Source organism: Achromobacter anxifer (genome assembly GCF_903652925.1).
Taxonomy (GTDB): Bacteria; Pseudomonadota; Gammaproteobacteria; order Burkholderiales; family Burkholderiaceae_B; genus Achromobacter; species Achromobacter anxifer.
Window position 1 is genome coordinate 109,586 of sequence record NZ_CAHLAR010000001.1, and the last position, 55,546, is coordinate 165,131.

General features: G+C 67.4%; 51 protein-coding genes (2 of these 51 cut by a window edge). 26 read left to right on the forward strand and 25 right to left on the reverse strand.

All coding sequences use genetic code 11. The features are described 5' to 3' along the window. From HWY37_RS00555 to HWY37_RS00580, 6 genes are all read left to right on the forward strand, one after another. Window positions 1–67, forward strand: the final stretch of a protein-coding gene (locus HWY37_RS00555; RefSeq protein ID WP_175209927.1) for a cytochrome ubiquinol oxidase subunit I. Its footprint begins 1,508 nt before the window's first position; only the last 67 of its 1,575 coding nucleotides appear in the window; its start codon lies off the left edge, out of view; its stop codon occupies window positions 65–67. A 13-nt stretch (window positions 68–80) separates the two neighbouring features. Next, entirely contained in the window at window positions 81–1,235 is a 1,155-nt protein-coding gene (gene cydB / locus HWY37_RS00560; protein WP_175209925.1) for a cytochrome d ubiquinol oxidase subunit II, read from the forward strand. Between the two features lie 16 nt (window positions 1,236–1,251). After that, window positions 1,252–1,377 (forward strand): cytochrome bd-I oxidase subunit CydX, encoded by a 126-nt coding sequence (cydX, locus tag HWY37_RS00565; RefSeq protein ID WP_043546919.1) that lies wholly within the window; start codon window positions 1,252–1,254, stop codon window positions 1,375–1,377. 77 nt (window positions 1,378–1,454) lie between these two features. Then, window positions 1,455–3,188 (forward strand): thiol reductant ABC exporter subunit CydD, encoded by a 1,734-nt coding sequence (gene cydD, locus HWY37_RS00570; RefSeq protein WP_246302152.1) that lies wholly within the window; start codon window positions 1,455–1,457, stop codon window positions 3,186–3,188. Beyond that, window positions 3,185–4,882, forward strand: coding sequence for a thiol reductant ABC exporter subunit CydC (gene cydC / locus HWY37_RS00575; RefSeq protein ID WP_176087600.1), 1,698 nt, complete (start codon window positions 3,185–3,187; stop codon window positions 4,880–4,882). The genes cydD and cydC overlap by 4 nt, the downstream gene beginning before the upstream one ends. A gap of 54 nt (window positions 4,883–4,936) precedes the next feature. Continuing rightward, on the forward strand, window positions 4,937–5,491 hold the full coding sequence (locus tag HWY37_RS00580) for an adenine phosphoribosyltransferase (RefSeq protein ID WP_175209919.1): 555 nt from the start codon (window positions 4,937–4,939) through the stop codon (window positions 5,489–5,491). A gap of 3 nt (window positions 5,492–5,494) precedes the next feature. Here the strand turns inward: HWY37_RS00580 and HWY37_RS00585 are convergent, their stop codons facing one another. After that, the gene (locus HWY37_RS00585) at window positions 5,495–6,385 is read right to left on the reverse strand and encodes a LysR family transcriptional regulator (protein WP_175209917.1); all 891 of its coding nucleotides are present in this window, start codon (window positions 6,383–6,385) and stop codon (window positions 5,495–5,497) included. 384 nt (window positions 6,386–6,769) lie between these two features. Here HWY37_RS00585 and HWY37_RS00590 point away from each other — a divergent pair, with 384 nt between their 5' ends. Then, entirely contained in the window at window positions 6,770–7,153 is a 384-nt protein-coding gene (locus tag HWY37_RS00590) for a DUF4148 domain-containing protein (RefSeq protein ID WP_175209915.1), read from the forward strand. Between the two features lie 437 nt (window positions 7,154–7,590). Continuing rightward, window positions 7,591–8,703 (forward strand): porin, encoded by a 1,113-nt coding sequence (locus HWY37_RS00595; RefSeq protein ID WP_175209913.1) that lies wholly within the window; start codon window positions 7,591–7,593, stop codon window positions 8,701–8,703. A 210-nt stretch (window positions 8,704–8,913) separates the two neighbouring features. Here HWY37_RS00595 and ilvA read toward each other — a convergent pair whose 3' ends face one another. Further along, window positions 8,914–10,422 carry a threonine ammonia-lyase, biosynthetic gene (gene ilvA / locus HWY37_RS00600; protein ID WP_175209911.1) on the reverse strand — a complete coding sequence of 503 codons (1,509 nt, stop codon included), beginning with the start codon at window positions 10,420–10,422 and terminating at the stop codon, window positions 8,914–8,916. Between the two features lie 74 nt (window positions 10,423–10,496). On the opposite strand from ilvA, the gene HWY37_RS00605 reads away from it, so the two are divergent. Next, window positions 10,497–11,033, forward strand: a complete 537-nt coding sequence (locus tag HWY37_RS00605) for a YqaA family protein (protein ID WP_176087601.1) — start codon at window positions 10,497–10,499, stop codon at window positions 11,031–11,033. 132 nt (window positions 11,034–11,165) lie between these two features. Next, window positions 11,166–15,125, forward strand: a complete 3,960-nt coding sequence (locus HWY37_RS00610; protein WP_175209907.1) for a DUF3683 domain-containing protein — start codon at window positions 11,166–11,168, stop codon at window positions 15,123–15,125. Window positions 15,126–15,218: 93 nt separating this feature from the next. Here the strand turns inward: HWY37_RS00610 and HWY37_RS00615 are convergent, their stop codons facing one another. Next, window positions 15,219–16,187, reverse strand: coding sequence for a Bug family tripartite tricarboxylate transporter substrate binding protein (locus tag HWY37_RS00615; RefSeq protein ID WP_176087602.1), 969 nt, complete (start codon window positions 16,185–16,187; stop codon window positions 15,219–15,221). Window positions 16,188–16,315: 128 nt separating this feature from the next. Then, complete coding sequence (locus tag HWY37_RS00620) at window positions 16,316–17,035, reverse strand: YggS family pyridoxal phosphate-dependent enzyme (protein WP_176087603.1); 720 nt, start codon at window positions 17,033–17,035, stop codon at window positions 16,316–16,318. 199 nt (window positions 17,036–17,234) lie between these two features. On the opposite strand from HWY37_RS00620, the gene HWY37_RS00625 reads away from it, so the two are divergent. Together HWY37_RS00625 and HWY37_RS00630 are read left to right on the forward strand one after the other, a co-directional pair. After that, a complete protein-coding gene (locus tag HWY37_RS00625) occupies window positions 17,235–18,476 on the forward strand; it encodes an aminotransferase-like domain-containing protein (RefSeq protein ID WP_176087604.1) in 1,242 nt (413 codons plus the stop codon). Between the two features lie 193 nt (window positions 18,477–18,669). Further along, window positions 18,670–19,686 carry an amino acid ABC transporter substrate-binding protein gene (locus tag HWY37_RS00630; protein ID WP_175209899.1) on the forward strand — a complete coding sequence of 339 codons (1,017 nt, stop codon included), beginning with the start codon at window positions 18,670–18,672 and terminating at the stop codon, window positions 19,684–19,686. A gap of 69 nt (window positions 19,687–19,755) precedes the next feature. On the opposite strand, the gene HWY37_RS00635 is transcribed toward HWY37_RS00630, so the two are convergent. The 3 genes from HWY37_RS00635 to dprA all read right to left on the reverse strand — a co-directional run bounded on the left by HWY37_RS00635 (window position 19,756) and on the right by dprA (window position 22,361). After that, a complete protein-coding gene (locus HWY37_RS00635) occupies window positions 19,756–20,229 on the reverse strand; it encodes a hypothetical protein (protein WP_175209954.1) in 474 nt (157 codons plus the stop codon). Between the two features lie 8 nt (window positions 20,230–20,237). Further along, complete coding sequence (locus HWY37_RS00640; RefSeq protein ID WP_175209897.1) at window positions 20,238–21,146, reverse strand: hydroxymethylglutaryl-CoA lyase; 909 nt, start codon at window positions 21,144–21,146, stop codon at window positions 20,238–20,240. A 102-nt stretch (window positions 21,147–21,248) separates the two neighbouring features. Next, the gene (gene dprA / locus HWY37_RS00645) at window positions 21,249–22,361 is read right to left on the reverse strand and encodes a DNA-processing protein DprA (RefSeq protein ID WP_176087605.1); all 1,113 of its coding nucleotides are present in this window, start codon (window positions 22,359–22,361) and stop codon (window positions 21,249–21,251) included. Window positions 22,362–22,577: 216 nt separating this feature from the next. Here dprA and def point away from each other — a divergent pair, with 216 nt between their 5' ends. Both def and fmt read left to right on the forward strand, forming a co-directional pair. Continuing rightward, complete coding sequence (def, locus tag HWY37_RS00650) at window positions 22,578–23,090, forward strand: peptide deformylase (protein ID WP_175206970.1); 513 nt, start codon at window positions 22,578–22,580, stop codon at window positions 23,088–23,090. 162 nt (window positions 23,091–23,252) lie between these two features. Then, complete coding sequence (gene fmt / locus HWY37_RS00655; protein ID WP_176087606.1) at window positions 23,253–24,194, forward strand: methionyl-tRNA formyltransferase; 942 nt, start codon at window positions 23,253–23,255, stop codon at window positions 24,192–24,194. Between the two features lie 43 nt (window positions 24,195–24,237). Here the strand turns inward: fmt and HWY37_RS00660 are convergent, their stop codons facing one another. The 4 genes from HWY37_RS00660 to HWY37_RS00675 are packed head-to-tail and all read right to left on the reverse strand — an operon-like array spanning window position 24,238 to window position 26,741. Next, window positions 24,238–24,864, reverse strand: a complete 627-nt coding sequence (locus HWY37_RS00660) for a pyridoxamine 5'-phosphate oxidase family protein (protein WP_175206972.1) — start codon at window positions 24,862–24,864, stop codon at window positions 24,238–24,240. A gap of 17 nt (window positions 24,865–24,881) precedes the next feature. Beyond that, a complete protein-coding gene (locus tag HWY37_RS00665; protein WP_175206973.1) occupies window positions 24,882–25,508 on the reverse strand; it encodes an HAD hydrolase-like protein in 627 nt (208 codons plus the stop codon). A 50-nt stretch (window positions 25,509–25,558) separates the two neighbouring features. Continuing rightward, window positions 25,559–26,125, reverse strand: a complete 567-nt coding sequence (locus HWY37_RS00670) for a hypothetical protein (RefSeq protein ID WP_175206974.1) — start codon at window positions 26,123–26,125, stop codon at window positions 25,559–25,561. 28 nt (window positions 26,126–26,153) lie between these two features. Continuing rightward, the gene (locus tag HWY37_RS00675; protein WP_175206975.1) at window positions 26,154–26,741 is read right to left on the reverse strand and encodes an LOG family protein; all 588 of its coding nucleotides are present in this window, start codon (window positions 26,739–26,741) and stop codon (window positions 26,154–26,156) included. Between the two features lie 222 nt (window positions 26,742–26,963). On the opposite strand from HWY37_RS00675, the gene HWY37_RS00680 reads away from it, so the two are divergent. Continuing rightward, window positions 26,964–27,524, forward strand: a complete 561-nt coding sequence (locus tag HWY37_RS00680; RefSeq protein ID WP_175206976.1) for a ferritin-like domain-containing protein — start codon at window positions 26,964–26,966, stop codon at window positions 27,522–27,524. Here the strand turns inward: HWY37_RS00680 and HWY37_RS00685 are convergent. Then, window positions 27,521–27,916, reverse strand: a complete 396-nt coding sequence (locus HWY37_RS00685; RefSeq protein WP_175206977.1) for a winged helix-turn-helix transcriptional regulator — start codon at window positions 27,914–27,916, stop codon at window positions 27,521–27,523. The genes HWY37_RS00680 and HWY37_RS00685 overlap by 4 nt on opposite strands. Before the next feature lie 81 nt (window positions 27,917–27,997). On the opposite strand from HWY37_RS00685, the gene HWY37_RS00690 reads away from it, so the two are divergent. Continuing rightward, a complete protein-coding gene (locus HWY37_RS00690) occupies window positions 27,998–28,315 on the forward strand; it encodes a DMT family transporter (protein WP_175206978.1) in 318 nt (105 codons plus the stop codon). Window positions 28,316–28,352: 37 nt separating this feature from the next. On the opposite strand, the gene rimO is transcribed toward HWY37_RS00690, so the two are convergent. From rimO to HWY37_RS00710, 4 genes are all read right to left on the reverse strand, one after another. Further along, complete coding sequence (gene rimO / locus HWY37_RS00695) at window positions 28,353–29,690, reverse strand: 30S ribosomal protein S12 methylthiotransferase RimO (RefSeq protein WP_217481291.1); 1,338 nt, start codon at window positions 29,688–29,690, stop codon at window positions 28,353–28,355. A 179-nt stretch (window positions 29,691–29,869) separates the two neighbouring features. After that, window positions 29,870–30,127 (reverse strand): helix-turn-helix domain-containing protein, encoded by a 258-nt coding sequence (locus tag HWY37_RS00700; protein ID WP_175206979.1) that lies wholly within the window; start codon window positions 30,125–30,127, stop codon window positions 29,870–29,872. A gap of 240 nt (window positions 30,128–30,367) precedes the next feature. After that, window positions 30,368–31,765 carry a heavy metal sensor histidine kinase gene (locus HWY37_RS00705; RefSeq protein ID WP_176087607.1) on the reverse strand — a complete coding sequence of 466 codons (1,398 nt, stop codon included), beginning with the start codon at window positions 31,763–31,765 and terminating at the stop codon, window positions 30,368–30,370. After that, window positions 31,762–32,457, reverse strand: a complete 696-nt coding sequence (locus HWY37_RS00710) for a heavy metal response regulator transcription factor (protein WP_175206981.1) — start codon at window positions 32,455–32,457, stop codon at window positions 31,762–31,764. Before HWY37_RS00710 ends, HWY37_RS00705 begins: the two co-directional genes overlap by 4 nt. A 228-nt stretch (window positions 32,458–32,685) precedes the next feature. Here HWY37_RS00710 and HWY37_RS00715 point away from each other — a divergent pair, with 228 nt between their 5' ends. Beyond that, window positions 32,686–33,804, forward strand: coding sequence for a glycosyltransferase family 4 protein (locus HWY37_RS00715; protein WP_175206982.1), 1,119 nt, complete (start codon window positions 32,686–32,688; stop codon window positions 33,802–33,804). A gap of 81 nt (window positions 33,805–33,885) precedes the next feature. Here HWY37_RS00715 and HWY37_RS00720 read toward each other — a convergent pair whose 3' ends face one another. The 4 genes from HWY37_RS00720 to HWY37_RS00735 form a co-directional block, all read right to left on the reverse strand. Next, entirely contained in the window at window positions 33,886–35,253 is a 1,368-nt protein-coding gene (locus HWY37_RS00720; RefSeq protein WP_176087608.1) for an efflux transporter outer membrane subunit, read from the reverse strand. After that, complete coding sequence (locus HWY37_RS00725; RefSeq protein ID WP_175206984.1) at window positions 35,250–38,339, reverse strand: efflux RND transporter permease subunit; 3,090 nt, start codon at window positions 38,337–38,339, stop codon at window positions 35,250–35,252. The genes HWY37_RS00720 and HWY37_RS00725 overlap by 4 nt, the downstream gene beginning before the upstream one ends. Next, the gene (locus HWY37_RS00730) at window positions 38,326–39,534 is read right to left on the reverse strand and encodes an efflux RND transporter periplasmic adaptor subunit (RefSeq protein WP_217706375.1); all 1,209 of its coding nucleotides are present in this window, start codon (window positions 39,532–39,534) and stop codon (window positions 38,326–38,328) included. The genes HWY37_RS00725 and HWY37_RS00730 overlap by 14 nt, the downstream gene beginning before the upstream one ends. A gap of 267 nt (window positions 39,535–39,801) precedes the next feature. Continuing rightward, window positions 39,802–40,434 (reverse strand): LysE family translocator, encoded by a 633-nt coding sequence (locus HWY37_RS00735; RefSeq protein WP_176087609.1) that lies wholly within the window; start codon window positions 40,432–40,434, stop codon window positions 39,802–39,804. A gap of 93 nt (window positions 40,435–40,527) precedes the next feature. Here HWY37_RS00735 and rsmB point away from each other — a divergent pair, with 93 nt between their 5' ends. The 7 genes from rsmB to HWY37_RS00770 all read left to right on the forward strand — a co-directional run bounded on the left by rsmB (window position 40,528) and on the right by HWY37_RS00770 (window position 50,068). Next, window positions 40,528–41,865, forward strand: coding sequence for a 16S rRNA (cytosine(967)-C(5))-methyltransferase RsmB (rsmB, locus tag HWY37_RS00740; RefSeq protein ID WP_176087610.1), 1,338 nt, complete (start codon window positions 40,528–40,530; stop codon window positions 41,863–41,865). A 40-nt stretch (window positions 41,866–41,905) separates the two neighbouring features. Continuing rightward, window positions 41,906–42,496 carry a DUF4390 domain-containing protein gene (locus tag HWY37_RS00745; protein ID WP_175206987.1) on the forward strand — a complete coding sequence of 197 codons (591 nt, stop codon included), beginning with the start codon at window positions 41,906–41,908 and terminating at the stop codon, window positions 42,494–42,496. Beyond that, window positions 42,493–44,811, forward strand: coding sequence for a sensor histidine kinase (locus HWY37_RS00750; protein ID WP_175206988.1), 2,319 nt, complete (start codon window positions 42,493–42,495; stop codon window positions 44,809–44,811). The genes HWY37_RS00745 and HWY37_RS00750 overlap by 4 nt, the downstream gene beginning before the upstream one ends. A gap of 11 nt (window positions 44,812–44,822) precedes the next feature. Next, a complete protein-coding gene (locus HWY37_RS00755) occupies window positions 44,823–45,515 on the forward strand; it encodes a response regulator (protein ID WP_175206989.1) in 693 nt (230 codons plus the stop codon). Continuing rightward, on the forward strand, window positions 45,512–46,891 hold the full coding sequence (trkA, locus tag HWY37_RS00760) for a Trk system potassium transporter TrkA (RefSeq protein ID WP_175206990.1): 1,380 nt from the start codon (window positions 45,512–45,514) through the stop codon (window positions 46,889–46,891). Before HWY37_RS00755 ends, trkA begins: the two co-directional genes overlap by 4 nt. Before the next feature lie 51 nt (window positions 46,892–46,942). Next, on the forward strand, window positions 46,943–48,412 hold the full coding sequence (locus tag HWY37_RS00765; protein WP_175206991.1) for a TrkH family potassium uptake protein: 1,470 nt from the start codon (window positions 46,943–46,945) through the stop codon (window positions 48,410–48,412). Window positions 48,413–48,823: 411 nt separating this feature from the next. Further along, window positions 48,824–50,068: a YbdK family carboxylate-amine ligase gene (locus tag HWY37_RS00770; protein ID WP_175206992.1), complete on the forward strand. Its 1,245-nt coding sequence runs from the start codon at window positions 48,824–48,826 to the stop codon at window positions 50,066–50,068. A 43-nt stretch (window positions 50,069–50,111) separates the two neighbouring features. On the opposite strand, the gene HWY37_RS00775 is transcribed toward HWY37_RS00770, so the two are convergent. Next, on the reverse strand, window positions 50,112–51,047 hold the full coding sequence (locus HWY37_RS00775) for a methyltransferase domain-containing protein (RefSeq protein ID WP_175206993.1): 936 nt from the start codon (window positions 51,045–51,047) through the stop codon (window positions 50,112–50,114). Window positions 51,048–51,385: 338 nt separating this feature from the next. Between HWY37_RS00775 and HWY37_RS00780 the strand changes: the two genes are divergently transcribed. Next, window positions 51,386–51,991: a ComF family protein gene (locus tag HWY37_RS00780; RefSeq protein WP_175206994.1), complete on the forward strand. Its 606-nt coding sequence runs from the start codon at window positions 51,386–51,388 to the stop codon at window positions 51,989–51,991. 137 nt (window positions 51,992–52,128) lie between these two features. Next, window positions 52,129–52,599 carry a tRNA (cytidine(34)-2'-O)-methyltransferase gene (locus HWY37_RS00785; protein ID WP_175206995.1) on the forward strand — a complete coding sequence of 157 codons (471 nt, stop codon included), beginning with the start codon at window positions 52,129–52,131 and terminating at the stop codon, window positions 52,597–52,599. A 72-nt stretch (window positions 52,600–52,671) separates the two neighbouring features. Here the strand turns inward: HWY37_RS00785 and HWY37_RS00790 are convergent, their stop codons facing one another. The 4 genes in view from HWY37_RS00790 to grxC are tightly spaced (at most 45 nt apart) and all read right to left on the reverse strand, a layout consistent with a single transcriptional unit that may run on beyond the window. Further along, complete coding sequence (locus HWY37_RS00790) at window positions 52,672–53,664, reverse strand: Bug family tripartite tricarboxylate transporter substrate binding protein (protein ID WP_175206996.1); 993 nt, start codon at window positions 53,662–53,664, stop codon at window positions 52,672–52,674. Window positions 53,665–53,709: 45 nt separating this feature from the next. After that, a complete protein-coding gene (locus HWY37_RS00795) occupies window positions 53,710–54,777 on the reverse strand; it encodes an NAD(P)H-dependent glycerol-3-phosphate dehydrogenase (RefSeq protein WP_175206997.1) in 1,068 nt (355 codons plus the stop codon). Window positions 54,778–54,795: 18 nt separating this feature from the next. Beyond that, window positions 54,796–55,329: a protein-export chaperone SecB gene (gene secB / locus HWY37_RS00800; protein WP_176087611.1), complete on the reverse strand. Its 534-nt coding sequence runs from the start codon at window positions 55,327–55,329 to the stop codon at window positions 54,796–54,798. A 39-nt stretch (window positions 55,330–55,368) separates the two neighbouring features. Continuing rightward, window positions 55,369–55,546, reverse strand: partial view of a glutaredoxin 3 gene (grxC, locus tag HWY37_RS00805; RefSeq protein ID WP_175206999.1) — the 3' portion only. It continues 98 nt past the right edge of the window; only the last 178 of its 276 coding nucleotides appear in the window; the start codon falls outside the window, past its right edge — the gene reads right to left on this strand; its stop codon occupies window positions 55,369–55,371.

A 55,546-nucleotide genomic window follows, 5' to 3' on the forward strand; every position in this document is an offset into this window, starting at 1 on the left:
GAAATCCGATGGGCCGGCGCCCGGCGCTGCCGCCGCCGATCCTGTGCACGCCGCCGTGCGGGCCTGAGGGAGAGACAGCGATGGATACTCTTATTCCTTTCGACTACGGCACCCTGCGCGTGGTCTGGTGGGTGCTGCTGGGCGCCTTGCTCATCGGCTTCGCCGTCATGGACGGCTTCGACCTGGGCGTGGCCGCGCTGCTGCCGGTGGTCGCCAAGACCGACGCCGAGCGCCGTGTGGTGATCAACGTGGTGGGGCCTGTCTGGGAAGGCAACCAGGTCTGGCTCATCACCGCGGGCGGCGCCATCTTCGCGGCCTGGCCCTTGCTGTACGCCGCGTCGTTCTCCGGGTTCTATCTGGCGATGATGCTGGTGCTGATCGCGCTGATCCTGCGGCCGGTCGGCTTCAAGTACCGCAGCAAGATGGAAGGCACCAGCTGGCGCAACCGCTGGGACGGCGTGCTCTGTTTTTCGGGCGTGGTGGCCTCGCTGGTGTTCGGCGTGGCCATGGGCAACATCATCCTGGGCGTGCCGTTCACCTTCGATCCGGTGACCTTGCGTCCGATCTATGAAGGCCATTTCTACCAGCTGTTCATGCCGTTCGCGCTGTTGGCCGGCGTGCTCAGCGTGGTGATGCTGGCCATGCACGGCGCCGTGCTGCTGGCCTGGCGCACGGAAGACCCGATCTCGTCGCGGGCCCGCAACTGGGGCAGGCTGTGCGCCTTGCTGACCGCGGCGCTGTTCGCGGCGGGCGGCTTCTGGGTGGCAGGCGGCTTGCCTGGCCACGTCATCACCAGCGCGGTGGACATGGCCGGCCCGTCGGATCCGATGCTCAAGACCGTGGCGGTGCAGAACGGCGCCTGGATGGCCAACTACGCGAAATGGCCGCTGATGTGGATCGCGCCTGCGCTGGGCGTGGGCGGCGCCGTGTTGGTGGCGCTGCTGCTTAGCGTGCGCGCCAATGTGCTGGCGTTCCTGGCGTCGTCGGTGTCGATCGCCGGGGTGATCCTGACGGTGGGCTTTTCGCTCTTTCCGTTCATCATGCCTTCGTCGACCAAGCCGCAGGCCGGCCTGACCATCTGGGATGGCTCGTCCAGCCACCTGACGCTGTGGATCATGGTGATCGCGGTCGCGATCTTCCTGCCCATCGTGACCGTCTACACCGCCTGGGTCTACCGCGTCATGCGCGGCAAGGTCACCCAGGAATCGGTGGGCGACACGCCCAACTCATACTGAATTAGGAGCCTCCACCATGTGGTATTTCTCGTGGATACTCGGTCTGGGCCTGGCGTGCGCCTTCGCCATCCTCAATGCAATGTGGTTCGAGCTGCGCGAGGGGCATACGCATGACCCGCGCGCCAGCCGCGACGACGAGTGAGCGGCGGTACTAGCAGCCTCGAGCACGACCCCTCGGCAACCCTGAACAAACCGCCGCGCGCACAGTCGCGGTGGTTGATGGCGCTCGCCAAGGCGGCAAGGCTGCCGCTGATCCTGGCGGGCGCAGCCCCCCTGGTGAGCGGCGCCCTGTTGGTCGTGCAGGCCTGGTTGCTGGCCAGCGTGCTCGACGCGGCCATCGTCAGGCAGGTGCCCCGGCAGGAGTTGCTGGGCGACATCCTGGGCATTGCCGGACTCATGTTGCTGCGCGCCTGCATTACCTGGGCGGGCGAGCGCGCCGGTGCGGACGCGGCCGAACGCATCAAGCGCCACGTGCGCCAGTCGCTGTTCAGGCGCCTGGTGCAGAAGGGGCCGTACTGGAGCCGGGGCCAGGCATCCGGCGAACTCGCCAGCGCGGTGGTGGATCAGGTCGAGGCCCTGGACGGCTTCTTCGCCAAGTACCTGCCCGCCATGGCCGCGGCGGCTTTGCTGCCCGTCGCTTTTTCCGTGGTGCTGCTGCCGATGGACGTGATCGCCGGCCTGGTCCTGCTGATCACCGCGCCCCTGATTCCGCTGTTCATGGCCCTGGTGGGCTGGGGCGCCCAAGGCGCCAGCCGCCGGCACCTGCGCGCCTTTGCCCGCTTGTCGGGATTCTTCGCGGACCGGCTGCGCGGGCTGTCCACGCTGAAGCTTTATGGCCGCGCCGAGGCCGAGGCCGCGTCGGTGGTGGCGGCCAGCGACGCGCTGCGCCAGCGCACCATGTCAGTCTTGCGCATTGCCTTTCTCTCATCCGCCGTGCTGGAGTTCTTCGCCGCGCTGGGCGTGGCGGGGGTGGCGGTCTATATCGGTCTTACCTATCTGGGCTTTCTGGACCTGCGCTGGTCGCCGCTGACCTTGCAGGCGGGCTTGTTTTGCCTGCTGATGGCGCCGGAAGTCTATGCGCCGCTGCGCCAGTTCGCCGCCCACTATCACGACCGCGCCGCCGCGCTGGCGGCGGTCTCGCAGATCGCCGTGTTGTTCGACGGTTTGCCGGAGGAGGAGGCTCGCGCCGGGAACGCTTCGGGTGCACGCCCACAGCAAACGGGAGCGCCGGCGCAAGACAGTTCGGGAGGCTGCGTCGCGGGACCTGGACGTGTTCCCGCACGCTCTGGCGTGGGCGCGGCCGTCGCCATCACCGGCCTCAACCTGGACGCGCCGGGCCGCAGCCAGGCGGTGCTGTCCGACGCGGCCTTGACGCTGCCGCCGGGCGAGCACGTCGCGCTGATGGGCCCCAGCGGCATAGGCAAGTCCACGCTGATCGAGGCGATTGCGCGCCTGCGCCCCTTCCAGGGAGACATACGCTTGGACGGCCTGCCCCTGCAAGAATGGGACGAGGCGGCGTTGCGCGAACGGGTGGCGTTGATCGGCCAGAAGCCGCAATTGCTGGCCGGCTCCATTGCCGACAACATCCGCCTGGGCCGGCCCGATGCTTCGGATGCCGAGGTGCGCGCCGCCGCCGGCCGCGCCTGCGTGCTGGAGTTCGCCGATGCCTTGCCGCAAGGACTGGACACGCCGCTGGGCGGCCGCGGGCACGGTCTGTCTGGCGGTCAGGCGCAGCGCGTGGCGCTGGCGCGCCTGTTCCTGCGCGACCCGGCGTTGATCCTGCTGGACGAACCTACGGCGCATCTGGACGAGGCCACGCAAACGCGTGTGTTGGACGAGATCCTGGCATTCGCCGCCGGCCGCAGCCTGCTGCTTGCGACGCACTCGCCCGCAGTGGCGGCCCGGCTGGGCCGGACCCTGTGCGTGGCGGATGGAAAAGTGGAAGAGGCATGAAGAATCTGTTGCTGCTCCTGCCCCTGTATGCGCGCCGCAAAAGCGGGTTTTTGCTCGCATTGTTCTGCGCGCTGGCCACCGTGGCCGCCGGCGTGGGTCTGCTGGGCGTGTCAGGCTGGTTCCTGACCGGCGCGGCCCTGGCCGGGGCGGGCGGGGCCTTCAATCTGTTCGCGCCTTCGGCACTGGTGCGCGGCCTGTCGTTCCTGCGCATCGTGGCGCGCTACGCCGACCGCGTGGTTGGGCACTCCGCCACCCTGCGCCTCCTGGCGGACCTGCGCGCCACGGTATTCGCCGCGCTGATCAGGCTGACGCCGAGGCAGCTGGCGCGCTATCGCGATGGCGACCTGGTTGCGCGCATGACGGGCGACGTCGATGCGCTCGATACGGTGTTCCTGTTCGTGCTGGCGCCGCTTGCCACCGCCATTCTCGGCGGCGCGGTGCTGACCGCGGTGCTGGGCATGTGGGTGCCCGCGGCGGCGCTGGCGTTCGCGCTGGCCTTGCTGATCGCCTGCGTGCTGGTGCCGCTGTGGCTGCTGCGCGCGGCGCGCAAGCCGGGCGCGGCCGCGCAGGAAAGCGCGGCTGGATTGCGCGCCGCGACGCTGGACGCGGTGGACGGGCATGCCGACATGGTGGCCTTGCACGCGCAGGCGCAGACCGCCGCGCATTTCGAGCGCCTATGCGAGGCCAGCGCGCGTGCGCGCGGCAGCCAGGCGCGCGTGGCCGCCCGCGGGCAGTTCTTCCTGCAGGTCGCGGCCGGCGCATCGGTGCTGGCCTTGCTCTGGTTCGGCCTGGACACGCTGGAGTCGGGAGGGATCGAAGGGCCGACGCTGGCGGGCCTGTTGTTGGCGGTCATCGGCATTTTCGAGGTCGCGGGTCCGATCATGCGCGGCGCATCTCGCATGGGCTCGGCGACGTCGGCCGCGACGCGGATCCGCGAGGTGACGCAATGCCAGCCCGACATGCAGGATCCGCCCGCGCCGCGCGCCTTGCCCGAGCGCGGCGCGCTGGAGCTGGAGCGCGTGAGTTTCGCCTATCCGGGCAGGGCGGCGGGCGTGAGCCCGCGGGTGCTGGAGGATGTCAGCCTGCGCGTGGAGCCCGGCGAGCGGATCGCCATCCTGGGACCCAGCGGCGCGGGCAAGTCGACGCTGTTGCATCTGCTGTTGCGCCTGGAGGATCCGCAGGCAGGCCAGGTGCGCTACGGCGGCTGCGATGCGCGCGCCTGCGCGCAAGGCGATTGGCACCGGCGTATCGCGTTGTTGTCGCAGGACGCGCCGGTGTTCCTGGGCACATTGCGCACCAATCTGCTCATTGGCGACCCCGAGGCGGACGATGCCGCTTTGTGGCGCGCGCTGGACGCGGCGCGGCTGGGCGATTTCGTGCGCGGTCTGCCCGATGGCCTGGATACCTGGGCGGGCGAAACGGGTTCGCAACTGTCGGTCGGGCAGGCGCGCCGCCTGTGTCTGGCGCGGGCGTTGCTGTCGCCAGCGACGGTCATCGTGCTGGACGAACCGACCGCGGGGCTGGACGCCGCGGCCGAGGCGGCTTTCTTCAACGACCTGGAAAACGCGCTGCAGGGACGCGCCGTGGTGTTGGCCACGCATGCGGCGTTGCCCCCTGGCGCGGTCCATCGTTGCCATGTGTTGCGGGGCGGCCGGCTACATGAATTGTCATCCGGGGAGTCAATCCTGGCTTAAGCGCGGTTGCGAGGTTATAGTTCGCCTTGCTTCAATTCTCCAGGGCCGTCTTCCATGCAGACCGACTACGCCGAGTACATCCGGCGCACCATCCGCAGCGTTCCAGACTGGCCCCAACCCGGTGTCATTTTTCGCGACATCACGCCAGTGTTGCAGGATCCGCGCGCGTTCCGGGTACTCATCGATCTTTTCGTCTACCGCTACATGCGCCAGCGCCTGGACCTGGTAGCCGGCGTGGATGCGCGCGGCTTCATCGTGGGCAGCGTGCTGGCCTACGAACTCAACCTGGGGTTCGTGCCCGTGCGCAAGAAAGGCAAGCTGCCGTTCCGCACGGTGGCCGAGGAATACTCGCTCGAATATGGCAACGCGGCGGTCGAAATGCACACGGATTCCGTGCGCACCGGCCAGCGCGTCCTGCTGGTGGACGATCTGATCGCCACGGGCGGCACCATGCTGGCCGCCATCAAATTGCTGCAACGCCTGGGCGCCAACGTGGTCGAGGCCGCGGCCATCATCGACCTGCCCGACCTGGGCGGTTCCGCCCGCGTTTCCGCTACCGGCACTCCGCTTTATACCGTCTGTCAATACGGCGCCGACTCGGCCCCGTAATCATCACGCATCCGACAGCCGCGGCTGGATGAAGTCCAGGAAAGCCTTGGTCTTCGCCGGCAGCATGCGCGACGGCAGCAGGGCGAAGAGCGGCAGCGGCGTGAGGCTCCAATCCGGCAGTACCCGCACCAGGCCGGACTGCTTGATGGCGCGTTCCATCGCGTCGAAGACCAGCAGCGGCGTGATGCCCAGGCCTTGTCCGGCCAGCCGTCCGAGCATGCCGACATTGTTGGCGGACAGGCGTCCCGATACCTGCACGCGTTCCACCTTGTCGCCCGAATGCAGCATCCAGAAGGATGACTCCTCGCGCATGGTGGGGCGCAGGCATTCATGGTGGCTGAGATCCGCGGGCACCCTCGGTTCACCGTGGCGCGCCAGGTATTCGGGCGAGGCGTACAGCTGATGGGCCATCAGCACGATCTTGCGCGAGATCAGGCTGGAATCCGGCTGCTGGCCGAAGCGCAGGATCAGGTCGAACGGATTGCTGATGGGGTCGATCGGCCGCATGCTCAGGTCGAAGTCGCACTCGATTTCCGGATGCTGTTCGCGGAACTCGCTGATGACGGCGGGCAGGAACAGCTGCGCCAGGCTGGTGGGCAGGGAGATGCGCAGGCGTCCCTTGGGCTGCACCGCCATGTCCAGCAATTGGTCGTGCGCGATGCGCGCCTCTTCCACGATATGCCGGCAGCGCTCGAAATAGATGGCGCCGGCTTCGGTCAGGTCGATCTTGCGCGTGCTGCGGTTGAGCAGCCGCATGCCGATGCTGCGTTCCAGTTCACTGACGCGGCGCGAGAGCGTGGATGTCGGAATATTCAAGGCTTCGGCGGCGTGGCTGAAGTTCTTGCGCTTGGCGACTTCGACAAACAGAGCGATGTCGTTAAGCTGGATATCCATGGGGCCCTCGAAGTTCAAAATTCCATTTCTGGGGGATTTGTATGATAAATGGAATTATTGTCCCGCCAGCAGAAATGTCTATTTCCCAACGCTGAACGTTCCATCCATCAGGCGGCGGCCGCATTCTCCGTTACCCAGCTTGCTCGTTGCTGAATGCTGGCAAGGCTTGTGACTGCTTGATCTGGCCTTGCCACATAGGGAATATGCGCGAATTGCACGGGTTGGAACGTGCAATTGTCCCATTCATGCAAATATGTTCACCAAAATAAGGGTTTTTACTAGGGCCTAATCGCCAGATGCTTCGTCCCAGCAATGAAATTGTCACATCGCTCCTGCCAGCCTGGCAGAAGCCGCTGTGCAAGGTTTAGGATGGAGTCGTCTCAAATGAAAGCCCTAGCTACCGCACTCATGGTTACCGCAACGCTGGTGGGTATGTCCGCCGCTCACGCCGATGGCAAGACGCGTGAACAAGTCCAACAGGAGCTGCAGGCCGCCAAGGCCGCAGGCCAGGTCACGTTCGGTGAACTGGATTACCCGCCCGTCACCCCGCAGAACACCAGCCTGTCGCGCGAACAGGTCCAGCAGGAACTGCAAAGCGCCAAGGCTGCTGGCCAGGTGACCTCGGCCGAGCTGGATTACCCGCCCAAGGCCGCCGTGTCGCAAACCGCCGGCAAGACCCGCGAACAAGTCCGCCAGGAACTGGCCGAAGCCAAGGCGCGCGGCGAGTACACCTTCGGCGAACTGGATTACCCGCCCCAAGGCCGCTGAGCCGCTTTTTGGCGGTTTGGTCCAAAGCAGGCCCCTCCCGATGTCGAGGGGCTTTTTTATCGGCGAGACCAGAACCGCCGGCCACGCGATGTCGCGTTTTCGCATCAGAATTGTGCGCGCGCCGCGACAACTGTTGTGAGTCTTCCAGGCTCGGCAGGAGAATGTCCTCAGCCCGCAAAATCGTTTGCGAGCCTTAATTCACATTTGATATCAACGCGTTAACGCAGGTTTCCAAAGAGAGTTGCTGGTAAGAAGTTAGTCATTGTCCCAACCATGGAAAGTAGTTCTTCGAAATCCGGGTTACTTCGAATTGGCGCAGGCCGGACACTAACTCCAGTGCATGCGCCGCTAGCTTGTTTGCAGCGGCACGCAGATCGCCGGCCCTGGGCTTGGCGGCTTTGCGGTTTGCCTTTCATCTCGCCATTTTGGGGACTTATATGAAGAAGACGCTATTGGCCGTCGCGTTGCTGACCGGCTTTGCCGGCGCTGCGCAAGCCGCAGACTCCGTGACGCTGTACGGTTTGATCGACGCCGGTATTGGCTACGAGAAAGTGAAGTTCGACGGCAATTCGCAAAGCCGCTTCGGCGGCGTGCAGGGCGTGAGCAGCGGTTCGCGCTTCGGCCTGCGCGGCACTGAAGACCTGGGCGACGGCCTGCGCGCCGTGTTCACCCTGGAAGGCGGTTTCGGTCCGATGAACGGCAAGTCGCTGCAAAGCGGCCGCCTGTTCGGACGCCAGGCCACCGTGGGCCTGGACAGCGATTCCTGGGGCCGCCTGGAATTCGGCCGCCAGACGAACCTGGCTTCCAAGTACTTCGGTTCGATCGATCCGTTCTCGATCAGCTACAACACCGCCAACATGGGTACCACGTTCGGCAGCGCCAACACGATGCGCCTGGACAACATGGTCCTGTACCAGACCCCCAGCATGGGCGGCTTCAAGGTGGGCGTGGGCTACTCGTTCAGCGCCGATGACACGGTCAGCGACACCTCGCAGACCGGCTTCCAGACCGGCAACAACAACCGCGTGCTGACCGCGGGCGTGCAGTACGTCAACGGCCCCCTGAACCTGGCTGCCGCGTACGACCGCTTCAACCCGTCCAACAACCAGACCGGCGGCAAGTCCGAGGCCCGCATCCAGGAATACATCCTGGGCGGTTCCTATGACTTCGAAGTCGTGAAGGTGGCGGCGGCCTTCGGCCAGACCCGCGACGGCTGGTTCATCGGCCAGAACATGGGCACCACGCCGGACGGCATGCAGAACCTGGGCTCGTTCAAGCTGGCCGACGGCTTCCGCGCCAATTCGTACATGATCGGCGCCACCGTGCCGCTGGGCCGCCATGCGGTCTTCGGTTCGTGGCAGCGCGCCACCGCCAGCAACGACAAGCTGACCGGCGACGACGCGACGTTCAACGTGTACAGCTTGGGCTACACCTACGACTTCACCAAGCGCACCAACCTGTACGCGTACGCCTCCTACGGCGACAACTACGCGTTCCAGCGCGATGCGACCGACACCGCCGTTGCCATCGGCGTGCGCCACCGTTTCTAAGCGATAGGACGTCCGGCAAGACCTTGCTGAATGCGCGGCTCATCTCCGTGGGCCGCCGAGTGACAGCGAACCCCCCCAAACTGGTTGCCGCTGGACGTGTCTAGAGCAGGGAAGGGAAGGGCCTCCGCAAGGAGGCCCTCTCGTTTTCGTGCCCTGTGTGGTGCGATCTTTTGCCGCCTGGCCGCGAGCCCGCGCAGCGGCGCTTACCTTTTACAGGAACAGCTTGTAGGCCGGATTCTCGGTCTCGTTCCAGTGGGGATAGCCCAGCTCGGCCACGAAGCTGCGGAATTGCTTTTTGTCGGCAGGCGGCACCTGGATGCCGATCAGGATGCGGCCGTAGTCGGCGCCCTGGTTGCGGTAGTGGAACAGGCTGATGTTCCAGTCCGGATTCATGGCGTTCAGGAAGCGCATCAGCGCGCCCGGACGTTCCGGAAATTCGAAGCGGTACAGAAGTTCGTTGCGCGCCAGCGACGAACGCCCGCCCACCATGTGGCGCAAGTGGGTCTTGGCCATTTCGTCGTGGGTCAGGTCCAGCGTGTCGAAGCCGTGACGGCGGAAGTTCGCGGCGATCTTGTCCGGCTCGGAAGCCGAAGACACCTGGATGCCGACAAAGACATGGGCGCGGTCCGCATCCGAGATGCGGTAGTTGAACTCGGTGACGCTGCGTTCGCCCACCAGTTCACAGAAGCGGCGGAAGCTGCCGCGTTGTTCCGGCATGGTGACGGCGAACACGGCTTCGCGCATTTCGCCGACCTCCGCGCGTTCGGACACGAAGCGCAGGCGGTCGAAGTTCATGTTGGCGCCACAGGCGATGGCCACCAGCGTCTTGCCCTTCAGATTGTGTTCGGCCGCGTATTGCTTGGCGCCCGCGACCGCCATCGCGCCGGCCGGCTCCAGCACGCTGCGGGTGTCCTGGAATACGTCCTTGATGGCCGCGCAGATCGCATCGGTGTTGACTACCACGAAGTCGTCCACGTACTGGCGCGTTAGCTTGAAGGTTTCCGCGCCCACCATCTTGACCGCCGTGCCGTCCGAGAACAGCCCCACGTCGTTCAACTGCACGCGGCGGCCCGCGCGTACGCTGCGCAGCATGGCGTCGGAGTCTTCCGTCTGCACGCCGATGATCTTGATTTCCGGGCGCAGCTGCTTGATGTAGGCGGCCACGCCCGCGATCAGCCCGCCGCCGCCGATGGCGACGAAGATGGCGTCGATCGGGCCGGGATGCTGGCGCAGGATTTCCATGCCCACGGTGCCTTGGCCGGCGATGACGTCAGGGTCGTCGAAGGGATGGACGAAAGTCAGCTTTTCCTTCTTTTCCAGCACCTGCGCATGCGCATAGGCGTCGGAGAAGCTCTCGCCGGCCAGCACCACTTCGCCGCCCAGCCGGCGCACCGCGTCGATCTTCACTTGCGGGCTGGTGGTGGGCATGACGATGACGGCGCGGCAGCCCAGCCGGCTGGCCGCCAGCGCGACGCCCTGGGCATGGTTGCCGGCCGAGGCCGCGATGACGCCACGGTTGCGCGCGGCCGGGCTCAGGTTGGCCATCTTGTTGTACGCGCCGCGCAGCTTGAAGCTGAACACCGCCTGGGTATCCTCGCGCTTGAGCAGCACCGTGTTCGAAATGCGCTGGGACAGCAGCGGCGCCATTTCCAGCGGCGATTCGACCGCGACGTCATAAACCTTGGAAGTCAGGATGCGTTTCAGGTAATCAGTGGACATGGACTGCGGCTGGCGGCAAGAGTGGGAAAGTGGGTCAGATTATTGCACCCGCGCGCGGCTACACTCGCCCCACTATGGAAGAAAGTTTGCTATCCGCCGTGCATTGGATGTTGGGGGTGCTGGCGCTGCCCTCGGTCGGTTTGTCCGCGATTTTCACGATTTCGCTGATTTCCGCGACCTTGTTGCCCATGGGCTCCGAGCCCGTCGTGTTTGGCTACGTCAAGCTTGCGCCGGACATGTTCTGGCCGGCAATTCTGGTTGCGACCCTGGGCAACACCGCGGGCGGGGCCATTACCTACGCGATGGGCCTGGGCGCCGAGCGCGCGGTGCAGCGGTGGAAGGAGCATCATCCCCATCCGCATCCCGACGCAACCGCGGGCGGGCGCATGCGCGGGCGCTGGAACGAACGGGCTCACGACTGGATCCACCGCATGGGGCCTCCGGCCCTGCTGTTGTCGTGGCTGCCCGCCGTAGGCGACCCGCTGTGTGCGGTGGCGGGGTGGCTGCGGCTGCCGTTCTGGCCCTGCATGCTTTACATGGCCATCGGCAAATTCCTGCGCTACCTGGCCATGACCGCCGGCTTGCTGTGGTTTTTCCCGGGGCAGGTTTAGCGCTGACATTCCGATTAATAGGGGACGCATAGACTCCGGTTTTCCTCCGTCTTGAGCGCTTCCTTGGGGTTATTAGGGGGCAGGCTCAGCCAATCGCATAAAATGTTTTTTTAAGGGCCCCCTCTTGCAGCCATGAACGCCCCACTCGCTAGCCACATCTTGAACGGGGCGATGCCGCCCGCAGCACCCGCGCGCTTGCGCGAAATTCCGTACAACTACACGTCGTTTTCCGACCGCGAGATTGTCGGCCGGCTGTTGGGCGATGACGCCTGGAGCCTGCTGAGCGACCTGCGCGGCGAACGCCGCACCGGCCGTTCCGCCCGGATGCTGTACGAGGTGCTGGGCGACATCTGGGTGGTGCGCCGCAACCCCTATCTGCAGGACGACCTGCTCGACAACCCCAAGCGCCGCAAGCTGCTGATCGAAGCGCTGCATCACCGCCTGGGCGAGATCGACCGCCGCCGCGAGCCAGACGTGCCCGCCGAGGCCGGCCACGATCCGCACCGCGACGAGAAGGTCGTCGGCCTGCTGGCGCGGGCGCGCTCCGCCATCGCCGCATTCGAGGGCGAATTCGACCAGACCGCCATGATGCGCAAGCAGGCGCAGAAGGTGCTGGGCCGCATCACCGCCCGCGACAACATCAAGTTCGACGGCCTGTCGCGCGTTTCGCACGTGACCGACGCCACCGACTGGCGCGTCGAGTACCCCTTCGTGGTGCTGACGCCGGACTCGGAAGACGAGATCGCGGCGCTGGTCACCGCCTGTATTGAATTGGGCCTGACCATCATTCCGCGAGGCGGCGGCACCGGCTATACCGGCGGCGCGATTCCGCTGACCTGGAAGTCGGCGGTCATCAACACCGAAAAGTTCGACAAGCTGGGCAAGGTCGAGTCCTGTCTGCTGCCCGGGCTGACCGAGCCCGTGGCCGTCATCCATGCCGGCGCCGGCGTGGTGACCAAGCGCGTCTCCGAGGCCGCCGAGGCCGCCGGTTTCGTCTTCGCGGTCGATCCGACCTCGGCCGAAGCTTCCTGTGTGGGCGGCAACATCGCCATGAACGCGGGCGGCAAGAAGGCCGTGCTGTGGGGCACCGCGCTGGACAACCTGGCCTGGTGGCGCATGGTCGACCCGAACGGCAACTGGCTGGAAGTCAGCCGCCTGGACCACAACATGGGCAAGATCCATGACGTGGAAGTGGCGCGCTTCGAGCTCAAGTGGTTCGACGGCCGGGGCAAGCCGGGCGAACGCCTGCTGAAGACCGAGACGCTGGAGATCCAGGGCCGCGTGTTCCGCAAGGAAGGCCTGGGCAAGGACGTCACCGACAAATTCCTGGCCGGCCTGCCTGGCATCCAGAAGGAAGGCTGCGACGGCCTGATCACGTCGGCGCGCTGGGTGCTGCACCGCATGCCGCGCCATACGCGCACCGTCTGTATGGAGTTCTTCGGCCAGGCGCGCGACGCGATTCCGTCGATCGTCGAGGTCAAGGGCTACCTGGACGGCGAAGGCCGCGCCCGCGGCGCCATCCTGGCCGGTCTTGAGCACCTGGACGAACGCTATCTGCGCGCGGTGGGCTACGCCACCAAGAGCAAGCGCGGCGTGCTGCCCAAGATGGTCCTGATCGGCGACATCGTCGGCGACGACGAGGACGCCGTGGCCGCCGCCTCCAGCGAAGTGGTGCGCCTGGCCAATACCCGCCATGGCGAAGGCTTCGTGGCCGTCAGCCCCGAGGCGCGCAAGAAGTTCTGGCTGGACCGCTCGCGCACCGCCGCCATCGCGCGCCACACCAACGCCTTCAAGATCAACGAAGACGTGGTGATCCCGCTGCCGCGCATGGGCGAATACACGGATCACATCGAGCGCATCAACATCGAACTCTCGACCAGCAACAAGCTCAAGCTGCTGGGCGAGCTGGACGCCTATCTGTGCGCCCCGCTGCCGGTCGGCAAGATCGACGACACGGACGTCGAGACCACCCGCGCCGAAATGCTGGCCGAACGCACGCGCCAGGCCCTGGAGCTGGTGGCCGCCGTCAGGCAGCGCTGGCAGTGGCTGCTGGACAACCTGGACCTGCCTTTGATGCAGGCGCTGCCCGAGCTGCACGGCCTGGGCCTGGGCGAACTGCAGCCGGCGCTGTCGGACCGCCTGGCGGCACAGCCCGGCGCGCGGGTCTTCGACGTGGTGCAGGATCGCACCATCCGCCTGTCCTGGAAGACCGAAGTGCTGGCGGGCCTGCAGCGCACCTTCTCGGGCGCGGCCTACAAGAAGATCGTCGACGAAATCATCGCCATCCACGGCCGCGTGCTGAAGAGCCGCGTGTTCGTGGCGCTGCACATGCACGCCGGCGACGGCAACGTGCACACCAACATTCCGGTCAACTCGGACGACTACGGCATGCTGCAGGAGGCCCACCAGGCCGTCGAGCGCATCATGCAGATCGCCCGCGACCTGGACGGCGTGATCTCGGGCGAGCACGGCATCGGCCTGACCAAGTACGAGTTCCTGACCGATGCCGAACTGGCGCCGTTCCAGGACTACAAGCGCCGCGTGGACCCCAACGGCCACTTCAATGCCGGCAAGCTGATGCCGGGCGCGGACCTGCGCCACGCCTGGACGCCCAGCTTCAACCTGATGGGCCACGAGTCGCTGATCATGCAGCAGAGCGACATCGGCGCCATCTCCGAATCCATCAAGGACTGCCTGCGCTGCGGCAAGTGCAAGCCGGTGTGCGCGACCCACGTGCCGCGCGCCAACCTGCTGTATTCGCCGCGCAACAAGATTCTGGCCACCTCGCTGCTGGTGGAAGCCTTCCTGTATGAAGAGCAGACCCGCCGCGGCGTCAGCCTCAAGCACTGGGAAGAGTTCGAGGACGTGGCCGACCATTGCACGGTCTGCCACAAGTGCTACAACCCCTGTCCGGTCGACATCGACTTCGGCGACGTGTCCATGAACATGCGCGCCGTGCTGCGCCGCATGGGCCGCAAGTCGTTCAATCCGGGCACGGCCAGCGCCATGTTCTTCCTGAACGCCAAGGATCCGGCCACCATCAACGCCACCCGCAAGGCGATGGTGGGCGTGGGCTACAAGGTCCAGCGCGCCGCGCACGACCTGCTGTCCGGCCTGGTGAAGAAGCAGACCGCAGCACCCCCGGCGACGGTGGGCAAGCCGCCGCTGCGCGAGCAGGTGGTGCATTTCGTGAACAAGAAGATGCCCGGCGGGCTGCCCAAGCAGGCGGCGCGCAAGCTGCTGGACATCGAGGACGCGAACTACGTGCCCATCATCCGCGACCCCAAGGCCACCACGGCCGACACGGAAGCGGTGTTCTACTTCCCGGGTTGCGGCTCGGAGCGCCTGTTCTCGCAGGTCGGCCTGGCCACGCAAGCCATGCTGTGGCACGCGGGCGTGCAGACCGTGCTGCCGCCGGGCTATCTGTGCTGCGGCTATCCCCAGCGCGGCAACGGCATGACGGACAAGGCCGAGCAGATCATCACCGACAACCGGGTGCTGTTCCACCGCGTCGCCAACACGCTGAACTACCTGGACATCAAGACGGTGGTGGTCAGCTGCGGCACCTGCTACGACCAGCTGGCGGGCTACGAGTTCGAGAAGATCTTCCCGGGCTGCCGCCTGATCGACATCCACGAGTACCTGCTGGAAAAGGGCATCAAGCTGGAAGGGGCCAAGGGCGTGCGCTACATGTACCACGACCCCTGCCACACGCCGATGAAGCTGCAGGAGCCCATGAAGACCGTGCGCGCGCTGGTTGGCGATGACGCGATCAAGAGCGACCGCTGCTGCGGAGAGTCGGGCACGCTGGCCGTCAGCCGTCCCGACATCTCCACGCAGGTGCGCTTCCGCAAGCAGGAAGAGCTGCTCAAGGGCGATGCCGCGCTGCGCAGCGACGGCTTCACCGGCGACGTGAAGGTGCTGACTTCGTGCCCGTCGTGCCTGCAAGGCCTGTCGCGCTATGAAGGCGACACCGGCATGGACGCGGACTACATCGTGGTCGAGATGGCGCGTCACATCCTGGGCGAAGGCTGGATGGAAGAGTACGTGCGCCGCGCCAACGCGGGCGGCATCGAGCGGGTGCTGGTCTGAGGTCCTGATGCGCCCGCCGCGCGCGGGCATGAAAAAAACCGCGGCCATTGCTGGCCGCGGTTTTTTTTGGCGGTGGCGTTTGCGCCGGGCCGCTTATTCCAGCTTGATGCCGGCCTTCTTGATCACGTCGGCCCAGGCGGCGCGCTCCTGGTCGGAGTAGGCCTTGAAGTCCTGCGACGACAGCGGCATGGGGATGACGCCCATGTCCAGCATCTTCTGCGACACGGCGGGCGACTTCAAGGTCGCGTCCAGTTCAGCCGCCAGCTTCTTGACGACCGGTTCCGGCAGGCCGGCCGGACCGATCAGGCCTTGCCAGGCGTAGGCGGTGAAGTTGGGCACGCCTTGTTCGGCCATGGTGGGCGCGTCCGGCAGCGCGGCGACGCGTTCCGGCGTGGCCGCGGCCAGCACGCGCAACTTGCCGGCCTTGACGTTGGGCAGGCCCGCGGCCAGGTCGATGAACATCACGTCCACTTGTCCGCCCAGCAGGTCCTGGATGGCGGGCGCGGCGCCCTTGTAGGGCACGTGCAGCAGGTCGGCGCTGGTGCGCTGCTTGAACAGTTCCAGCGCCAGATGGTGCGGCGAGCCCGCGCCGGCGGACGCCGCGGTCAGCTTGCCCGGCTCTTTCTTGGCGGCCTGGATCACGTCGTCGACCGTCTTGAACGGCGAGTTGACGTTCACGGCTAGGAGCAGCGGGAACTTGGCGATGCCGCCGATGTAGGTGAACTTGGACGGATCGTAGGACAGCTTGGCGTACAGCGACGGGTTGAACGCCAGCGTGCCCGAGTCGGCCGTGCCGATCATGTAGCCCGAGGGTTCGGCCTGCGAGACGGCGGTGGCGCCGATGATGGTGGCGGCGCCAGGACGGTTTTCGACCACGATGGTCTGGCCCAGCGGCTTTTCCATGCCGCCCGCGACCGTGCGCGCCACGACATCGGCGCCGCCGCCGGCCGGGTAGGGCACGATCCAGCGGATCGGCTGGGAGGGCCAGGATTGGGCGGAGGCCGCGGTGGCGGCCAGGGACAGGGCGGCTAGCGCCAGCAGGCGCGTCGCATGCTTGTGCATGGGGTGTCTCCTCGTGCGGGATTGATATGGGCCGGCGCCGCAGGGTGTGCGGAAGGCCTGTTATGCGCCGCTATTATGCCCCGCACGCCTGGCAATAAGCGGATGTTTTGCGTCCTGTTTTCAGCGGCTTATTGCGGATCGGGGTAGCTGCGGGCGCCGAAGATCGCCGAGCCGATGCGCACTTCGGTGGAGCCTTCCTCGATGGCAAGCTCGAAGTCCCCGCTCATGCCCATGGACAGCCGGTCCAGCGACACGCCCGGCAGATTGTCCTGGCGCAGCCGGTCGCGCAGCTCGCGCAAGGCGCGGAAGCAGGCGCGCACCTCATCGGGATCCGGCGAATTGATGGCCAGCGTCATCAGGCCCTGCACGCGCAGGGTGGGGTAGTCGGCCGCGATCCGGCGCAGGAACTCGGGCACGTCGGCGGGCGCCATGCCGTACTTGCTCGGCTCCGGCGAGGTCTTGACCTGCACCAGCACGTCAAGCGTGCGGCCCTCGTTGACCAGGCGGCGATGCAGGGCCTCGGCCAGGTCCAGCCGGTCCAGCGACTGCACTTCCGCAGCGTCGCGCGCGGCATCGCGGGCCTTGTTGGTCTGCAGATGGCCGATCAGCACCCATTGCAGGCCCAGGCCCGCCAGGGCCGCCGACTTCTGGCGGATCTCCTGTGTCTTGTTTTCGCCGTAGCGGGTCAGCCCCAGCGCCATGGCCTCGCGGATGGCGTCCAGGCCAAAGGTCTTGCTGACGGGCAGCAGCGCGACGCTGTCCGGGCTGCGGCCTGCGCGCGCGCAGGCGTCGGCGATGCGTTGCTGGATCTGGGCAAGGCGCCCGGCCATGGTGTCTACGGCGGTCATTCAGCTCTCTTGCTGGAACAGGATGTCCCATAGTGTAGGACTGCGCGGGATCGTTTCGCCACACGACCCGCGCGCGTCGTTGACCCTGCGTAATCGGCAGGCTTAGAATTTGAAGATATTTGTTTATATTTCAATGTTCTATGCCATCCGGCGCCGCCCCAGCGGGCGACACGGTTTCCCACCTTTCCAGTCTCCCGCCATGTCCACCGCAGCGCCCGAATACGCTTTCGCCACGCCCTTCCTCAATCCCCCCGCTTCCCCGATCCGATCGCTCATGCCGTATGCCTTGCGGCCCGGCACCATTTCGCTGGCCGGCGGCTACCCCGCGCAGGAACTGTTCGACGTGGAAGGCCTGTCGGTCGCCTCGACCCAGGTGCTGGCCCGCCTGGGCGCCTGCCTGCAATATTCGAACATCGACGGTCAGGCCAGCCTGCGCCACGAACTGGCGCGCCTGTCGGCCGAACGCGGCCTGCATTGCAACGCCGATACCGAGCTGGTCGTGACCGGCGGTTCGCAGCAGGCGCTGGCGCTGCTGACCCGCGTCATGCTGCAGCCGGGCGACCACGCCATCATCGAATCGCCCGCATTCCCCAATTCCGTGCAGGCGCTGCGTTACACGGGCGCAACGGTGCATACGGTGCAGTCGGGCCCCGAAGGCATCGACATCGACGCGCTGGATGAACTGGCCGGCCGCATCAAGCCCAAGATGGTCTGCGTGGTGGCATCGTTCTCCAATCCCTGCGGCGCGACGCTGACGCGCGAGCGCCGCCTGCGGCTGCTGGAACTGGCGGTCAAGCACCGCTTCCTGATCGTCGAGGACGATCCCTACAGTGAACTGCGCTTCGCCGGCGAGGCCGTGCCGCCCATCGCGGCGCTGGCCGAAGGCGAAGCCCGCCACTGGGCCGTGTACCTGGCCAGCATGTCCAAGACCATGGCGCCCGCGCTGCGCATCGGCTGGCTGGTGGCGCCGCCCGAAATCCGTCGCCGCTGCGTCAGCGCCAAGGCGGCCGACGACATGGCGTCGTCGGCCTGGATCCAGGAAGTGGTGGCCCAGTACCTGGCCAACGGCCGCTATGGCGAACACGTGCCGCGCATCCGCGCGGCCTATGGCCTGCGCTGCGACGCCATGGCCGAATCGCTGGCCCGCGAGCTCAATGGCCGCGTCACGTTCAGCAAGCCCGAGGGCGGCATGTTCTTCTGGGCCCGCCTGACCGGCGAGGTCGATGCCACGCGCCTCCTGCCCTATGCCATCGAGCATGAAGTCGTCTACGTGCCGGGCAAAGCCTTCTATGCCGACGCGGCGCAGGCCGACCTGCACGCCATGCGCATGTCGTTCGCCACCATGAACGAAAGCCAGATCGCGCAGGGCATGGTGCGCCTGGGCCGCGCGCTGGACGCCTGCGAGGCCAACCAGCCAGTCTCGATCTCGCTGGCCGCCTGATGCCGGATTGACGGCGCGCATCCGCCGCCGTCTTGCTTGTTGCTATGCTTTTTTGCCTGTCCGCTCCGGCGCTTGCGCGCCGGGGCGCGCATACCTAAATAAGCGCTTGTTATTTGGCTCGGGCGCTTCATGTCTATAAGCTTCTTGCCTCGGCGCGTCCCCGCGCCCGCAAAGCAGAACAGGAAACAAGGTCATGAACATTGCAAAAGGGTTGATCGGCGCGGCGCTGTTGGCGGCTGCGGCGCAAGGCGCGCAAGCGGCGACGCTGGACGTGGTGCGTCAGCGCGGCGCGGTGGCCTGCGGCACGACCACGGGCTTCGCGGGTTTCTCCGCGCCCGACGCGCAAGGCAAGTGGCAGGGGCTGGACGTGGACCTGTGCCGCGCCATCGCCGCGGCGGTCTTCGGCGACGCCGACAAGATCAAGGTGGTGCCGCTGAATTCGCAGCAGCGCTTCACCGCCCTGCAATCCGGCGAGGTGGACGTGCTGACGCGCAACACCACCGTGACGCAGCAGCGCGACACCGCGCTGGGCATCATCCACGCCGGCATCAACTTCTATGACGGTCAGGGCTTCCTGGTGCCGAAGTCCCTGGGCGTGAAGAGCGCCAAGGAAATCAACGGCGCCACCATCTGCCTGCAGACCGGCACGTCCAATGAAAACACGCTGGCCGACTGGGCGCGCGCCAACCACGTCAGCTACAAGCCGGTCGTGATCGAAACCTTCAACGAAGTCGTCAATGCGTTCGCCGCCGGCCGTTGCGACGTTTTCAGCACCGATGCCTCGGGCCTGGCCTCGATCCGCATCTCCAAGTTGCAGAACCCCGACGACTACGTGGTGCTGCCCGAGATCATCTCCAAGGAACCGCTGGGTCCGTTCGTGCGCCAGGGCGACGATGCCTGGCTGAATATCGTGCGCTGGTCGCTGTCGGCCATGATCGAGGCCGAAGAGTACGGCGTGTCGTCCGCCAACGTGGACGAGCAAACCAAGAGCGCCAACCCCAATATCAAGCGCATCCTGGGCGTTACGCCCGGCGGCGGCGCCAATCTGGGGCTGGACGAGAAGTGGGCCTACAACATCGTCAAGCAGGTCGGCAATTACGGCGAAAGCTTCGAGCGCAACGTGGGGCAGGGCAGCCCCTTGAAGATCAAGCGCGGCCTGAATGCGCAATGGACGCAGGGCGGCCTGATGTACGCGTTGCCGATACGGTGAGATCGTAGGATGGGGGGTGGCGCGGCACCCCCTGCGCAAGTCGCGCCCCTGCCCATCGCGCGCAACCCGTCAACCGCGCCGGTAAAGCTCCGCGATTTTCACGAATGCCGCGCGCAATTCCCGCGTGCCGCCCTGGAAGATCATGGGCCGGCCGCGGTGCGTGAACACCACCAATCGCTTGGAAAACAGCATGGGAACGAAGCGCGCGTAGCGCACGTCTTCCCAGGCGACTTCGCGGCGCATGAACCAGCTCTGGCGCAGGCCGCGCTCGTCGATGGTGGTGATGGACGTCTGCATGTGCCAGGACACGAACAACAGTCCCAGGAAGCACAGCGCCACCACCACGGCTAGCAAGGTATCGAAGGGTTGCGACGGCGCGCCGATGGCGGTGGTGACCACCTGCACGCCCAGCACCGCCAGGATCACCCAGGTCAGGATGCGGACCCAGTCGGGCCAGGCCTGGCCCGACAAGGGCAGCGGACCGATGGCCCGCAGCAGGGCCGCGTGGTCCTCGGGAGCGGGCGTGCTGGCCGGAGCGTTCATGCGGTCCGTCATGCCGCTCGCTTGGCGGCAATGGCGTTGCCGGCGCGGCTGGAGCCCTTGCGGTTCAGGTGGGCCGACATCCACTGGCCGATGTCGACCACGGCGTCGAAGTCCACGCCGGTGTCGATGTCCAGGCCGCGCAGCATGTACAGCACGTCTTCGGTGGCGACGTTGCCGGTGGCGCCCTTGGCGTACGGGCAGCCGCCCAGGCCGGCCACCGAGGTGTGGAAGATGGAGATGCCGGTTTCCAGCGCCGCCAGGATATTGGCCAGGGCCTGCCCATAGGTGTCGTGGAAGTGGCCGGAGATGCGCGCCGGATCGACGATGCGCGTCACCGCCGTCATCACTTCGCGCACCCGCTTGGGCGTGCCCACGCCGATGGTGTCGGCCACGTCGATCTCGTCGACCTGCATCGCCAGGTAGCGCTGCGCCACGTCCACCACCGATTCCACCGGCACTTCACCCTGGTACGGGCAGCCCAGCGCGCAGCTGATGCTGCCCCGCACGCGGATGCCGGCGGCGCGCGCCGCTTCCACCACGGGTTCGAAGCGCGCGATCGACTCGGCGATGGAACAGTTGATGTTCTTTTGCGAGAAGGCCTCGCTGGCGGCGCCGAAGATCACGATTTCATCGGCGCCTGCGGCCAGCGCGCCCTCGAAGCCCTTCATGTTGGGCGTCAGCACGGAATAGATCGTGCCGGGGCGGCGCTCGATGCGGGCCATGACTTCCGCGCCGTCGGCCATCTGCGGTACCCATTTGGGCGATACGAACGAGGCGGCTTCCACGTTGGGGAAACCTGCGGCGGCCAGGCGGTTGACCAGTTCCACCTTGATGTCGGTGGGCACGAATTCCTTTTCGTTCTGCAGACCGTCGCGGGGCGACACCTCGACGATCTTCACGCGGGAGGGCAAAGCCATGTCTTTTCCTGTCTCGGGATGGGGGCGGGCGCGGCAGGGCGCGGCGCTATCTGCACAATATTAGCGCCATCGGGCGCCGCGCTTTTGCGTGGGGACGCAACCCTAATTCAGACGTTGGTAGCGGCCGTCGTCCAGCCGCGCGATGCGGCCTTGCAGCTCCAGTTCGACCAGTTGCGTTTGCAGGTCGGCGGTGTCCAGGCCGCAGCGCGCCTGGATCGCGTCCAGGTGCAGGGGATCGTAGCCCAGCGCGTCCAGCACCGGATGGTCCGGCAAGGCGGGAGGGGCGGCCGGCCGGGCGCGCGCGTCCGGCATGGGGCCGCCGCCCAGTTCGTCGGTGATGTCCATGGCCGTTTCCACCAGCTTGGCGCCCTGGCGGATCAGTGCGTGGCAGCCGCGCGAAAGCGGCGAATGGATGGATCCGGGGATGGCGAAGACCTCGCGCCCGGCCTCGCCAGCCAGCCGGGCCGTGATCAGCGATCCGCTTTGCTTGGCGGCTTCGACCACCAGCACGCCGCGCGCCAGGCCCGCCACGATGCGGTTGCGTTTGGGAAAGTGCTGGGGCAGCGCGCCCGTGCCCAGCGGCAGCTCCGACACCAGCGCGCCATGCGCCGCGATGCGGTGCGCCAGGTCGCGGTGCCGCGCGGGGTAGATGCGGTCGATGCCGGTGCCCATGACGGCCACGGTGCCCGCGCCCTCGGGGCCCGCGTCCAGCGCGCCCTCGTGGGCCGCGCCGTCGATGCCCAGGGCCAGCCCGCTGATCACGCGCCAGCCGTGCGCGGCCAGGTGGCGGGCGAAGGCGCGGGCATTCTCCTGGCCGCCGGGCGTGGCGTTGCGCGCGCCCACCACCGCCAGCGACGGCCCCTGCAGAAAGGCAGGATCGCCGGCGACGTAGAGCAGGATGGGCGGGTCGGCGATGGTGAGCAGGCTTTGCGGATAGGTCGGGTCGGCCAGCGTCAGGATATGGCGGCCGGGCGCATCGACCCATTCCAGCGCGCTGTCGACCTGGGCCGCCATCTCGGCCGGCATGGGGGCGGCCAGTTGCCGCGCCAGCGCCTCGGGCAGATGGCGCGCCAGCGCGGCGGCGCGCTGGGCGTAGATCTGTTCCGGCAGGCCGAGCGCGCCCAGCAGGGTGCAGGCGGTGGCCGAGCCTATGTTCGGTTCCAGGGACAGGCGCAGCCAGGCGGCCAGTTCGGAGGGGGATTGCGTGAGCGGCATGGAGCGGGCGCGTAAGGGGCGTCGATGGTGCGAGAGTGTCGCATGCGGGGGCGCGGACGCGAGTTTTGGGGCGGACCGATTTGCGGCGCCGCGCCTGGCGGAAACAGGGAGACGTGGCAATCCCGCCAATCCTGGAATTAGCCGAAAACTATTAGAAATCAAGAGTCTAATGAATTAAACTCTTATGTAAACCTGACTACTGGCAATTCCCCCGCAATGGCTTTACTTCCTATCCTTCGTTACCCCGACCCGCGCCTGCATAAAAAGGCCAAGCCGGTCGCCGAGGTCGACGACCGTATCCGCCAACTGGTGCGCGACATGGCCGAAACCATGTACGACGCGCCCGGCGTGGGCCTGGCCGCGACCCAGGTCGACGTGCACGAGCGCGTCGTCGTGATCGACGTGTCCGAGGAAAGCAATCAGCTGCTGGTGCTGATCAATCCCGAGATCACCTGGCACAGCGACGACTACAAAATCTACGAAGAAGGCTGCCTGTCCGTGCCTGGCATCTACGACGATGTCGAGCGCGCGTCCCGTATCCGCTGCAAGGCGCTGGACATTGACGGCAAACCCTTCGAATTCGAGGCCGACGGCCTGCTGGCCGTGTGCGTGCAGCACGAGCTGGACCACCTGGAAGGCAAGGTGTTCGTGGAATACCTGTCCAACCTGAAGCAGAACCGCATCAAGACCAAGCTGAAAAAGGCCGAGCGCGAAGCGCTGAAGGCATAGAGGGAAACCCACCCCCTACCCGCTGACGCGGGCCCCCTCAAGGGGGGCGGCGCTGGCGGACCGGCGGAGCCGGATCCGCTGCGCCCCGGATTGACTGGCGTTTCTGGCTGCGGTGCGAATGCAATTCCCTGAGCCTCCGTTCCATTCTTTATTCATCCTCCCATGCGCCTAGTCTTTGCCGGCACGCCGGAATTCGCCCGTATCGCTTTTGACGCTCTGCGCGCCGCCGGCCATGAGATTCCTCTGGTCATGACCCAGCCCGACCGCCCGGCCGGGCGCGGGCTGAAGCTGACGCCCAGCCCCGTCAAGCAGGCGGCGCTGGAGGCCGGCATCGAAGTCGCCCAGCCGCGCAGCCTGCGCCTGGACGGCCGTTATCCCGAAGAGGCCGCGGAGGCCCAGGCGCTGTTGCAGCGCGTGGCCCCCGACGTGATGGTGGTGGCGGCCTATGGCCTGATCCTGCCGCAATGGGTGCTGGAACTGCCGCGCCTGGGCTGCCTGAACATCCACGCCAGCCTGCTGCCGCGCTGGCGCGGCGCGGCGCCCATCCAGCGCGCCATCGAAGCCGGCGACGCGCAGACCGGGGTGACCATCATGCAGATGGACCAGGGCCTGGACACGGGCGACATGCTGCTGGAACGCGTCGTGCCCATCGGCGGCGGCACCACGGCGGCGGAACTGCACGATGCGCTGGCGCTGGCGGGCGGCGAGGCCATCGTCGCGGCGCTGGAGGCCCTGGCCCAGGGCGGCCTGACCCCGCGCAAGCAGCCCGAGGCCGGCGTGACCTATGCCGCCAAGCTCGACAAGGCCGAGGGCGCGCTGGACTGCACCCAGCCGGCCGAACTGCTGGCGCGGCGCGTGCGCGCCTTCAATCCGGTGCCGGGCGCCAGCATCCGCCTGCCTGGACTGGCGGATCCGGTGAAGGTCTGGCGCGCGCAGGCGTTGGACCAGGCCACGACGGCCGCGCCCGGCAGCGTGCTGCGCGCCGATGCCGCGGGCATCGACATCGCGACCGGCAATGGCGTGCTGCGCCTGCTGGAATTGCAGAAGGCGGGCGGCAAGCGCCAGCCGGTGGACGTGTTCGCGCGCGGCTGGCAGCCGGCCTGAACCTGCCGGGGCCAAGTGGCCTCGGACGGCCCCGGATTCTCTTTCAATACAGGGTGCTGGCCACGCGGGCGGGCAGGTCGCGGTCGTAGGTGACGCCGTCGAAGGTGCCCGCCGTCAGGTCCGACAGGATGCGCCCGGCGCTGGGCAAGGCGCTGCGCGGCACCTGGGTCGCGGGATCCCACAGCCTGGAGCGCAGCAGGGCGCGCGAGCACTGGAAATACACGGTGTGCACGTCGACGACCAGCACCGAGCGCGGCAGCTTGCCGTCCATTTCGAAGCGGGCCAGCAGGGCAGGGTCCACGCTGATGCGCGCCGCGCCGTTGACGCGCAGGGTCTCGCCCACGCCGGGCACCAGGAACAGCAGCGCGACCCGCGGATCCGCCAGGATGTTGCGCAGGCTGTCGATGCGGTTGTTGCCGCGGCGGTCCGGCAGCAGCAGCGTCTTCTCGTCCTCCACCACCACGAAGCCGGCGGGATCGCCGCGCGGCGAGGCGTCCAGCCCGTCGGGGCCGGCGGTCGCCAGCATCGCGAACGGCGCGGCCTCGATGAAGGCGCGGTAGTGCGGGTGCACGTGGTCCACCTCCTTCTTGATGGAGGCTTCGCCGGGCTGGCCATACAACGCCTGCAAGGCGTCCGGGTCGGAGATCAGGTGGGCGGGATCGGTATGCATGGCGGTGGGGCTCGGGTTCAGGCCAGCGTCGCTGGCAGGTCGGCAACGGTCAGGAACAGCTCGTCGGGACTGCGCTCGCGCAGGGCCTCGACATGGTTATAGCCCCAGGCGACGGAGCCGACGCGCACGCCGGCCTTGCGGGCGGCGTCGATGTCGCGCATTTCGTCGCCCACCAGCAGGAAGCGCTCGGGGGCGGTGCCGTGCTGCTTGAGCAGGCGGTCGATCTTGGCGGACTTGCCGAACAGGTCGGTGCCGCATTCATAGTCGTCGAACAGGGCAGCGTTTTCCGCGCCCAGCACGCGCTGCACGTTCTCGATGGAGTTCGAGCTGACCACCGCCAGGCGCAGCCCGCCTGCTTTCAGGCGCGCCAGCGCCTCGGGGATGCCGTCGAACAGGTGCACGCTGGGATCGATCTCCTGCATCAGCGTGCGCACGTGCGCCATGATCGCAGGCAGCTTCCATAGCGGTATGCCCAGGTACTTGAGGATTTCGAAGGCGTCGCGGTGCCGCAGCTGGTCGCGTTCGGAGGCATCGATCTTGCGGAAGCCGTACTTGTCGGCCACCGTGTTCAGGATGGAATTGAACCAGGGCATGGTGTCCGCCAGGGTTCCATCGAAGTCGAAAGCGGCGATGTCGTATTTCAAGTCGCGGATCTCTACAGCCGGTTGATACTGAAAGCAGTCTGGTCCCGGCCCTAGACGCCGTGGGGATGCAGCAGGTAGTGCACGACGGGCGCCAGGCCTTCGAGCGGCGGCGCGCCGGCCACGACGCGGGCGGCGCTGGTCCAGGGATACTCCAGCGCCAGCAGCCAGCCGAACACCGCCTCGGCGTCGTGCGCGGGCAGGGTCACCATGGTTTCGATGGTGATGACGAGATGGCTGGCGCGATAGGGTTCGGCCTGGAATTCCCAGTCGTAGCGGCCACAGCCCACGCGGACATTGCCGCTGGCCTTTTCCGTCATGCCCACGATCCAGTCGCATTGGTAGCCGGGCAGGCGCGCCCCGGCCTCGGGCCGCGCCAGGTAGAACGTGTAGACGTTGTCGTAGGTCTGGCCGAACTTGCGCACCAGAGTGTCGGTGATGGCGGCCAGGCCGTGCGATTCGGGCGGGAAGGCGATGGCCTGCGTGCGCAAGGCCATCTTCAGCACCGCGTCCGGCGCGAACGCGCGCGCCATGTAGTGCGGGCGGTTCTCGTCCTTGGCGTGAAAGTAGTCGCGCAGGACGGATTCGGTGCTGGCGGGAGTCAATGCGTCGGTGGGCATTGCAGGGCTTCCGTGGAGGTGGGTGGCGTCAGGCCTTGATCTGTTCGAACCACTTCGAGACATTGGGCGGCTCGTACATGGCGTAGCGGTCCAGCAGCAGGGCCGGGTCTTCTTCCACCACCAGCATGTCGCGATGCTGGGGGCGGATGAATTCTTCCTCGACCGCATGGTCCACGAACTGGACCAGCGCGTCGTAGTAGCCGGCGATGTTCAGCAGGCCGCAGGGCTTCTGGTGCATGTTCAGTTGCGCCCAGGTCCAGACCTCGAAGAATTCTTCCAGCGTGCCCGCGCCGCCCGGCAGTGCGATGAAGCCGTCCGCCTTTTCCATCATCATGGCTTTGCGTTCGTGCATGCTCTGCACCAGATGCAGCTCGGTCAGGCCGCGGTGCGCCTGCTCCTTCTTCATCAGCAGTTCGGGAATCACGCCGATCACGCGGCCGCCGCCGGCCAGCACTTCATTGGCCACCACGCCCATGATGCCCACGACCGAACCGCCATACACCAGTCCCAGATCGCGCCGCACCAGTTCGCGGGCCAGCACGCGGGCCTGTTCGATGTAATCCGGCCGGGCGCCCGGGTTCGAGCCGCAATACACGCAAATGTTCTTCAGAGTCATAGAGATTCGGGTGATGCCTGTCCCGTTACAGATTGCGTCACGGGCTTTTGGGAAGCCCATAGTTTACGCAAGGTTGGAAATCGGCTCCGGCCGCGGCGGTTTTCGGGGGCAGGGGCAATGTTTGGACACAGCATGTTCCGCCACGATCGGTAGACTGGGTTGTTCGGAGAGACTGGAAGCCCAGTGTCGCAGTGCTTTCACTTAACCAAGAGGAGCCACGATATGGAACAAGCAACCCGTACCCCCAAGCAGGCCAGCCGTCCGTTCGACATGGACGTGAAAGCCATACGCGCCAAGGCGCGCAAGGACATCGAGTCCGGCGCCGTGACCGATACCTATCGCGCCGACCGGCAGACGGTCCTGAAGCTGCTGAACGAAGCGCTGGCCACCGAGATCGTCTGTGTGCTGCGCTACAAGCGCCACTACTTCATGGCGCGCGGGCTGAATGCGGAGCCGGTGGCCGCGGAATTCGCCGAACACGCCACGCAGGAGCAGGATCACGCGGACCGGCTGTCGGAGCGCATCGTGCAGCTTGGCGGCGAACCCGATCTGTCGCCCAAGACCCTGCTGGAACGCAGCCATTCCGAGTACGTTGAAGGCTCGTCGCTGATGGACATGATCAAGGAGAACCTGATCGCCGAGCGCATCGCCATCGACAGCTATCGCCAGATGATCGAATACATCGGCGAACAGGACACCACCACGCGCCGCCTGCTGGAAGAGATCCTGGCCGTGGAAGAAGAGCACGCCGACGACATGTCGGACTTCCTGGCCAAGCGCTAGCGCGCGCGGCGCGCCGCCTGGGCGTCATGGCGGCGCGCTGCCGCGTCCAGCGCCGCGTGGTGCGTTTCGGCCCAGCGGTCCAGGGCAATCAACGCCACGTTCAGGGATGCCCCCAATTCGCTCAGGCGATAGCTGACGTGCGGTGGCACGGTGCCCAGGTCCTCGCGCAGCACCAGGCCTTGGCGCTCCAGTTCCCGCAGCGTCTGTGTCATGACCTTCTGCGAAATCCCGTCCAGCTTGCGCAGCAGCTCGTTGTTGCGCAAGGGGCCGTGTTCGAGCGCGGGCAGGATCAGCGGCACCCACTTGCCGGCAATCAGTTCCAGGGCGCGGCGCGATGGACACGCGGCGTCGAACACGTCGCCCGAGGGCTGGGCGGAGGATGGCTTTTTCATGGTTACCAAAAGGTGCGTACTTGTCCTTAGGTAACTATAGTCTCTAAGCTAGCCGTTCCCTAGCCCTGGCAGGAGGCCGAGATGGCCTGGTTGATTCTGGTCGCCGCGAGCGCGGTGGAAATCGTGATGGCGCTGGCCCTGAAGTACGCGGACGGCTGGACGCGTTTCTGGCCCAGCGTGATCGGCATCGCCGCCGCGCTGGGCAGCGTGTTCCTGCTGACGCTGGCCATGAAGCACCTGCCCGCGGGCACGGCCTACGCCATCTGGACCGGCATCGGGTCCGTGGGCATTACCGTGCTGGGCATCATGCTGTTCGGGGATTCGCCGTCCGCCGCCCGCCTGTTGTGCATCGCGATGATCGTGGGCGGAGTGGCGGGGCTGAAGCTGCTGGAAGCCTGAAGGGCGCGCGCGGCGGGCGCCGCGCGCGGGACCGCGTTCAGATCGCGTCGGCCCAGAGGTCGTATTCGTCGGAATCGGTGACGCGGACGCGCACCAGGTCGCCCGCCTTCAGGGGCTTGTCCGAGCTGACGTAGACGCAGCCGTCGATCTCGGGCGCGTCGGCGCTGCTGCGACCCACGGCGCCGTCCTCGTCCACTTCGTCGATCAGCACGTCGATCTCGCGGCCCACCTTCCTGGCCAGGCGGGCGGCGGAGATCGATTGCTGCAGCTCCATGAAGCGTTCCCAGCGTTCCTGCTTGACCTCGTCCGGCACCGGATTGTCCAGCAGGTTCGCCGGCGCGCCTTCCACCGGCGAATATTGGAAACAGCCCACGCGGTCCAGCTGCGCTTCCTGCATCCAGTCCAGCAGGTACTGGAAGTCTTCCTCGGTTTCGCCGGGGAAGCCGACGATGAAGGTCGAGCGTATCGTCAGGTCCGGGCAGATTTCGCGCCAGCGCTTGATGCGGGCCAAGGTCTTGTCCTCGAAGGCAGGACGCTTCATGGCCTTCAGGATGCGCGGGCTGGCGTGCTGGAACGGGATGTCCAGGTACGGCAGGATCTTGCCTTCGGCCATCAGCGGAATCACTTCATCCACGTGCGGGTACGGATACACGTAGTGCAGGCGCGTCCAAACGCCCATTTCGGACAAGGCCATACAGAGCTCGGTCATGCGGGTCTTCACCGGACGGCCGTTCCAGAAGCCGCTGCGGTACTTCACATCCACGCCATAGGCGCTGGTGTCCTGCGAGATCACCAGCAGTTCCTTGACGCCGGCCTTGACCAGGCGCTCGGCCTCGCTCAGCACGTCGCCCACCGGCCGGCTGACCAGGTTGCCGCGCATCGACGGGATGATGCAGAAGCTGCAGCGGTGATTACAGCCTTCCGAGATCTTCAGGTAGGCGTAGTGGCGCGGCGTGAGCTTGATGCCTTGCGGCGGCACCAGGTCCAGGTAGGGATTGTGGTCCTTCTTGGGCGGCGCGGCCTCGTGCACCGCGCGCACCACCTCTTCATATTGCTGCGGACCGGTCACGGCCAGCACGCTCGGGTGCACGTCGCGGATCACCGATTCCTCGACGCCCATGCAGCCGGTCACGATGACCTTGCCGTTCTCGGCGATGGCTTCGCCGATGGCGTCCAGCGATTCCGCCTTGGCGCTGTCGATGAAGCCGCAGGTATTGACGACGACCACGTCCGCATCGTTGTACTCGGGCGTGACTTCATACCCTTCGGTGCGCAGTTGGGTCAGGATGCGTTCGGAGTCGACCAGGGCCTTGGGGCAGCCCAGGGAAACGAAGCCCACGCGCGGGGTCCGGCCGGCAGCGTTGGCGGCGGCGATGGTGTCGGCCAGGGTTGAGGCGGCGGACGCGTTCGCGTCAGCGTTGTTGGCCTTGCCGGGGCCTTTGCCAGGCCGGGAGGTTTCGAGGATTTCCAATGTAGTTCACCAAAAAATCGCGCGGGGAGCGGTTTGCGCGGCGGATGTGTTGTTCGTGTCGGGAGCAGCCGGGGCGGCAGGCTTCAGGATTCAGCGTGCCCGTCGGCGCGCCACGGGGGCAGTTCCCGCAGGGTCTCGGGGTGCAGCATCGCCACCTGCAGCAGGGTCTTCGCCGCGCCCGAGGGAGTGCGGCGACCTTGTTCCCAATCTTGCAGAGTGCGTACGCTCACGCCCAGCAGTTCAGCGAAATCCGTCTGCGGCAAGCCCACGCGGCTGCGCGCTTCGCTGATATGCGACGCGTGCCATCCTGCGCTGCGCGCTGTCGGGGCAGCATTCTTCATAGCTCTTCAAAAGTCGGGTGGCGCCTGTGCATGGCGTCCCGGAAGGGGCTGGCCATGATGACGGCGTAGGCGAACCGTGGATTATACGGCATTGCCGTAGGTCAATCGGGGGCGGTCATCCAATCGCCAGCCGGACCGGTTTTCCAACCCGCGCCTCCTTGGTCGATAGGTTTCCAGATAACCCCATCGAGCAGGCGTTGGGTTTTCCTCCCGCTTGGCAAAAGCCGCCCGGTTGGCTACCTACCGCCCCTGCCCAACAGGCATCGTATCCGGCCGGCTCGCCATCGTGAATCCGAAGGTGTTGACGCCATTCTCGCTGCGCACGAACACGTCGCCCTGGTGGATGGAGGCGATGGCCTTGACGATGGCCAGGCCCAGGCCGTGGTGCTTGTTGCTGCCGCTGCGCGCCGATTCCGCGCGGAAAAAGCGTTCGAACAGGCGCGGCAGGACTTGAGGGTCGATGGGGGTGCCGCGATTGGCGACGCGGACATAGGCATACCCATCCTGTTCTTCCAGCTCCACCTTGATCCCGGTCTGGGCAGTGGCATAGCAGGCGGCGTTTTCAAGCAGGTTGGCCAGCGCCCGGTGGAACAGCCGGCGGTCCACGCGGGCGTGGGCGTCGCCTTCCATGTCCACCGTCAATTCCTTTTCCACGAACAGCGGCTCAAGGTATTCGGCGGTCTTGGCGGCTTCCTCCCGTAGCGACACGTCGCCGAGGTCCATGGCCATGCGGCCGACCTGGGCATGCGACAGGAACAGCATGTCGTTGACGATGGAAGCCATGCGCTCCAGTTCTTCCAGGTTGGACTGGAGCAGCTCCTTGAATTCCTGCTCGTCGCGGCATACGGCCAGGCCGAGCTGCGTCTGGCCGATGAGGTTGGTCAGTGGCGTGCGCAGTTCGTGCGCCACGTCGGCGTTGAAGCTCTCAAGCTGGCGCCAGGCCACTTCCTGCCGTTCCAGCACGCCGTTGAACGAAACCGCGAGATCCTTGATCTCGGTAGGCAGGTGCCGGGTGTCCAGCCGCTGGCCCGTGTTTCCGGGCGCCAGCCCGTGCGCCTGGCCGCCCAGGCGCCTGACGGGCCAGAGCCCCAGCCGCGCGATGCCATAGCCCAGGAACGCCACCAGCAAGGCGCCGGCGACCGAGATCGCGATCAGCACGTTGGTGAAGTCGCCCAGCGTCTTCATGTAGGGCGTGGAATCCAGCGCGACGACCAGCCGCACTTCGGGGCGGTTGCCGTTGGGGGGAAAGGTAGTGACGAGCGCGTTCAGCGGGCAGCAGCCCCGGGCCCCGGGCAGCACTGAAAAGCCGTCCGGCACCTTGTTCCACGCCACCCCCTCGGGGGAGGGGCCGCCATAGCGGTAGAGCGGGTCCGCGCTCACGATCCAGTGCTGCGCGTCCGGCTTGTCGTCGGGCGCCAGGGCATCGAGCTTGGACACGACCTTGTGCCAGGACACGGGGTCGCTGCGCGACATCACCAGCGGATCCAGGAACGAGTGGCGCAGTTCCAGTTCGTCCTGCATCTGTTGCTGCAGGGACTGCTTCAGGGACCCTTGCAGCAGCACGGCGCAGACCGAGACGATCAGCGCCACCGACAGGGCGAACATCAACGCCAGGCGCGTCGAGATGGAGGAGTTCATGGCGGGTCGATGGCGTCGCTGCGGCTTTCGAGCAGATAGCCCATGCCCCTGACGGTGTGCAGCAGCTTTTTCTCGTAGGGCGCGTCCACCTTCAGGCGCAGCCGCCGCATCGCGACTTCGACCACGTTGGCGTCGCTGTCGAAGTTCATGTCCCAGACCTGCTCGGCAATCATCAGTTTGGACAGGATCTCGCCCTGATGCCGCAGCAGCAGGCTGAGCAGGGCGAATTCCTTGGCGGTCAGGTCCAGCCGCTGGCCGGCGCGGGTGGCGCGGCGCGCCATCATGTCGACCTGCAGGTCGTCCACCTGCAGCATGGCCATATCGGCGCCCGCGCCGCCGCGGCGGCGCAACAGCGCCTGGATCCGCGCCACCAGTTCGGTGAAGGAGAACGGCTTGGGCAGATAGTCGTCCGCGCCATGGCGCAGGCCCTTGACCCGTTCGTCGACCGAGCCGCGGGCCGAGAGCATCAGCACCGGCGTCTGCTTGCGCGCGCGCAGCAGCCCCAGCAGCGCGTAGCCGTCCTGGCCGGGCAGCATGACGTCCAGGATGATGCCGTCGTAGTCGTGCTCCAGGGCCAGGAACAGGCCTTCCGTCCCGTCGCCGGAAACATCCACGGTGTAGCCCAGGCCGGTCAGCCCGCGCTTGATGTACGACGCCGTCTTGGGCTCGTCTTCCACTACCAGCAGGCGCATTCGTTCCCCTCGCTGTCTTTCTGCAATTGTGCGCGGCCGCCTCACTATAGAGCGCCGCCACCGTCTTCAACATGACCCGAAACTGACGAAATTGTCAGGAAGCGCTCTTGTCAGCCGGAAGACATGTTCGTGTCAGAAGCGGGTCACGCTTTGGACAGGTGCTCCTGTCTAGAGTTGCCGCATGGACATTTTGCGGCGGCCGCGTCACACGCGCGGCGTGGGGCACTCATGAAGATCCTCTACACCAACTATCACAAGGGCGATGGCGGCGGGCACACCACTTATCTTGTCACGCTCATCCGGCACCTGGGAAGACAGCATAGCGTGACGCTGGCCGTGCCGTCCTCCAGCCGGCTGTACAGCGAATCAGGGCTGGCGGACTTCAGCCGCAACGTGGCGGTGGAGTTCTCCAGCCGCGTCTGGCATACGCCGGCGGTGGTCGCGCGATTGGCGGAAGTCATGGAGGCCGAAAAATTCGACATCGTGCACGTCAACGGCTCCCTGGACCATCGCAGCGTGATGCTGGCCAGGATGCGCCTGCGCGGACGCCGACCGCGGGTGGTCTACACCAAGCACGACAACCATGAGATATCCGGGCTGGGGCCGTTCCTGCGCGCCAGCATGGCGACCGATCATGTCATCGCGGTCTGCGACGACTCCACGCGCAAGTTGTTGGAGTCGTCCTATGCCCGGTGCCCCATCAGCACGGTCAAGAACGGCGTGGACACGGTCCGCTACCAGCCGCGCCCGCCCTCGGAGTGCGCGGCCTTGCGCGCCGCCTGGCCGGTCGATACCGCGGGCCGCCTGGTCATCGGTAGCAACGCCGGCACCGCCAGCTACAAGAACTGGTTGAACATGGTTGAAGGCGTCGCGCTGCTGCCGGAAGCGCTGCGCCGCCAGGTGCTTGTGGCCGTTGCCGGCCAACCGCCAAGCATCGAGCAGCAGGCCCGCATCCTGGAGCTGGGCATGGAAAGCCAGGTCTATTACGCCGGCCTGCTGTCCGACGTGCGGCCCTTCGTGGCGGCCTTCGATCTGGGGTTTGTGCTGTCCACCCGTATCGAGACCATCTCGTTCGCGTGCCGGGAAATGATGGCGATGGGCAAGCCCGTCATGGTGAGCCGCTACGCGGGGCTGCCCGAGAACATCGACGACGGCGTGGACGGCTGGGTGGTCGAGCCTTCTTCGCCCCGCAGCATCGCGCAATGCCTCGAGCGCATCATCCCGCAACGTCACAGGCTCGCAGCCATGGGCCAGGACGCGCGCGCCAAGAGCGTGGCCAAGTTCGGCGTCGACACCTTCGTCGCGCAGACGCTGGCCGTGTATGAGGATCTGCTGGCCTCTCCCTGATTGATGGACATGACCGTTTGTCGCCGTTTGTCGCCGTTGGCCGGCGTTGCGTGCACGCATGCGCAACGCCGGCTTTTTTTTTCAACTGGCGCCGGCGCCGCGCAACTCTCTACCCGCGCCCAGCGTGCGGTAGATGTCCACCCAGCGCAGCGCCACGTCGGTGGTCGCGCTGGATAGGGTGCGTTCGATGTCATAGGCGCTGCGCTGCGCGTCCAGCACTTCCAGCAGCGACACCATGCCGGCTTCGTACTGCCTGCGCGCCAGGTCCGCCGCTGTTTGCGCGGCGGCCGCGGCGGCGTTCAGCCGCGTCTGGCGCTGCATGGACTGGCCGTAGGCGTGGATGCTGGTCTGGCTTTCGCGAAAGGCGGCGCGCAGGGCCGACTCGTAGGCCAGGCGGCTCTGCGCCAGCCTGGCGTCGGCGCTTTCGATGCGGGCCCGGATGGCGCCGAAATCGAACAGGGGTTGCAGCAGCTGCATGCCGAGGGACCAGGATGGGCTGCTGACGCCGCTGTCGAAGCCGCCGAGGCCGCCCAGCGTCAGTTGGGGATAGCGCGCGGCCCGTTCCGCCGCCAGTTCGCCGCCGGCGGCAGCCATGCGCCTTTCGGCGGCGCGCACGTCCGGCCGCCAGCGCAAGGTTTCGGCCGGCATGGCGAGCAGGGCGCGGGCGGCATCCTGCCGCGGCACCCGCGGCCGTTCCGGTCCCAGTTCCAGCAAGCGGTCGATGACCGCGGCGTCGGTGGCCAGCAGGTAGGCGAGCGCGTAGCGGGCACTGGCGATTTGCTGCTGCGCCACCGGGATTTCGGCCAGGGTGGATTCATGCTCGGCCAGCATGCGTTCGGCGTCCAGCCGGTTGGCCATGCCCAGCCGCCGCCGGGCTTCGACCAGTTGCAGGGTGCGTCCGATCACCTCGCCGGTTTGCTGCGCCAGTTGCGCCTGCTGCTGCGCCAGGCGCAATTGCAGGTAGGCCACGGCCACTTCCGCCATCAGGCTCAGCCGCAGCGCCTCGTAGTCATGCACGGCGGCCTGCACCTGGGCGCCGACGGCGTCGCGCTGGGCCCGCAGCCGGCCGAACAGGTCGATCTCCCAGGCCAGGTCCAATCCGTACCAGGAAGCGGGTTCGACGCCCGAGGCGCGCTGCGCGTTGGCTCCCGCGTTCAAGGTCGGATAGAGCGCGGCGCCGGCCAGGCGGCGCTGCGCACGCTGTTCCCGGATGCGTTCGGCAGCCATGGCCAGGTCCAGGTTCGATGCCAGCACCTGTTCGAGCAGGCGGTCCAGCGCCGGGTCTTCGAATCCTTCCCACCAGCGCAAGGGCATGCCGGCATGGGCCAGCAGCGCGTCGGCGGACGGGCCCAGGTCTTGCGCGGAGGGTTCCGGCGGCACGGCGGAGCAGCCGGCCAGCAGGGCCGCCGCGATGATGGCCGCAGCTGTTTTCAAGCGTTTCTTCTTCATGCCTGCGGACTCTTGGTCAATGCTTGCGGGGCCGGCGTCCTGTCGCGCAGGAACAGGCGGTTCAACGCCAGGAACACCACCGGGGTGGTCAACAAGGTCAGCAGCTGGCTGATGGCCAGTCCGCCCACGATGGCGACGCCCAGCGGTTCGCGCAGTTCCGCGCCGGTGCCGAACGCCAGCATCAGCGGCACGGCGCCTAGCGCCGCCGCCAGGGTGGTCATCATGATCGGACGGAACCGCACCAGGCAGGCTTCGCGCATGGCCTGTTGCGGCGAGAGGCCGCGTTCGCGCTGTGCCTGCAAGGCGAAGTCCACCAGCAGGATGCCGTTCTTCTTGACGATACCGATCAGCAGGATCAGGCCGATCAGCGCCATGACCGAGAAATCCAGACCCCAAAGCCAGAGGAACAGGATGGCGCCGAGCCCGGCCGACGGCAGCGTGGACAGGATCGCCAGCGGATGCACGAAGCTCTCGTAGAGCACACCCAGGATGATGTACACGGCCAGCAGCGCCGCCAGGATCAGCCAGGGCTGGCTGGCGAGAGAGTCCTGGAAGGCTTGCGCCGCGCCCTGGAACGTGCCGGTCACGTTCGCCGGCATGGCCAGCGTTTCGCGCAGCTGTTCCAGGCGCTGCACCGCCGCGCCCAGCGCCACGCCGGGCGGCAGGTTGAAGGACAGGTTGGCGGCGGGCAGCAGCGAATCGTGCACGATGACCGCGGGCCCGCGCACCGGCTCTTCGAGCCGCGCGAAGCTCAGCAGCGGCACCATCTCTCCGGTCAGGGGCGAGCGCAGCTGGAAGTACGCGAGGCTGTCGGCCGTGCCGCGCTGGTGGCGGTCGATCTCCAGCACCACGTAGTACTGGTTGGCTTCGGTCTGGATCTGATTGACCTGGCGCTGGCCGAACGCGTCGTACAAGGCATTGTCCACGTCGCTGGCGCTGAATCCGTAGCGCGCCGCGGTCGCGCGATCCACCGTCAGTCTTGTGATCTGGGCGTCCCATTGCAGATCGTGCGAGGCATCGCGGAACAGCGGGTCGCGCTGCATGGCCGCGGTCAGCTTTTCCGCCCACTCGGCCAGTTGCCCGCTGTCCTGGGCGCGCATCACGTAGAGGTATTGGGCGCGCGGCTGGCCGGCGCCGATGTTGATGTCCTGCGCGGCGCGCAGGAACACCTGGATGCCGGGTATCTGCGCGAACTTGGGCCTCAGCCGGTCGATGATCTGGCTGGCGCTGGCATCGCGGTCGCCCGGGTCGCTCAGTACCAGCCAGATGCGGCCGTTGCCCAGCGTGGCCGAGCCGCCCACGGCATGGTTCACGCCCACGATGTCCGGGTCGGCCTGGACGATGGCCTCGATCTGCTTGTGCTTGGCCTCCATGTCCTCGTACGAAATATCGGAGGCTGCGCGCGTCACGCCGATGATGAAGCCCGTGTCCTGCAGCGGGAAGAAGCCCTTGGGGATCGCCACGAAGCTGGCGATGCTGGCAAGCACGGTCAGCAGGAAGGACAGCAGCGTGATGCGCTGGTGCGCCAGCACCCAGTCCAGCGCGCGCGTGTAGAGCCGCAACAGGCGGCCCGGCGCAGGCGTCGCGGCGCCGTGATGCTGCGGCTTCATGAACAGGCTGGCCAGCGTGGGCGCGAGCGTCAGGCAGACGATCAGGGAAATCATGATGGCCGCCGTGGTGGTCAGCGCGAATTCGCTGAACAGCCGGCCGACGATGCCCTCCATGAACAGCAGCGGGATGAAGGCGGCCACGAGCGACACGCTGATGGACATGACGGTGAAGCCGATTTCCCGCGTGCCGCGCAAGGCCGCCTCGCGCATGCCGGCGCCGGCTTCTAGGTGGCGGTGGATGTTTTCGATGACCACGATGGCGTCGTCGACGATGAAGCCCACCGCCACCACGATCGCCACCAGCGTCAGGTTGTTCAGGCTGAACCCGGCCAGCGACATCAGCGCGAACGTCGCCACCAGCGACACGCCCAGCACCGAGGCCACGATCAGCGTCGCCGACGTCTGCCGCAGGAACGCCGCCATGACGGCGATCACCAGGACGATGGCGATGGCCAGGGTCAGCTGTACCTCGTGCAGGGAGGAGCGGATGGTGCGGGTGCGGTCGTTGTAGATTTCCACCGCCACGTCCGCCGGCAGCGCCGCCTGCAGCGCGGGCAGCGCCTGGGTGATGCGGTCCACGGTGGCGATGATGTTGGCGCCGGGCTGGCGCCGGATGATCAGCACCACGCCCGGCTTGCCGCCCGGCCAGACGCCGGTGTAGTCGTCTTCGGCGCCATGTTCCACCGAGGCCACGTCGCGCAGCAGCACGGGTTCGCCTTCGCGGTAGCCGATGATCAGCTCGCCGTACTCCGCGGGGTCGAACAGCTGGTCGTTCACCGCCAGCGTGGCGACGCGGTCCGCGCTGAACAAGGCGCCCTTGGGCAGGTTCACGCTGTTGCGCTGGATCGCTTCGCGCACGTCCTGCAGGGTGCTGCGGGTGGCGGCCAGGGCCTCCGGATTGGCGCGTATCCGTATCGCCGGCCGGCGCAGCCCGGTCAGGGATATCTGGCCCACGCCTTCCACCTGGCTCAGCTGGCGCGACAGCACGGTTTCCACCTGGTCGCTCAGTTCGGTCAGGGACAGCGTCTCCGACGTGACGCTGAGGATCAGGATGGGGCTGTCGGCGGGATTCACCTTGCGCCAGGTCGGCAGGTTGGGCAGGTCGGCGGGCAGCCGGCCCGCCGCCGTGTTGATGGCGGCCTGGATTTCCTGGGCCGCCACGTCGATGTTCTTTTCCAGGGAGAACTGCAGCGTCAGCGTGGTGGTCCCGATGGAGCTGGACGAGGTCATTTCGGTCACACCGGGAATCGCGCTGAACTGCACCTCCAGCGGCGTGGCGACCGATGAGGCCATGGTCTGGGCGCTGGCCCCGGGCAGCCGCGCCTCGACCTGGATCGTGGGGAAGTCCACCTCGGGCAGCGGCGCCACGGGCAGGCGGAAGTAGGCGAGCACGCCCAGCAGCACGGTGGCCAGCGTCAGCAGCACCGTGCCCACGGGGTGCGCGATGCACCAGGCGTAGAGGCTAGGGCGCTGCATCGTCGCCCGCCTTTGCCGCGCCTGCGGCAGCCAGCCGGGATTGCCCGGATGCGTCTTCCGCGGCTTCCGCGCGCACGCGCGCGCCGGGATACAGCCGCGAGGCGCCGTCCACCACGACGGATGCGTCTTGCGCCAGGCCGTCCACCACCGCCCATTCGTCGGTGGCGTACCGCAGCTGTACCGGCACGGGCTGCGTCGTGGCGTCGTCCACGCGCCAGACGAACCGGCCGTTCTCGCCGCGCTGCACGGCCTTGGCCGGGACCACCAGCACGTCGTTCATGACTTGCAGCGCCACCGTCGCCACCACAGATTGCCCGGGCCAGAGCCGGCCTTGCGGATTGTCGAACAGCGCCTTCAGGCGCACGGTGCCGCTGGCCGCGGAAACCTGGTTGTCGATCAGGCTCAGGCGTCCCTGCGCCAGCAGGTCGCCGCCGTCGCTGGCATAGGCCTGCACCGGCACCGGGGCGGTCCCGGCCAGCGCCTCGCGGATGCGCGGGAGCAGGGATTGGGGCAGGGAGATCTCCACCGAGATCGGGTCCATCTGGACGACGGTGAACAGTACCTGCGCCTCGGCCGTGCGCAGCACGTTGCCCGCATGCAGCCGCTGGATGCCGACACGGCCGTTCAGCGGCGAGCGGATCTCGGTATGCGACAGCAGGACCTGCTGGGTCTGCACGGCGGCCTCCAGGTTGCGCGCCGACGCGTCCAGTTCGCTCACCCTTGCCGCCTGCTGTTCCAGCACCTGCGTGGACACGGCCTCTTCCTTGCGCAGGCTGCGATAACGCGCCAGGTCCAGCCGCGCGACCCGCAATTGCGCCACGGCCATGGCGTGCTGCGCCCGCGCCTGCGCCAGCGCGGAGACGATCAGCCGGTCGTCGATGCGGGCCAGCACGTCGCCGGTGCCGACGGTCATGCCCTCGCGGGCCACGACCTCGTCCAGCACGCCGTCGACCTGGCTGCGCACGTCGACGCTGCGCAGAGAGCGGACATCGCCGGGCGCCCGGTGCAGCATCGGCACCTCGGCGCGCTGTTCGACGGTTGCGGTCCGCACCGGAATCAGCGGCCTTTCGGCCAGCGCCGCCGCGCCGGTGTCGTCCGGCCACCATAAATAGGCGGCGAATGCGGCCGCGGCGGCAAGCAAGGCCGTGGTCGCCATCACCCGTGGGCGGGTGTAGAGCTGGGTGGGGGACATCATGGTCGTGTGGCCCTGGTAGCAAAGGTGGAACGCTGGCGCGGCCGGTCGCGGCGCGGCGCGTGGCGGGCGCTGCGCCGCGCTCGGCGGCTTGATGAGGGCACTCTAAAGAACCCACCCTGTCCCAGGGCTGACGCTTTGCTGACGCGGAAATGACCGAGCTGTATTTGCCGCGCGCGGCGGGGATCCGCCGGGCGGCGGACGCCGGCGGGGTTATGTGTCCCTTAATTGATGCCCGCGGCGGGGCTCAGTGGATGCGCAGAGCGGGGCTCAGGGCGCGCTGCGGCGGTAGAGCGCCAGGGGCGCCGCCAGCCCGATCAGCAGGCCGCCGCAGACGCGGTTCAGCCAGCGCAGGCCGGCGCCCTGGAAGGCGCGCACCATCTGCGCGCCCAGCGCCGCGTAGGCCAGCATCACGGCGATGTTCATCAGCGCCATCACGCCGGCCAGCACGGCGTACTGGGCGAACAGGGGCGCGGCCGGGTTGATGAACTGGGGCAGGAAGGCGGACATGAACAGCAGCGCCTTGGGATTGGTCAGCGCCACGGCGAAGCTGCGCAGGCCCAGCGCCAGGCCGGCGGGGCGCGGGGCGTCCGGCTGGGCGGACGGCATGACCAGCGCCGCGTCCGAGCGCAGCATCTTCCAGCCCAGATAGGCCAGATAGGCCGCGCCCACCCATTTGATGAGCTGGAAGGCGATTTCGGAGGCCGCCAGCACCACGCCCAGGCCCGAGGCCACCGCGCCGATCAGGATCAGGTCGGCCAGCACCGCGCCGCCCATGCCCCAGCAGGCCGCGCGCACGCCGTGGCGCGAACCGTTGCTCATGGCGAGCAGGACGGTGGGGCCCGGCGTGACGATGGTGACGGCCGAGGCCAGGACGAAGAGCAGCAGCGTGGCAAGGGTCATGAGGGGGCTCCGTGGCAGGGGCCAGTGTGCCGTGGCCGGCGCCGTTCGTCCAGGTCCGGCTACCATAGCGGTCTTATCTCCTGAATTTGCACCATGTCCACGCGTTCCGACTCCCCCAATCTGGCCCCTCCGCTGTCTTCCGTCCTGCTTTCCAGCGCGGAGGTGGTCGAGGGCGTGCTGGAAGGCCGTTCTCTGACGGACGCGCTGGCCGACGTCGAGTCGTCCCTGCGGCCGGCCACGCAGGCCGTGTCGTTCCATGCCATGCGCTACCTGGGCTGGGCCGACGCCGTGGGCCGCGAAATGGTGCAGCGCTATCCCAGCGTGCTGTTCGAATCCCTGCTGCTGGTCTCGCTGACCCTGCTGAAGGAAGAGGGCGATGCCGCCGCGGCCCTGCCGGGCATGCCGGTCTACGCGGCCCACACGGTGGTGGACCAGGCGGTGACGGGCGCCTCCCGCAGCCGCAGCCTGGCTTCCTTTAAAGGCATGCTCAACGCCTGCCTGCGCCGTTTCCTGCGCGAGCGGGCGGCGCTTGAAGCGGCGGTCGCGGACAGTCCGGAAGCCCAATGGAACCACCCCGGCTGGTGGGTCAAGCAGCTGAGCGTGGCCTATCCGCAGCAATGGCGCGAGATCCTGGCGTCGGCCAATCTGCCCGCGCCGCTGACCTTGCGCGTCAACCGCCGCCGTGCCAGCCGCGAGCAGGTGCTGGCCGCCTTCCAGGCCGCCGGCCTGGCGGCCGAGCCCGTGGGCCAGTCCGGCCTGGTGCTGGGCACGCCCAAGCCCGTGACGCAATTGCCCGGCTTTGCCGAGGGCTGGTGGTCGGTGCAGGATGCCGGCGCGCAATTGGCCGCTGAATTGCTGGCGCCCGCCGATGGCATGCGGGTGCTGGACGCCTGCTCGGCGCCCGGCGGCAAGACCGCGCATCTGCTGGAACTGGCCGACATCGACCTGCTGGCCCTGGACGCCGACGCCGACCGGCTGGCGCGGGTCGGCCAGAATCTGGACCGGCTGGGATTGGCAAGCAAGCGTGTCGAGTTGAAAGCGGCCGATGCCGCCGACCTGGACGCCTGGTGGGACGGCAAGCCGTTCGACGCGGTGCTGGCCGACGTGCCCTGCACGGCCTCGGGCATCGTGCGCCGCCATCCCGACATCCGCTGGCTGCGCCGCGAGAACGACGTGCGGCGCACGGCCACGCTGCAGGCCAAAATCCTGGACGCGCTCTGGCGCACCGTGGCGCCGGGCGGCCGGCTGCTGTATGTGACCTGCTCGATCTTCCCGATCGAGGGCACGCGCCAGGCGCTGGAGTTCCTGCAGCGCCATCCCGAGGCGACGCGGCTGGACGCGCCGGGCCAGTTGCTGCCAGTTGCGGTCGATGCAACACCGGCGGCACAGCATGACGGGTTTTTCTACGCCTTGTTTGCCAAGCAGTCCTGAATCGCCAAGAATAGGGGGCATGACGTAGTTCCGGTGCCGTATGTCCATTATTCCGCGCTTATTTCTCGGGTTGTTGCTCGCATTTGCCTTGCTTTCCTTCGTGCCGGGCGGCGAGGCGCATGGGGCCGAACCCAAGGTCACGGAAGTGCGGCCGGCCGTGCGCGACGGCAAGCTGGAAATCGACGCGGACATCGAGTTCGAACTGAACCAGCAATTGCGGGACGCGGCCCAGCGCGGGGTTCCGCTGTACTTCACGGCCGATCTCACCATCACGCGCGAACGCTGGTGGTGGTTCGACAAGTCCCTGGTCGATACCTCCCGGACCTGGCGCATCATCTACAACGCCCTGACGCGTCAATGGCGCGTCGGCGTGGGCGAACTGACCTTCCCGGTCGCCTCGCTGGATGACGCGATGAGCGTCATCCGCCATATCCGCAACTGGGCGGTCGAGGACGCCGACGAGTTCGACGCCGGCGTGCTCTACGGCGGCCATCTGCGCCTGCGCCTGGATACCTCGCTGCTGCCGCGGCCCTTCCAGGTCAATGCCCTGAACAGCAGCTCCTGGGTCCAATCGACCCCGCGGACCGACTTCTCGTTCGTGCTGAGCGACAAGGAGAAAGACCCATCATGAGGCTACTGCTTCGGCTGGCCCTGATGGTAGGCGCCGCGAGCGGCCTGGCGTTGCTGGGCCTGCTGGCCTGGTCCACCGGCAATGCCTCGCGCTTTGCGCGCTACTACGACACGCTGCTGGTGCTGAACGGCATTTTCGCGCTGGCGCTGTTCATCTGGGTGGTGGCGCTGACCGTGAGGCTGGCCCGGCAGATCCGGCGGCGCCAGTTCGGCGCGCGGCTCACGGCCCGCTTTTCCCTGGCTTTCGCCCTGATCGGCGTGGTGCCCGGCGCCCTGATCTACACCGTGTCGGTGCAGTTCATGTCGCGCTCCATCGAATCCTGGTTCAACGTGCGCGTGGACACTGCGCTGGAAGCCGGCCTGAACCTGGGCCGCGCCGCGCTGGATTCGCTGCTGGCCGACCTGGACGCGCGCGGGCGCTCCATGGCCGCGGAGCTGAACCGCAGCACCGACAGCGGCATCACGCTGGCCCTGACACGGCTGCGCGAGACCAACGGCGTGCAGGAAGCCATGGTGTTCACCGGCAGCGGGCGCATGATCGCGTTCTCCACCAGCCAATACGGCCAGTTGCTGCCGGCGATGCCGCCGTCCACGGTCATGAACCAGCTGAGGCTGGCGCGCGGCTATTCCGCCGCCGAAGCCGACGACCCCGTCACGCCCGGCGCCGAGGGCGGACTGCACCTGCGGGTGGTGATCCCGCTGACCGGGCCGGACCGCTACGACAACCTGCTTGGGGCGGCGTCCGAACCCCGCTGGCTGCAGCTGCTGCAGCCGGTGCCCGAGCAGATCGCCCACAACGCCAACCTGGTGCAGCAGGGTTTCCGCGACTACCAGGAACTGGCCCTGTCACGGCTGGGCCTGCGCAAGCTCTACGGCATCACCCTGACCCTGGCCCTGCTGCTGGCGGCCTTCGGCGCGATCGCCGTGGCGCTGTCCTTGTCCAAGCGGCTGGTGCGGCCGCTGCTGAGCCTGGCGGGGGGCACCCAGGCAGTGGGCGTGGGCGATTACCGGCCCCTGCCCGAGCCGCCGGAACGCGACGAAGTTGGCCAGCTGACGCGCTCCTTCAACGCCATGACGCGCCAGCTCGACGAGGCCCGCCGCATGGTCGAGAGCAACCGGCAGCAGCTGGAACGCTCCAACGTCTATCTGGAAAGCGTGCTGTCGAACCTGTCTTCCGGGGTGCTGGTGTTCGACGAATCGTTCCGCGTCACCACCGTCAACCAGGGCGCCCAGACCATTCTGGGCGCGGACCTGCGCTCGGTCATCGGCCGCCCGCTGGAGACGGTGGACGGCATGCTGGAATTCGCCAACATCGTCCGGCAAGCCTTTTCCGCCCATGCCGCGGTCGGCTCCGAACGCCAGCACTGGCAGCAGCAGTTCGAGATTGGCCCGGCCCAGGGCAATGCCGCGCCCGCCGCGGCGCAGCCGCTCACCTTGCTGGCGCGCGGCACCCACCTGCGGGTCGACGGCCGCGGCAACGGCTACCTGGTGGTGTTCGACGACATCACCGAAGTGATCTCGGCCAACCGGACCGTGGCCTGGGGCGAGGTCGCCCGCCGCCTGGCGCATGAAATCAAGAACCCGCTGACGCCGATCCAGCTATCGGCCGAACGGCTGGCCATGAAGCTGGAAGGCAAGCTGCCGCCCGCCGAGGCCCAGATCGTCGAACGTTCCACCAATACCATCGTCAACCAGGTGGCGTCGCTCAAGCAGATGGTGGACGACTTCCGCGAATACGCCCGCACGCCGCCGGCCGTGATGCAGCGTATCGACTTCAACGCCCTGGTGGCGGACGTGCTGTCGCTGTATGGCTGGGAGCCCGAAGGCGCCGCGCCGCGCCAGACCGGAAAGGCGCTTAACCTGGACGTGACGCTGGCGCCGGACCTGCCGGTCATCGAGGGCGACCCGACCCAGTTGCGCCAAGTGATTCACAACCTGATGTCGAATGCCCGCGACGCGATTGCCGAGCAGGGCGGGCAGGGGCGGGTCAGCGTGACGACGCAGCTCATGCGTAGCGAACTGCCGGACCGAGCCGACCATCGGACCGTCCGGTTCACCGTAGCCGATACCGGACCGGGCTTTCCGCCCCAGGTCATGCAGCGCGCCTTCGAGCCCTACGTAACCACCAAGTCCCACGGGACTGGGTTAGGATTGGCAATCGTCCGCAAGATTGTGGAAGAGCACGGCGGACGTATAGACCTTGCCAACCGCAAGGAAGGAGGCGCGCGGATCTCCATATTGTTGACCCGGCTTGCTTCCGAGGCCGATACTATGGACGCGACCGCGCAAGAAAAGGATAATGCGGCTACGCAATAGGTGGATGCTTTATGGCCAGAATTCTGGTGGTTGACGACGAAGTCGGTATACGCGAGCTTTTGTCGGAAATCCTTTACGACGAAGGACACACGGTCGAGCTGGCTGAAAACGCGGCGCAAGCGCGCGCCGCACGTTTGCGCATGCGCCCCGATCTGGTGCTGCTGGACATCTGGATGCCGGACACCGACGGCGTCAGCCTGCTCAAGGAGTGGGGCTCGCAAGGCCTGCTCGACATGCCCGTGATCATGATGAGCGGCCACGCCACCATCGATACGGCGGTCGAGGCCACGCGCATCGGCGCCATGGATTTCCTCGAAAAGCCGATCACGCTGCAACGCCTGCTGAAGACCGTTGCCGCTGGCCTTGCCCGCGGCCGCGCGCCGCATCCGGCGCCTGCCGCCGCGCATCCTGCCGCCGTCAGCGCCGCCGTGGCGCTGGAAGACGAGCTCGATCCGCCGACCCTGGCGGCCGCGCCCGCCAACGAAGTCCCGGTTACGTCCAACGGCCAGCTCGGCAGCATCTCGCTGGATCAGCCGCTGCGCGAGGCCCGCGACGAATTCGAACGCATCTATTTCGAATACCACCTGGTCCGCGAAAGCCACAGCATGACCCGGGTGTCGGAACGCACGGGGCTGGAACGCACCCACCTGTACCGCAAGCTCAAGCAATTGGGCATCGAGTCCGCCCGCAAGCGGAGCTCATGAAGATCCTGATCATGGGCGCTGGTCGCGTAGGCACCAGCGTGGCCGAGAACCTGGTGTCCGAAGAGAACGACATCACGGTGATCGACTCGGATCCCGTCCAGCTGCAATACCTGCAAGAGCACTTCGACCTGCGCGTCGTCCATGGCGACGGCTCGCAGGTATCGGTGCTGGAAGCCGCCGGCGCCGCCGATACCGATCTTCTGATTGCCTGTGCGGCCTCCGATTCGGCCAATATGGTGGCCTGCAAGATCGCGCGCCAGCTGTTCAATATCCCCCGCCGCATCGCCCGCATCCGCTCCGCGGAGTTCGCGGAACACCCGGAACTCATGAGCGAAGAGGGCTTCTGCATCGACGCGCTCATCAGCCCCGAGCGTAGCGTCACAACCTATCTGCACAGCCTGATCGAATTCCCAGAAGCCCTGCAGGTGGTGGAGTTCGCCGAAGGCCGCGTCAGCGTCGTGACCGTGCGGGTCGGGGCTGGCAGTCCGATGGCCCATTCCCCGGTCGACAAGCTGCGCGACGTCTGGCCCGACGTGAAGGCGCGCGTGATCGACGTGCTGCGCGGCGGCCGGCCGCTGCGCGCCGGCAGCGGCACCGTCATCGCCCCGGGCGACGAAGTGGTGCTGGTGGTGGACTCGCGCGATGCGCGCCGCGCCGTGCGGCAGTTGCGCGAGGCCGAGCGCGCCGTGCGCCGCGTCATGATCGCGGGCGGCGGCAACATCGGCCTGCGCCTGGCGCGCCAGCTGGCCGAAGAGAAATACAGCGTGCGCATCATCGAGCGCGACCAGAAGCGCTGCGAATACCTGGCGACCCAGCTGCCAGACAGCGTGCTGGTGCTGCACGGCAGCGGCACCGACGAGGCCCTGCTGGAACGCGAAAACATCGAAGACATGGACACGTGGCTGGCGCTGACCAGCGACGACGAGGACAACATCATGTCCTCGCTGCTGGCCAAGCGCCTGGGCGCCCGCAAGGTGATTGCGCTGATCAACCGCCAGGCCTATGGCGAATTGATGCAGGGCAGCCATATCGACATCGCCGTGTCGCCGTCCCAGGCCACCATGAGCGAACTGCTGCGGCACGTGCGCCGCGGTGACGTGGCCGCCGTGCACCGGCTGCGCCAGGGCGTGGCCGAGGCGCTGGAGGCCATCGCCCACGGCGACCGCTCCAACTCCAAGGTGGTGGGACGCGCGGTCGGGCAGATCAGCCTGCCCAAGGGCGCCAGCATCGGCGCGCTCGTGCGCGAAGACGAAATCATCCTGCCCGACGCGGATACCGTGATCGAATCCGACGACCACGTCATCGTCTTCGTGCCCTCGCGCCGGCAGATGCCGCGCGTGGAAAAGCTGTTCCAAGTCTCGGCGTCGTTCTTCTGATGGGCGCCGCCTCCCCCCTTTTCCGCGGGCCGCGCGCGGCCGGATAGCTCCATGAAGCGCGTCCTGGGCACCCTCTATATCCTGGGCCTGACGATGGTGATGTTCGCGCTCACCATGCTGATCCCCCTGGTCGTCGCCTATGTGGGCGGCGATGCGGCGCGCGATGCCTTCCTGGACGGATTCCTGATCTCGGTGGGCATCGGCGGTGGCCTGGCCGTGATCACGCGCCGCGCCCGCTGCGAGCTGCGGGCGCGCGACGGTTTCGTGCTGGTGTCGGCCGTGTGGGCCGGGCTGCCCCTGCTGGCGGCCATACCGCTGCTGCTCTATTTCCATGGCGCCGGGCTGCCGCTGTCGTTCACGGGCGCGTACTTCGAGGCCATGTCCGGCCTGACCACCACCGGCGCCACGGTCCTGACCAACCTGGACACCTTGCCCGCGTCGATCAACCTGTGGCGGGCCACGCTGATCTGGATCGGCGGCATGGGCATCCTGGTGCTGGCCGTGGCGATCCTGCCCCTACTCGGGGTCGGCGGGCACCAGGTGGTGCGGGCCGAAACGCCCGGGCCGATGAAGGACGAGCGCCTCACGCCCCGCATCGCCAGCACCGCCAAGGCGCTGTACGCGGTCTATTTCGTGTTTTCCATCCTGTGCTTCCTGTCCTACCGGGCGGTCGGGCTGTCGTGGTTCGAGGCCTGGTGCCACATGGCGACCACCATGGGCCTGGGCGGTTTTTCCACCTGGGACGACGGCTTCGCCCATTTCGATTCGGTGGCCGTGGAAATGGTGGCGATGGTGTTCATGCTGATCGCCGGCATCAACTTCGCCACCCATTTCAACGCCTTCCGCCAGCGCAGCGCGCGCGCCTATGTGCGCTGTCCGGAGGCGATTCCCTACCTGGTCGTGGTGCTGGGCGTGGGCCTGGTCATTTCCGTGTTCCTGTTCCTGAAAGGGGTCTACACCGACCCGCTGCAGGCGCTGCGCTACGGCATGTTCAACACGATTTCCATGGCGACCACCACGGGCTACGCCAACACCGACTTCGCGCAGTGGCCGCTGTTCGCGCCGCTGACCATGCTGCTGCTGTCCGGCTTCGCCACCTCGGCCGGGTCGACCGGGGGCGGCATCAAGATGATCCGGGCGATCCTGCTGGTCAAGCAGGCCCGCAACGAGCTGGTCACCATGCTGCACCCGCACGCGGTCAGTCCGGTACGCATCAACGGCCGCGCGGTCGAGGCCCGCACCATGTCGTCGGTGCTGGCCTTCATGCTGTTCTACGGCCTCTCCATCGCTGTTTTCACCAGCCTGCTGCTGCTGTCCGGCCTGGACCCCATCACGGCCTTCTCGGCCGTTTTCGCCAGCGTCAACAACACCGGACCCGGCCTGGGCCCGGTCGGCCCCATGGGCAACTTCGCGGTGCTGTCCGACTTCCAGATCTGGGTCTGCACCTTCGCGATGCTGATCGGGCGCCTGGAGTTGCTGACCGTGCTGGTTCTTTTCACCCCCATTTTCTGGCGCAAGTAAGGGCCCCACGCCCCGTGCGCTTGCAGCTCCCCGGGGGAGATGTCCCGCCTTGGGACGGCCCGGTGGTGGGGCGGCTCATCAGGGTCTTTCAGGCCGTGATTTGATAGGTAATAACCCTAATAAGGGTTGTCCCACCCCCCTTCGCAAGCCCCTTCCAGACTGGCTATGCGGGCGGCATGGGCCGGCAGGCCGCGCCGTTTCTATGCCGTGAGCGCTCGCTCACTTTTCTTCACAGGGAAAAACCGATTGCTTCGTGATGTTGCACATAAATGTCACGATTTTCCATCTTCTTGCCACAAAACAGCGGCTATCATGCGTGCACAAGCTGCCGTCTAGTGCCCCCCGGGAAGTTGCCGGGCTTCAAGGTCGAACGGCGCACACCCTCATCAAACATTCAGATAGGAGTCCGAGATGGAACAGATCCCGTTCATTTCGTCGGCCCCCAACACCCTGGGCATCGAGCTCGAGCTGCAACTGATCGACCCCCGCAGTTTTGACCTGACCGCAGCTTCGGACGAGCTGCTGGCCCAAATGGCCAACCACCCCATCGCCGACCGCGTTAAACCGGAAATCACGCGGTCCATGATTGAACTGAATTCCTCTGTGCACGAGCACCCCATGGGCCTCTTGGCCGAGATGCGCGAAATGCGCGACGCGCTGATCGAAGCGGCCGATGCCGTGGGCGTGTCGGTCGCGGGCGGCGGCGCTCACCCCTTCATGCGCTGGCAGGAACGCTCCATTTCGGACACCCCGCGCTTCCAGTACCTGGCCGAAATGTACGGTTACCTGGCGCGTCAATTTACGGTCTTCGGCCAGCACATCCACCTGGGCGTCAAGAGCGGTGACGATTCCATCAAACTGTTGCGCCGCCTGTCGCCCTACGTGCCGCACTTCATCGCGCTGTCGGCCTCCTCGCCGTATTGCGAGGGCGTGGATACGCTGTTCTCGTGCTCGCGCCTGAACGCGGTCAACAGCTTCCCGCTGGCCGGCCATATGCCGCCCGAGGTGAAGGACTGGTACCAGTTCGAGGCCCATCTGGCCCAACTGCGGGCCTACGGCCTGGCGGAAAGCATCAAGGACCTGTATTGGGACATCCGCCCCAAGCCCGAATTCGGCACGGTGGAAATCCGCGTCTGCGACACGCCGCTGACGGTGGAGCGGGCTTGCCAGCTGGCGGCCTTTGCTCAAGCCCTGGCCGTGCTGCTGATGCGCGAGGGCGATCCGGGCGACGGCGCCTGGCTGTCCTACCGCAGCAACCACTTCCAGGCCTGCCGCTTCGGCCTGCAGGGCAGCTACGTCACGCCGGACGGCCAGCGCCTGCGGCTGATGGATCACCTGCGCAACCTGTTCCAGCGCCTGATGCCGGTGGCTGAAGAGTTGGGCACGGGCGACATGATCGCCGCCCTGCGTGACGAGTCCATGCGCAGCGGCAACGATTCGCGCTGGCTGCGCAGCCAGTTCCATCGCCTGCGCGATCTGCCGCTGGTGGTGGAAGCGATGTCGAACGCATGGCGCGGCGCGGCCGCGCCCGGGGTAGGGCCGGCCGAACCCACTGCGGTCCTGAGGCGCCGCATTCGCGCGACCTCCGAGCCCATGCAGGCGCTGCCGGCTTCCGAGCCGGGGGTCAGCGTGCCGCTGCCGGACCGCCTGCACTAGGCAGGGCGTCCGCCAGGAGTCCCGGCCGAGGCCGGGCTCCGTCTCAGGGGGCGGCGCGGTGGCGGCCGCCGATCGCGCTGACCGACAACCGGGTTTCGCCGGCCGTGTTGCGATGCGCCGCGGCGCGCCAGGCATGGCCGTAGGCCACCTCGATGCTCAGGACGATCAGGCCGTCGGGCCGGCGCTGCGCTTCCAGCGCGGCGCAAAGGCGGTCGCGCCAGTCGCGGCCCACCAGCCCGCCGCGCCGGCCTTCGGCGGGGTTGCCGCCCAGCGCGCGCACGTCCTGCAGCAGCTTTTCCGGACTGCGGTAGGTCAGGGTCAGGATTTCCTGGTCCATGACCGGGTCCGCGAAGCCGTTTTCCACCAGCAGGTCGCCGAAGTCGTGCATGTCCACGAAGGACGGTGTGGCCGTGCGCAGGCCGGCGTCTTCCAGGGCTTGGCGCAGTTCGCGCAGCGTGGCCGGGCCCAGACAGGAGAACATCGCCAGCCCGCCCACTTTCAGGACGCGGCGCCATTCCGCCAGCACGGCGTGCGGGGCGCGGTGCCAATGCATGGCCAGGTTGGACCACACCAGTTCCAGGGATTCCGGCGCCAGGCCGGTTTGCGCCAGGTCGGCGTTGACGAAGGCCGGCGCCGCCGGGCCGCGGCGGGCCAGCTTGCCGATCCAGGCCGACAGGCCGGCCGGCGCATGGCGCTTGCGGGCCTGCTCCAGCAGCGGCTCGCAGTTGTCCAGGCCGGTATAGGCGGCATCCGGATAACGTTCGCGCAGCAGCGGCAGGTTGTCGCCCGCGCCGCAGCCGGCGTCCAGCATCGCCTCGGGCTTGACGCGGATGTATTGCAGGCGGCCCAGCATGCGCTGGGCGACTTCTCCGTACAGGAACTGGGCATCGGACAGGTCGCCGCGGCGGGCGAATTGCCGGGGCACGTCGGCGCTGACGATGGGCAGGGAAGGGGGCGTTGCGGATTCTGGCAGGGACATTTCGGTCGCGCCCGCGTCTTCGCGGCGGGCGGATCATGATTTCATGAGGGATGGCATCCATTATTGCGCATCCCGGCCGCGGCTTCCGATTGACCCTACGGCGCATGGGGCGGTGGCTGCTGTCCCGGGCTGGCTGCGATTGCCCGCTGTGCGGGGCCCGGGTGGCGGGCGCGCGGTTGTGCGCGGGCTGCGAGGCGGATATCTGCGGGGGCGGCTTCGGCCAGGATGGTGCCAGCGGAGGCAGGGCCGGCGAGGGCATGGCCGGTAGGGGCAGATCCAGCGGGAATGGAGCCATCGGGGCCAGCAGCGTCAGCAGCGCGGATAGCCGCGAGGCCATCATGCCGGGCATTGCGGCCCGTGCGGAAGTCCCGCCGCGCTGCCGCCGCTGCGCCCTGCGGCTGCGTCCGGGCTCGCCGCATTGCGCCGCCTGCCTGGGCGCTCCCAGGGCCTTCTCGCGCACCGTGGCTGCGTTCGACTACGCGCCGCCGGCCGATACGCTGGTGTTGATGCTCAAGACCCGGCTGCGGCTCAGCATGGCGCCCGTGCTGGCCCGGCTTATCGCGGCCGCCGTCAGGCGCGACGGCCCCTTGCCCGACGACGCCCTGCTGGTCGCCATTCCGGCCAGCAGCGCCTCGCTGCGCCAGCGCGGCATGAACCCGGCCGCGGAGATCGCCCGCAGCCTGGCGGCCGAACTGGAGCTGCCCTTGGCGCACGGGCTGCTGCGGCGGCTCCGGGAAACGCCCAGGCAAACCGCGCAGGGGCGCCGCGCGCGCCGGCTGGCGGCGCAAGGCCTGTTCCATTGCACGGGCGGAGTACATGGGCGGCAGATGGTCGTGGTGGACGACGTCATGACCACGGGCAGCACGGCCGATGCGGCCGCAGCCGCGCTGTTGGCGGCGGGGGCGGCGGGCGTCACGGTACTGGTCGCCGCCCGCACGCCCTGAGCCGGCCGAGAGGCAAATCGGCGACAATTCCAGGCATGCGGCGGCGCCTTCAGCCGCCACCCGTTTCGAGTTCCTGGCCAGGCAGCCGATGGCAGGCCTGCGCGGGGCTCCGTTCAGTGTCCACAGGCCCCAGCACCATGTTTCACGTCATCCTCGTCTGCCCCGAGATCCCGCCCAACACGGGCAACGCCATCCGCCTGTGCGCCAATACCGGCGCGCAATTGCATCTGGTGCGTCCCCTGGGCTTCGAGCTCGACGACGCCCGCATGCGCCGCGCCGGGCTGGATTACCACGAATGGCAGCCGGTCCGGGTGCACGATTCCCTGGAGGAAGCCCTGGCCGATACCGGCGCCACGCCGTCCAGCATCTATGCCCTGACCACGCATGCGCAGCGCAGCGTGGCGGACATCGGCTTCAAGCCGGGGGATGTGTTTGTGTTCGGCCGCGAAACGGCCGGCTTGTCGGAGGAACATCAGGCGATGTTCCCGCCGCAGCAGCGCCTGCGTTTGCCGATGCGGGCCGGCCAGCGCAGCCTGAACCTGTCCAATGCCGTCGCGGTGACGGTGTTCGAGGCCTGGCGCCAGCAGGGATATGAAGGGGGAGTGTGACGGGTGGGCGCGAGAGCCCCGGCAAAACAGCCGGGCACTCAGCGCGCGTGACCCGTCAGCGCGCCTGGACGATCAATCCAGAGACAGATTCAGCTTTTCGATCACCTGGTCCCAGCGCGCCTTTTCGTTCTTGATGCGCGCGGTCAGGGCTTCCGGGGTGGACGGCGCGGGCGTGAAGTATTGCAGCGCCATCTGTTTGCGCACCGCGTCGCTGTCGATGATGCGCGCCAGCTCGCTGTTGAGGCGCTCGACCACGGGCGTCGGGGTGCCGGCCGGAACCAGCACGGCGTTCCAGGAAATGGCTTCGAAGTCCGGATAGCCTTGCGAGGCCATGGTCGGCACGCCCGGCAGCGCGTCGCTGGGCTGCAGGCTGGTCACGGCCAGCAGCTTGACCTTGCCGTCGCGCGCCTGGGGCACGGCGATGGCAGGCACCATGAAGCCGGCCTGGATATCGCCGCCGATGATGGCGGAGATCACCTGCGGAAAGCCCGAGTAGGGGATGTGCGCCAGGTCTATGCCGGCGCTTTCCTTGAACATTTCCATGGCCAGGTGGGCCGAGCTGCCCGGGCCGACGGATCCGTAGTTCAGCGAATTGCCGCGGCCCTTGGCCAGCGCGACGAAATCCTTGACGTTGTCGACCTTCAGGCTGTTCGGCACCACGAGCACGTTGGGGCTGGTGCCCACCAGCGACACCGGTTGCAGGTCGCGCAGCGGATCGTAGCCCAGCGACTTCTTGTAGAGCGTGGGCGCGGTGACCAGCGGACCGTTGATTGTGTAGAGCAGCGTGTAGCCGTCAGGCTTGGCCTGCGCCACGATGCGGGTGCCGATGTTGCCGCCAGCGCCCGGCTTGTTGTCGATCACGATGGGCTGGCCCAGGGCCTGGGACAGCGGTTCCGAGATCGTGCGCGCCAGGATGTCGGGCGACGAGCCGGGCGGATAGGGCACGACCATATGGATCGGACGGTCGGGCCAGTCGGCGTGGGCGGCGGCCGGCAGGATGGCGGCCAGGCTCAGGCAAAGGCCGCGTAGCAGCGGGCCGACCCGGAACTTGCGGGCTTGCGTCATGAAGGATGTCTCCTGGGTGTTGTGCGTGGTGTTCTTATGGGCGGATCAGTGGGGCGCGGCGTCCGGCTGGCCGCTGCCGTCCGCGTTTTCGTAGCGGGCGTCGCGCGCCAGCAGGGCGGACACGGCCGTCATGGGCGCCACGCCGTCGAACAGCACGGCGCAGACGGCTTCGGTGATGGGCAGTTCGACGCCGATGGCGCGGGCGCGATCCAGGGCCGCGCGCGCGCAGCGCACGCCTTCGGCGGTGATGCCGCTGGCCAGGATGTCGGCCAGCTTGCGGCCGGCGCCGATCTCCAGGCCAACGCGGCGGTTGCGCGACAGTTCGCCGGTCGCGGTCAGGACCAGGTCGCCCAGGCCGGTCAGCCCGGCGAAGGTCTCGGCCTGCGCGCCCAGCGCCACGCCGAAGCGGGTCATCTCGGCCAGGCCGCGGGTGATCAGCGCGGCGCGGGCGTTGGTGCCCAGGGCCAGGCCGTCGCCGATGCCGCAGGCAACGGCGATCACGTTCTTCAGCGCGCCGCCCACTTCCACGCCGACCAGGTCGGTGCTGGCGTAGACGCGCAGCGCCGCGCCGTGGAAGGCGGCGGTGGTGGCGGCGCGCAAGGCGGCGTTGTCGCTGGCGACGGTCAGCGCCACGGGCAGGCCCTGCGCGACTTCGCGCGCGAACGAGGGGCCCGACAGCGCGCCGCCGGTGGCGCCCGGCAGGGCCTCGCGCATGATTTCGTGGGGCAGCCTGGCCGTGTCGGCTTCAAAGCCCTTGCACGTCCAGACGATGGGGGTGTCCTGCAATCCCAGCGCGGGCAGCCGGCGGGACAGTTCGCCGCAGATGGCGGTCAGGCCGGCCACGGGCACGCCCAGCACGATCAGGCGCTGGGCGCCGTCGTCCTGCAGGCTGCGCAGCGTGGCGTCGAGATCGGAGGAGATGTTCAGTGCCTGGGGCAGGGAAATGCCCGGCAGGTAGCGCGCGTTTTCGTGCGAGGCGGCCATGTCGGCCGCCTGCGCGGCGTCGCGCGCCCAGAGTACGGTGCTGTGGCGACGGCTGGCGGCCGCCGCCAGCGCGGTGCCCCAGCTTCCCGCACCCAGGACGGCGACGCGTAGCGACGGGGCGTTTTTCATGGGGCGCCGCAGCTTGCCTTACTGGCGGGTGGCGCCAGGGGGCAGGATGATGCCCGAGTCGCTGCCGTTGCCGTTGGCGGCGCCTTGCTGCTGTTGCAGTTCGGCCAGGCGCTGCTCGTACAGGGCCTGGAAGTTCACTTCGGTCAGGTGCAGCGGCGGCATCGAGGTGCGGGTGATCGCGTCGGCGATGTTGGCGCGCAGGTAGGGGTACAGCATGGTCGGGCAGACGATGCCCAGCAGCGGGTCGAGCTGTTCCGCCGGGATGTTGGCGGCCTCGAAGATGCCGGCTTGCGTGCCTTCGACCAGGTACACGACCTTTTCATTGATGCGGGTGGTGACGGTGACCGTGACCGTGGTTTCGAACACGGTTTCGGCCAGGCGCTGACCGCCCACGGTGATGCTCACCTCGACCTGGGGCGCTTCCTGCTCCAGGAAGACGTGGGGCGCGTTCGGCATTTCCAGCGAAAGGTCTTTCAGGTAGACGCGCTGCAGATTGAACGAGGGCGCGTCGTTGCCGCCTTCTTGCTGGGAGTTTTGGTCTTGATCAGCCATGAGTGTTTCCGTTGGTGGGAGGGGCAAAAAGGGAGGCGATTAGTTGGCCGGGGACGCCTGGCCGTTCAGCATGGGCGTCAGGCCGCCGGAGCGGTCCAGCGCCATCAGGTCGTCGCAACCGCCGACGTGGGTATCGCCGATGAAAATCTGCGGCACGGTGCGCCGGCCGGTGCGTTCGATCATGACTTCGCGCTGGGACGGGTCCCGGTCGATCTGG

What these genes read in the sequence shown, in the direction of transcription:
- HWY37_RS00685 (WP_175206977.1), bottom strand. Translation starts at nt 27,916, where the DNA reads ATGAAAAAGCCATCCTCCGCCCAGCCCTCGGGCGACGTGTTCGACGCC.
- HWY37_RS00670 (WP_175206974.1), bottom strand. Translation starts at nt 26,125, where the DNA reads ATGCCCACCGACGCATTGACTCCCGCCAGCACCGAATCCGTCCTGCGC.
- HWY37_RS00795 (WP_175206997.1), bottom strand. Translation starts at nt 54,777, where the DNA reads ATGAAAAACGCCCCGTCGCTACGCGTCGCCGTCCTGGGTGCGGGAAGC.
- HWY37_RS00785 (WP_175206995.1), top strand. Translation starts at nt 52,129, where the DNA reads ATGTTTCACGTCATCCTCGTCTGCCCCGAGATCCCGCCCAACACGGGC.
- HWY37_RS00680 (WP_175206976.1), top strand. Translation starts at nt 26,964, where the DNA reads ATGGAACAAGCAACCCGTACCCCCAAGCAGGCCAGCCGTCCGTTCGAC.
- HWY37_RS00585 (WP_175209917.1), bottom strand. Translation starts at nt 6,385, where the DNA reads ATGGATATCCAGCTTAACGACATCGCTCTGTTTGTCGAAGTCGCCAAG.
- HWY37_RS00715 (WP_175206982.1), top strand. Translation starts at nt 32,686, where the DNA reads ATGAAGATCCTCTACACCAACTATCACAAGGGCGATGGCGGCGGGCAC.
- HWY37_RS00625 (WP_176087604.1), top strand. Translation starts at nt 17,235, where the DNA reads ATGTCCACCGCAGCGCCCGAATACGCTTTCGCCACGCCCTTCCTCAAT.
- def (WP_175206970.1), top strand. Translation starts at nt 22,578, where the DNA reads ATGGCTTTACTTCCTATCCTTCGTTACCCCGACCCGCGCCTGCATAAA.
- HWY37_RS00775 (WP_175206993.1), bottom strand. Translation starts at nt 51,047, where the DNA reads ATGTCCCTGCCAGAATCCGCAACGCCCCCTTCCCTGCCCATCGTCAGC.
- HWY37_RS00720 (WP_176087608.1), bottom strand. Translation starts at nt 35,253, where the DNA reads ATGAAGAAGAAACGCTTGAAAACAGCTGCGGCCATCATCGCGGCGGCC.
- HWY37_RS00660 (WP_175206972.1), bottom strand. Translation starts at nt 24,864, where the DNA reads ATGCATACCGATCCCGCCCACCTGATCTCCGACCCGGACGCCTTGCAG.
- trkA (WP_175206990.1), top strand. Translation starts at nt 45,512, where the DNA reads ATGAAGATCCTGATCATGGGCGCTGGTCGCGTAGGCACCAGCGTGGCC.
- rsmB (WP_176087610.1), top strand. Translation starts at nt 40,528, where the DNA reads ATGTCCACGCGTTCCGACTCCCCCAATCTGGCCCCTCCGCTGTCTTCC.
- fmt (WP_176087606.1), top strand. Translation starts at nt 23,253, where the DNA reads ATGCGCCTAGTCTTTGCCGGCACGCCGGAATTCGCCCGTATCGCTTTT.
- HWY37_RS00790 (WP_175206996.1), bottom strand. Translation starts at nt 53,664, where the DNA reads ATGACGCAAGCCCGCAAGTTCCGGGTCGGCCCGCTGCTACGCGGCCTT.
- secB (WP_176087611.1), bottom strand. Translation starts at nt 55,329, where the DNA reads ATGGCTGATCAAGACCAAAACTCCCAGCAAGAAGGCGGCAACGACGCG.
- HWY37_RS00595 (WP_175209913.1), top strand. Translation starts at nt 7,591, where the DNA reads ATGAAGAAGACGCTATTGGCCGTCGCGTTGCTGACCGGCTTTGCCGGC.
- HWY37_RS00590 (WP_175209915.1), top strand. Translation starts at nt 6,770, where the DNA reads ATGAAAGCCCTAGCTACCGCACTCATGGTTACCGCAACGCTGGTGGGT.
- HWY37_RS00765 (WP_175206991.1), top strand. Translation starts at nt 46,943, where the DNA reads ATGAAGCGCGTCCTGGGCACCCTCTATATCCTGGGCCTGACGATGGTG.
- HWY37_RS00735 (WP_176087609.1), bottom strand. Translation starts at nt 40,434, where the DNA reads ATGACCCTTGCCACGCTGCTGCTCTTCGTCCTGGCCTCGGCCGTCACC.
- cydD (WP_246302152.1), top strand. Translation starts at nt 1,455, where the DNA reads ATGGCGCTCGCCAAGGCGGCAAGGCTGCCGCTGATCCTGGCGGGCGCA.
- HWY37_RS00615 (WP_176087602.1), bottom strand. Translation starts at nt 16,187, where the DNA reads ATGCACAAGCATGCGACGCGCCTGCTGGCGCTAGCCGCCCTGTCCCTG.
- HWY37_RS00620 (WP_176087603.1), bottom strand. Translation starts at nt 17,035, where the DNA reads ATGACCGCCGTAGACACCATGGCCGGGCGCCTTGCCCAGATCCAGCAA.
- HWY37_RS00730 (WP_217706375.1), bottom strand. Translation starts at nt 39,534, where the DNA reads ATGATGTCCCCCACCCAGCTCTACACCCGCCCACGGGTGATGGCGACC.
- cydC (WP_176087600.1), top strand. Translation starts at nt 3,185, where the DNA reads ATGAAGAATCTGTTGCTGCTCCTGCCCCTGTATGCGCGCCGCAAAAGC.
- HWY37_RS00610 (WP_175209907.1), top strand. Translation starts at nt 11,166, where the DNA reads ATGAACGCCCCACTCGCTAGCCACATCTTGAACGGGGCGATGCCGCCC.
- HWY37_RS00640 (WP_175209897.1), bottom strand. Translation starts at nt 21,146, where the DNA reads ATGGCTTTGCCCTCCCGCGTGAAGATCGTCGAGGTGTCGCCCCGCGAC.
- HWY37_RS00725 (WP_175206984.1), bottom strand. Translation starts at nt 38,339, where the DNA reads ATGCAGCGCCCTAGCCTCTACGCCTGGTGCATCGCGCACCCCGTGGGC.
- HWY37_RS00710 (WP_175206981.1), bottom strand. Translation starts at nt 32,457, where the DNA reads ATGCGCCTGCTGGTAGTGGAAGACGAGCCCAAGACGGCGTCGTACATC.
- HWY37_RS00635 (WP_175209954.1), bottom strand. Translation starts at nt 20,229, where the DNA reads ATGAACGCTCCGGCCAGCACGCCCGCTCCCGAGGACCACGCGGCCCTG.
- HWY37_RS00700 (WP_175206979.1), bottom strand. Translation starts at nt 30,127, where the DNA reads ATGAAGAATGCTGCCCCGACAGCGCGCAGCGCAGGATGGCACGCGTCG.
- HWY37_RS00605 (WP_176087601.1), top strand. Translation starts at nt 10,497, where the DNA reads ATGGAAGAAAGTTTGCTATCCGCCGTGCATTGGATGTTGGGGGTGCTG.
- HWY37_RS00780 (WP_175206994.1), top strand. Translation starts at nt 51,386, where the DNA reads ATGCCGGGCATTGCGGCCCGTGCGGAAGTCCCGCCGCGCTGCCGCCGC.
- HWY37_RS00705 (WP_176087607.1), bottom strand. Translation starts at nt 31,765, where the DNA reads ATGAACTCCTCCATCTCGACGCGCCTGGCGTTGATGTTCGCCCTGTCG.
- HWY37_RS00580 (WP_175209919.1), top strand. Translation starts at nt 4,937, where the DNA reads ATGCAGACCGACTACGCCGAGTACATCCGGCGCACCATCCGCAGCGTT.
- HWY37_RS00675 (WP_175206975.1), bottom strand. Translation starts at nt 26,741, where the DNA reads ATGACTCTGAAGAACATTTGCGTGTATTGCGGCTCGAACCCGGGCGCC.
- HWY37_RS00745 (WP_175206987.1), top strand. Translation starts at nt 41,906, where the DNA reads ATGTCCATTATTCCGCGCTTATTTCTCGGGTTGTTGCTCGCATTTGCC.
- HWY37_RS00630 (WP_175209899.1), top strand. Translation starts at nt 18,670, where the DNA reads ATGAACATTGCAAAAGGGTTGATCGGCGCGGCGCTGTTGGCGGCTGCG.
- HWY37_RS00770 (WP_175206992.1), top strand. Translation starts at nt 48,824, where the DNA reads ATGGAACAGATCCCGTTCATTTCGTCGGCCCCCAACACCCTGGGCATC.
- ilvA (WP_175209911.1), bottom strand. Translation starts at nt 10,422, where the DNA reads ATGTCCACTGATTACCTGAAACGCATCCTGACTTCCAAGGTTTATGAC.
- HWY37_RS00755 (WP_175206989.1), top strand. Translation starts at nt 44,823, where the DNA reads ATGGCCAGAATTCTGGTGGTTGACGACGAAGTCGGTATACGCGAGCTT.
- HWY37_RS00690 (WP_175206978.1), top strand. Translation starts at nt 27,998, where the DNA reads ATGGCCTGGTTGATTCTGGTCGCCGCGAGCGCGGTGGAAATCGTGATG.
- cydB (WP_175209925.1), top strand. Translation starts at nt 81, where the DNA reads ATGGATACTCTTATTCCTTTCGACTACGGCACCCTGCGCGTGGTCTGG.
- cydX (WP_043546919.1), top strand. Translation starts at nt 1,252, where the DNA reads ATGTGGTATTTCTCGTGGATACTCGGTCTGGGCCTGGCGTGCGCCTTC.
- HWY37_RS00750 (WP_175206988.1), top strand. Translation starts at nt 42,493, where the DNA reads ATGAGGCTACTGCTTCGGCTGGCCCTGATGGTAGGCGCCGCGAGCGGC.
- dprA (WP_176087605.1), bottom strand. Translation starts at nt 22,361, where the DNA reads ATGCCGCTCACGCAATCCCCCTCCGAACTGGCCGCCTGGCTGCGCCTG.